This is a genomic window from Cupriavidus sp. PB-02, from assembly GCF_058252315.1.
Map to the genome: position 1 here is coordinate 4067720 of NZ_CM177694.1, position 56764 is coordinate 4124483.

Annotated in this window: 48 protein-coding genes, 6 tRNA genes, 3 rRNA genes and 1 pseudogene (2 of these 58 cut by a window edge); 30 read left to right on the forward strand and 28 right to left on the reverse strand. The window is 65.7% G+C overall.

The annotated features are described in order from the left end of the window. The 17 genes from rpoB to AC10V3_RS19190 form a co-directional block, all read right to left on the reverse strand. Positions 1–1214 carry the 5' end (the start) of a DNA-directed RNA polymerase subunit beta gene (gene rpoB / locus AC10V3_RS19110; RefSeq protein WP_022536868.1) on the reverse strand. It extends 2893 nt beyond the left edge of the window, so 1214 of the gene's 4107 nt are visible here — the first part of the coding sequence; it begins with the start codon at positions 1212–1214; its stop codon lies off the left edge, out of view. A gap of 428 nt (positions 1215–1642) precedes the next feature. Beyond that, entirely contained in the window at positions 1643–2014 is a 372-nt protein-coding gene (gene rplL, locus AC10V3_RS19115) for a 50S ribosomal protein L7/L12 (RefSeq protein ID WP_022536869.1), read from the reverse strand. Between the two features lie 69 nt (positions 2015–2083). After that, a complete protein-coding gene (gene rplJ / locus AC10V3_RS19120; RefSeq protein ID WP_022536870.1) occupies positions 2084–2605 on the reverse strand; it encodes a 50S ribosomal protein L10 in 522 nt (173 codons plus the stop codon). 411 nt (positions 2606–3016) lie between these two features. Beyond that, complete coding sequence (gene rplA, locus AC10V3_RS19125; protein WP_022536871.1) at positions 3017–3712, reverse strand: 50S ribosomal protein L1; 696 nt, start codon at positions 3710–3712, stop codon at positions 3017–3019. Beyond that, complete coding sequence (gene rplK / locus AC10V3_RS19130; protein WP_011299323.1) at positions 3713–4144, reverse strand: 50S ribosomal protein L11; 432 nt, start codon at positions 4142–4144, stop codon at positions 3713–3715. 162 nt (positions 4145–4306) lie between these two features. After that, a complete protein-coding gene (nusG, locus tag AC10V3_RS19135) occupies positions 4307–4888 on the reverse strand; it encodes a transcription termination/antitermination protein NusG (RefSeq protein ID WP_010810468.1) in 582 nt (193 codons plus the stop codon). A gap of 10 nt (positions 4889–4898) precedes the next feature. Beyond that, positions 4899–5279 (reverse strand): preprotein translocase subunit SecE, encoded by a 381-nt coding sequence (gene secE / locus AC10V3_RS19140; protein WP_022536872.1) that lies wholly within the window; start codon positions 5277–5279, stop codon positions 4899–4901. Between the two features lie 59 nt (positions 5280–5338). Next, a tRNA-Trp gene (locus AC10V3_RS19145) sits at positions 5339–5414 on the reverse strand. An 84-nt stretch (positions 5415–5498) separates the two neighbouring features. After that, positions 5499–6689: an elongation factor Tu gene (tuf, locus tag AC10V3_RS19150; protein WP_022536864.1), complete on the reverse strand. Its 1191-nt coding sequence runs from the start codon at positions 6687–6689 to the stop codon at positions 5499–5501. A gap of 44 nt (positions 6690–6733) precedes the next feature. Then, a tRNA-Thr gene (locus AC10V3_RS19155) sits at positions 6734–6808 on the reverse strand. A gap of 37 nt (positions 6809–6845) precedes the next feature. Beyond that, a tRNA-Gly gene (locus tag AC10V3_RS19160) sits at positions 6846–6919 on the reverse strand. A gap of 51 nt (positions 6920–6970) precedes the next feature. Continuing rightward, positions 6971–7056, reverse strand: a tRNA-Tyr gene (locus tag AC10V3_RS19165). Positions 7057–7345: 289 nt separating this feature from the next. After that, positions 7346–7459, reverse strand: a 5S ribosomal RNA gene (gene rrf / locus AC10V3_RS19170). Positions 7460–7587: 128 nt separating this feature from the next. Next, positions 7588–10466: ribosomal RNA gene (locus tag AC10V3_RS19175) — 23S ribosomal RNA — on the reverse strand. Positions 10467–10762: 296 nt separating this feature from the next. Further along, positions 10763–10838: transfer RNA gene (locus AC10V3_RS19180), tRNA-Ala, on the reverse strand. 12 nt (positions 10839–10850) lie between these two features. Continuing rightward, a tRNA-Ile gene (locus AC10V3_RS19185) sits at positions 10851–10927 on the reverse strand. Between the two features lie 62 nt (positions 10928–10989). Then, a 16S ribosomal RNA gene (locus AC10V3_RS19190) occupies positions 10990–12521 on the reverse strand. Together the 16S, 23S and 5S rRNA genes with 5 tRNA genes alongside form the textbook arrangement of a ribosomal RNA operon. A gap of 624 nt (positions 12522–13145) precedes the next feature. Here AC10V3_RS19190 and AC10V3_RS19195 point away from each other — a divergent pair. The 5 genes from AC10V3_RS19195 (at position 13146) to AC10V3_RS19215 (ending at position 19470) form a co-directional block, all read left to right on the forward strand. Next, positions 13146–14849, forward strand: a complete 1704-nt coding sequence (locus tag AC10V3_RS19195) for an AMP-binding protein (RefSeq protein ID WP_022536873.1) — start codon at positions 13146–13148, stop codon at positions 14847–14849. A 22-nt stretch (positions 14850–14871) separates the two neighbouring features. After that, the gene (locus tag AC10V3_RS19200; RefSeq protein WP_022536874.1) at positions 14872–15258 is read left to right on the forward strand and encodes a DUF488 domain-containing protein; all 387 of its coding nucleotides are present in this window, start codon (positions 14872–14874) and stop codon (positions 15256–15258) included. Positions 15259–15313: 55 nt separating this feature from the next. Beyond that, positions 15314–16558, forward strand: a complete 1245-nt coding sequence (locus AC10V3_RS19205) for a nucleoside recognition domain-containing protein (RefSeq protein WP_022536875.1) — start codon at positions 15314–15316, stop codon at positions 16556–16558. 400 nt (positions 16559–16958) lie between these two features. Then, entirely contained in the window at positions 16959–19070 is a 2112-nt protein-coding gene (locus tag AC10V3_RS19210) for an FUSC family protein (RefSeq protein ID WP_022536876.1), read from the forward strand. 121 nt (positions 19071–19191) lie between these two features. Then, positions 19192–19470 carry a DUF1488 family protein gene (locus tag AC10V3_RS19215; RefSeq protein ID WP_013958269.1) on the forward strand — a complete coding sequence of 93 codons (279 nt, stop codon included), beginning with the start codon at positions 19192–19194 and terminating at the stop codon, positions 19468–19470. A gap of 60 nt (positions 19471–19530) precedes the next feature. Here AC10V3_RS19215 and AC10V3_RS19220 read toward each other — a convergent pair whose 3' ends face one another. Continuing rightward, entirely contained in the window at positions 19531–20001 is a 471-nt protein-coding gene (locus AC10V3_RS19220) for a universal stress protein (protein ID WP_349609771.1), read from the reverse strand. A 236-nt stretch (positions 20002–20237) separates the two neighbouring features. Between AC10V3_RS19220 and paaA the strand changes: the two genes are divergently transcribed. The 7 genes from paaA to AC10V3_RS19255 all read left to right on the forward strand — a co-directional run bounded on the left by paaA (position 20238) and on the right by AC10V3_RS19255 (position 25781). Further along, entirely contained in the window at positions 20238–21257 is a 1020-nt protein-coding gene (gene paaA, locus AC10V3_RS19225; RefSeq protein ID WP_022536878.1) for a 1,2-phenylacetyl-CoA epoxidase subunit PaaA, read from the forward strand. Positions 21258–21294: 37 nt separating this feature from the next. Beyond that, positions 21295–21582: a 1,2-phenylacetyl-CoA epoxidase subunit PaaB gene (gene paaB / locus AC10V3_RS19230; protein WP_349609769.1), complete on the forward strand. Its 288-nt coding sequence runs from the start codon at positions 21295–21297 to the stop codon at positions 21580–21582. A 9-nt stretch (positions 21583–21591) separates the two neighbouring features. After that, a complete protein-coding gene (gene paaC, locus AC10V3_RS19235; protein ID WP_022536880.1) occupies positions 21592–22446 on the forward strand; it encodes a 1,2-phenylacetyl-CoA epoxidase subunit PaaC in 855 nt (284 codons plus the stop codon). A gap of 31 nt (positions 22447–22477) precedes the next feature. Then, positions 22478–23050: a 1,2-phenylacetyl-CoA epoxidase subunit PaaD gene (gene paaD, locus AC10V3_RS19240; protein WP_349609767.1), complete on the forward strand. Its 573-nt coding sequence runs from the start codon at positions 22478–22480 to the stop codon at positions 23048–23050. Positions 23051–23077: 27 nt separating this feature from the next. Next, positions 23078–24166 (forward strand): 1,2-phenylacetyl-CoA epoxidase subunit PaaE, encoded by a 1089-nt coding sequence (paaE, locus tag AC10V3_RS19245; protein WP_349609765.1) that lies wholly within the window; start codon positions 23078–23080, stop codon positions 24164–24166. A 194-nt stretch (positions 24167–24360) separates the two neighbouring features. Beyond that, positions 24361–25155 (forward strand): DUF1835 domain-containing protein, encoded by a 795-nt coding sequence (locus AC10V3_RS19250; protein ID WP_022536883.1) that lies wholly within the window; start codon positions 24361–24363, stop codon positions 25153–25155. 8 nt (positions 25156–25163) lie between these two features. After that, entirely contained in the window at positions 25164–25781 is a 618-nt protein-coding gene (locus AC10V3_RS19255) for a TetR/AcrR family transcriptional regulator (protein WP_022536884.1), read from the forward strand. A gap of 30 nt (positions 25782–25811) precedes the next feature. On the opposite strand, the gene kefC is transcribed toward AC10V3_RS19255, so the two are convergent. Together kefC and kefF are read right to left on the reverse strand one after the other, a co-directional pair. Further along, positions 25812–27623 (reverse strand): glutathione-regulated potassium-efflux system protein KefC, encoded by a 1812-nt coding sequence (kefC, locus tag AC10V3_RS19260; protein WP_022536885.1) that lies wholly within the window; start codon positions 27621–27623, stop codon positions 25812–25814. Further along, the gene (gene kefF, locus AC10V3_RS19265; protein WP_022536886.1) at positions 27620–28174 is read right to left on the reverse strand and encodes a glutathione-regulated potassium-efflux system oxidoreductase KefF; all 555 of its coding nucleotides are present in this window, start codon (positions 28172–28174) and stop codon (positions 27620–27622) included. The genes kefC and kefF overlap by 4 nt, the downstream gene beginning before the upstream one ends. Positions 28175–28507: 333 nt before the next feature. Here kefF and AC10V3_RS19270 point away from each other — a divergent pair, with 333 nt between their 5' ends. Next, positions 28508–29206, forward strand: a complete 699-nt coding sequence (locus AC10V3_RS19270) for a GNAT family N-acetyltransferase (protein ID WP_022536887.1) — start codon at positions 28508–28510, stop codon at positions 29204–29206. A gap of 67 nt (positions 29207–29273) precedes the next feature. On the opposite strand, the gene AC10V3_RS19275 is transcribed toward AC10V3_RS19270, so the two are convergent. The 5 genes from AC10V3_RS19275 to AC10V3_RS19295 form a co-directional block, all read right to left on the reverse strand. Then, the gene (locus AC10V3_RS19275; RefSeq protein ID WP_010813460.1) at positions 29274–29768 is read right to left on the reverse strand and encodes an Lrp/AsnC family transcriptional regulator; all 495 of its coding nucleotides are present in this window, start codon (positions 29766–29768) and stop codon (positions 29274–29276) included. A gap of 1069 nt (positions 29769–30837) precedes the next feature. After that, positions 30838–31440 carry an EF-hand domain-containing protein gene (locus AC10V3_RS19280; RefSeq protein WP_022536888.1) on the reverse strand — a complete coding sequence of 201 codons (603 nt, stop codon included), beginning with the start codon at positions 31438–31440 and terminating at the stop codon, positions 30838–30840. A 155-nt stretch (positions 31441–31595) separates the two neighbouring features. Next, positions 31596–32297, reverse strand: a complete 702-nt coding sequence (locus AC10V3_RS19285; protein WP_022536889.1) for a type II secretion system protein N — start codon at positions 32295–32297, stop codon at positions 31596–31598. 101 nt (positions 32298–32398) lie between these two features. Next, positions 32399–33619, reverse strand: coding sequence for a globin domain-containing protein (locus AC10V3_RS19290; protein WP_022536890.1), 1221 nt, complete (start codon positions 33617–33619; stop codon positions 32399–32401). A gap of 96 nt (positions 33620–33715) precedes the next feature. Beyond that, positions 33716–34168 (reverse strand): RrF2 family transcriptional regulator, encoded by a 453-nt coding sequence (locus tag AC10V3_RS19295; protein WP_022536891.1) that lies wholly within the window; start codon positions 34166–34168, stop codon positions 33716–33718. Between the two features lie 215 nt (positions 34169–34383). Between AC10V3_RS19295 and gspG the strand changes: the two genes are divergently transcribed. From gspG to gspF, 12 genes are all read left to right on the forward strand, one after another. Further along, on the forward strand, positions 34384–34866 hold the full coding sequence (gene gspG / locus AC10V3_RS19300; RefSeq protein ID WP_022536892.1) for a type II secretion system major pseudopilin GspG: 483 nt from the start codon (positions 34384–34386) through the stop codon (positions 34864–34866). Positions 34867–34893: 27 nt separating this feature from the next. Then, entirely contained in the window at positions 34894–35394 is a 501-nt protein-coding gene (locus tag AC10V3_RS19305) for a GspH/FimT family pseudopilin (RefSeq protein ID WP_022536893.1), read from the forward strand. Beyond that, on the forward strand, positions 35391–35792 hold the full coding sequence (gspI, locus tag AC10V3_RS19310; protein WP_022536894.1) for a type II secretion system minor pseudopilin GspI: 402 nt from the start codon (positions 35391–35393) through the stop codon (positions 35790–35792). The genes AC10V3_RS19305 and gspI overlap by 4 nt, the downstream gene beginning before the upstream one ends. Beyond that, a complete protein-coding gene (locus AC10V3_RS19315; protein ID WP_041681168.1) occupies positions 35770–36489 on the forward strand; it encodes a PulJ/GspJ family protein in 720 nt (239 codons plus the stop codon). The genes gspI and AC10V3_RS19315 overlap by 23 nt, the downstream gene beginning before the upstream one ends. Continuing rightward, positions 36486–37520 carry a type II secretion system minor pseudopilin GspK gene (gspK, locus tag AC10V3_RS19320; RefSeq protein ID WP_022536896.1) on the forward strand — a complete coding sequence of 345 codons (1035 nt, stop codon included), beginning with the start codon at positions 36486–36488 and terminating at the stop codon, positions 37518–37520. The genes AC10V3_RS19315 and gspK overlap by 4 nt, the downstream gene beginning before the upstream one ends. A 268-nt stretch (positions 37521–37788) precedes the next feature. Beyond that, a complete protein-coding gene (gene gspL, locus AC10V3_RS19325; RefSeq protein WP_490922752.1) occupies positions 37789–39249 on the forward strand; it encodes a type II secretion system protein GspL in 1461 nt (486 codons plus the stop codon). A gap of 306 nt (positions 39250–39555) precedes the next feature. Continuing rightward, positions 39556–40956, forward strand: coding sequence for an RNA-guided endonuclease IscB (gene iscB / locus AC10V3_RS19330; protein WP_490922753.1), 1401 nt, complete (start codon positions 39556–39558; stop codon positions 40954–40956). Then, entirely contained in the window at positions 40956–41573 is a 618-nt protein-coding gene (locus AC10V3_RS19335) for a type II secretion system protein M (RefSeq protein WP_022536898.1), read from the forward strand. Before iscB ends, AC10V3_RS19335 begins: the two co-directional genes overlap by 1 nt. Continuing rightward, complete coding sequence (locus AC10V3_RS19340) at positions 41573–42391, forward strand: type II secretion system protein N (protein WP_022536899.1); 819 nt, start codon at positions 41573–41575, stop codon at positions 42389–42391. Before AC10V3_RS19335 ends, AC10V3_RS19340 begins: the two co-directional genes overlap by 1 nt. A 34-nt stretch (positions 42392–42425) precedes the next feature. Further along, complete coding sequence (gspD, locus tag AC10V3_RS19345; RefSeq protein WP_022536900.1) at positions 42426–44876, forward strand: type II secretion system secretin GspD; 2451 nt, start codon at positions 42426–42428, stop codon at positions 44874–44876. 8 nt (positions 44877–44884) lie between these two features. Beyond that, entirely contained in the window at positions 44885–46417 is a 1533-nt protein-coding gene (gene gspE, locus AC10V3_RS19350; protein WP_022536901.1) for a type II secretion system ATPase GspE, read from the forward strand. A 14-nt stretch (positions 46418–46431) separates the two neighbouring features. Continuing rightward, positions 46432–47649 carry a type II secretion system inner membrane protein GspF gene (gene gspF, locus AC10V3_RS19355; protein WP_022536902.1) on the forward strand — a complete coding sequence of 406 codons (1218 nt, stop codon included), beginning with the start codon at positions 46432–46434 and terminating at the stop codon, positions 47647–47649. Positions 47650–47715: 66 nt separating this feature from the next. Here the strand turns inward: gspF and AC10V3_RS19360 are convergent, their stop codons facing one another. Beyond that, positions 47716–49017: an NYN domain-containing protein gene (locus AC10V3_RS19360; RefSeq protein WP_022536903.1), complete on the reverse strand. Its 1302-nt coding sequence runs from the start codon at positions 49015–49017 to the stop codon at positions 47716–47718. A 338-nt stretch (positions 49018–49355) separates the two neighbouring features. On the opposite strand from AC10V3_RS19360, the gene AC10V3_RS19365 reads away from it, so the two are divergent. After that, a complete protein-coding gene (locus AC10V3_RS19365; protein WP_022536904.1) occupies positions 49356–52949 on the forward strand; it encodes an indolepyruvate ferredoxin oxidoreductase family protein in 3594 nt (1197 codons plus the stop codon). Positions 52950–53004: 55 nt separating this feature from the next. Here AC10V3_RS19365 and AC10V3_RS19370 read toward each other — a convergent pair whose 3' ends face one another. Further along, positions 53005–53616: an HD domain-containing protein gene (locus AC10V3_RS19370; RefSeq protein ID WP_022536905.1), complete on the reverse strand. Its 612-nt coding sequence runs from the start codon at positions 53614–53616 to the stop codon at positions 53005–53007. 136 nt (positions 53617–53752) lie between these two features. Here AC10V3_RS19370 and AC10V3_RS19375 point away from each other — a divergent pair. From AC10V3_RS19375 to AC10V3_RS19385, 3 genes and pseudogenes are all read left to right on the forward strand, one after another. Further along, positions 53753–54173 (forward strand): annotated as a pseudogene (locus AC10V3_RS19375) (GNAT family acetyltransferase). A 31-nt stretch (positions 54174–54204) separates the two neighbouring features. Then, on the forward strand, positions 54205–54555 hold the full coding sequence (locus AC10V3_RS19380; RefSeq protein WP_022536907.1) for a GFA family protein: 351 nt from the start codon (positions 54205–54207) through the stop codon (positions 54553–54555). A gap of 7 nt (positions 54556–54562) precedes the next feature. Further along, positions 54563–54982 (forward strand): VOC family protein, encoded by a 420-nt coding sequence (locus AC10V3_RS19385; protein WP_041681631.1) that lies wholly within the window; start codon positions 54563–54565, stop codon positions 54980–54982. Positions 54983–55161: 179 nt separating this feature from the next. On the opposite strand, the gene tnpA is transcribed toward AC10V3_RS19385, so the two are convergent. Then, a complete protein-coding gene (gene tnpA, locus AC10V3_RS19390; protein WP_454752505.1) occupies positions 55162–55575 on the reverse strand; it encodes an IS200/IS605 family transposase in 414 nt (137 codons plus the stop codon). 22 nt (positions 55576–55597) lie between these two features. Between tnpA and AC10V3_RS19395 the strand changes: the two genes are divergently transcribed. After that, on the forward strand, positions 55598–56764 hold the 5' portion of the coding sequence (locus AC10V3_RS19395) for an RNA-guided endonuclease InsQ/TnpB family protein (protein WP_374063629.1). It continues 57 nt past the right edge of the window; 1167 of the gene's 1224 nt are visible here — the first part of the coding sequence; it begins with the start codon at positions 55598–55600; its stop codon lies off the right edge, out of view.

The following is a 56764-nucleotide window of genomic DNA, read 5'->3' on the forward strand; positions in this document are numbered from 1 at the left end:
CCAACGCGCGACAGGTCGTACGACTCTTCGCTGTAGAACAGGCGCTGGAACAGCGCTTCCACCGCTTCTTCGGTCGGCGGCTCGCCCGGGCGCATCATGCGGTAGATCGCGATACGCGCAGCGGTCTGGTCGGCGGTCTCGTCCACGCGCAGGGTCTGCGACATGTACGGGCCCTGATCCAGGTCGTTGGTGTACAGGGTCTGGATCTGCTTGACGCCGGCTTCGCGCAGGTTTTCCAGCAGCGTTTCAGTCAGCTCGTCGTTGGCGTTGGCAATCACCTCGCCGGTATCCGGGTCGATGATGTTCTTGGCCAGCACGCGGCCCAGCAGGTAGTCTTCCGGCACGCTGATCAGCTTGGTGCCGGCCGAGTCCAGGTCGCGGATATGCTTGGCGTTGATCCGCTTGTCCTTCTCGACCACCACGCGACCGTTCTTGTCGGCGATGTCGAAGCGTGCGACTTCACCGCGCAGGCGCTCGGGCACGAACTCCAGCTGCGCGCCTTCCGACTGCAGCGTGAAGTTGTCGAACACGAAGAAGTGCGCGAGGATCTGTTCCGGGGTCAGGCCGATCGACTTCAGCAGGATCGTCACCGGCATCTTGCGGCGGCGGTCGACGCGGAAGTACAGGATGTCCTTCGGGTCGAATTCGAAGTCCAGCCACGAACCGCGGTAGGGGATGATACGTGCCGAGAACAGCAGCTTGCCCGAGCTGTGGGTCTTGCCCTTGTCGTGCTCGAAGAACACGCCCGGCGAGCGGTGCAGCTGCGAGACGATGACACGCTCGGTGCCGTTAATCACGAACGAACCGGTGGAAGTCATCAGTGGGATTTCGCCCATGTAGACTTCCTGTTCCTTCACTTCCTTGACCTTGCCAGGATTCTCGCGATCGTTGATGATCAGGCGAACCTTGGCGCGCAGGGCCGAGTGGAAGGTCAGGCCACGCTGTTGACACTCCTTGACGTCGAACGGCGGGTTGGACAGGTGATAGGAGACGAACTCCATACGGGCGAGCCCGTTATGCGAGGAGATCGGGAAAATTGCGTTGAAAGCGGCCTGGAGGCCTTCAGTCTTGCGACGCGCGGTCGGCGTTTCCGCTTGCAAGAACTGGGTGTAGGATTCAATCTGGGTGGCAAGCAGGAATGGAACCTGATGTACCGTCGCACGCTTCGCAAAACTTTTGCGAATGCGCTTCTTTTCGGTGAAGCTGTACGCCATGGGATCTCCGAATCATCGCAGGACGGCTGGACCTGGCCGCGCCTGAGGTGTTCAGCGACTGGGAGGGGATTTGGCGGTTGGCCGCTACCAACCTCTGGCTGACGGTGTCCGCACGCTGCGGGCGGTGTGGTCGTCGCATCAGCGCAACGCCTGTACTCGCCCGGGGGACACCCGACCAAACTTGTCTTCTGCAGTCGGTTCAGAAGACAAACATCAGCAGCAACCCCTTAGTGTGCCACTGATGTTTGGCCTCTGCTGAATCGCCGGCAAATCAAGTCCTGCCGGGGATCGCAAACATCACTTTTTACGACTTTGTTGCTGTGCGGAGTGGTGACTAAAACACAATCGCACAAGCGCAAAAAGGCTGGCGCCGGGAATTTCCCTTTGCCAGCCCCATTCGCGTGCCGCAAGGGCACGCGAGCACTGCATTACTTGACGTCGACCTTTGCGCCGGCGTCTTCCAGCTTCTTCTTGGCTTCGGCAGCAGCGGCCTTGTCCACGCCTTCCTTGACGGGCTTCGGTGCGCCATCGACCAGATCCTTGGCTTCCTTCAGGCCCAGACCGGTGATTTCGCGAACAGCCTTAATCACGCCAACCTTGTTGGCGCCGACTTCGGCCAGGATCACGTTGAATTCGGTCTGTTCTTCGGCAGCAGCAGCGGCAGCGCCCGGGGCAGCAGCCACGGCCATGGCAGCGGCGGACACGCCAAACTTCTCTTCGAACGCCTTGACCAGGTCGTTCAGTTCCATCACGGACATCGCGCCAACGGCTTCCAGGATGTCGTCTTTGGTGATTGCCATTTGAAATACTCCTACTAGATTTGATTCGGTATCGGTAATGCGATCTTTCGATGCGAGGCCTGGATTGCCTTAGGCGCCGGCGGCTTCCGCTTCCGCGGGAGCGCCTTCTGCGTTCTTGGCAGCCAGTGCAGCCAGCAGACGGGCGAAGCCCGACACCGGTGCCTGCATCACGCCCAGCAGCTGAGCAATCAGTTCGTCGCGGCTCGGGATCGAGGCCAGCGCCTTCACGGCGGCAGCGTCGAGAACCTTGCCGTCATACGACCCAGCGCGCAGGACCAGCTTGTCGTTGGTCTTGGCGAAGTCGTTCAGAACCTTGGCCGACGACACTGCATCTTCGGAAATACCGTAGATCAGCGGACCGGTCATCTGCTCTGCGAGGCCTGCAAACGGCGTACCTTCGACGGCACGGCGGGCCAGCGTGTTCTTCAGAACACGCAGGTACACGCCTTGCTGGCGAGCGGCAGCACGCAGCTTGGTCAGATCGCCAACCGCAATGCCGCGATATTCGGCCACGACGATGGTCTGGGCCTTGGCGACTTGCGCCGAGACCTCAGCAACGACGGCCTTCTTATCTTCAATATTGAGTGGCACGGTTAAGCTCCAAAATGACGCTGTCTCTCCGGCAATACCGGAGCCTTCACGTCAGCACAAACGAACGGCGTCCGATTGGCCCGAATCGACCGGGGCAGTGCCCGGCTTCTTCAATCCCTTCGGGTGCGCCATCTGCGCTGGCTGGCCGGAAGACGTCGCTCAGGCTGGGAAGCCTTCCCGCACGTTCCGACCGATTAAGCCCTTTCCGCATCACTGCCGCAGACAAGGACACCAGCGGTCTTTGATAACCAGCAGTGCCCGCCGATATGCTTGCGCATCCGGCCGGACACCACTGCCCAAAGCCTTGCTCCATCCCTCGCGGTCCGGAGACGACCCCCGCCATTGGCCAGGGTCTTCAATTCTTCTTGCCGACCAGCGTTATCGGGTTCCGGTCAGCAATTTGCCGTCAGCTCAGGCAGCCAGCGTACCCTGGTCGACACGCACGCCAACGCCCATGGTCGACGAGACGGCAACCTTGCGCAGGTACACGCCCTTGCTGGTAGCCGGCTTGGCCTTGACCAGCGCGTCCAGCAGCGCCGCCAGGTTGCTCTTCAGCGCGGTGTCTTCGAACGAACGACGGCCGATGGTGGCGTGGATGATGCCGGCCTTGTCGACACGGAACTGGACCTGACCGGCCTTGGCGTTCTTCACGGCCTGGGCCACGTCGGGGGTCACGGTGCCAACCTTCGGGTTCGGCATCAGGCCGCGCGGGCCCAGGATCTGGCCCAGCGTACCGACGATACGCATCGTGTCCGGCGAAGCGATCACGACGTCGAAGTTCAGGTTGCCGGCCTTGACTTGCTCAGCCAGGTCTTCCATGCCGACGATGTCAGCACCGGCGGCCTTGGCGGCTTCGGCCTTCTCACCCTGGGCGAACACAGCCACGCGCACCGACTTGCCGGTACCGGCGGGCAGCACCACGGAGCCACGAACCACCTGGTCCGACTTCTTGGCGTCGATGCCCAGTTGCACGGCCACATCGATCGATTCGTCGAACTTCGCCGAGGCGCAGCCCTTCACCAGGCCCAGGGCCTCGTCGATCGGGTAGAACTTGGTACGCTCGATCTTCGCCTTGTTGGCGGCGACGCGCTTGGAAACCTTAGCCATTTACAGACCCTCCACGGTGATGCCCATCGAACGAGCCGAACCGGCGATGGTACGCACGGCGGCGTCCAGGTCGGCGGCGGTCAGGTCAGCGTTCTTGGCCTTGGCGATTTCTTCAGCCTGGGCGCGGGTGATCTTGCCAACCTTGTCCGTGTGCGGCTTCGGCGAACCCTTGGTCACGCCGGCTGCCTTCTTGATCAGCACGGTCGCGGGGGGCGACTTCATCACGAACGTGAAGCTCTTGTCGGCGAAGGCGGTAATCACCACCGGCACCGGCAGACCAGGCTCCATGCCTTGGGTCTGGGCGTTGAACGCCTTGCAGAACTCCATGATGTTCAGACCACGCTGACCCAGTGCGGGACCAACGGGCGGGGAGGGATTTGCCTTACCAGCCGGAATCTGCAGCTTGATAAAGCCAATGATCTTCTTGGCCATCTCTACTCCAATCCGGATCGCTCTTTCGGGATGCGATCCTGTTGAGTCGTAACGCGCTGTCGCCGCACCGTCGGCACGGCCTCACGCTCCTCTTGGCGCCGCCACCGGGGCAGCGTCGCCGTTGCCAGTTGCCGCCCTTTCAGGCTGCAGCCGGCAAATTCCTTAAACCTTCTCGACCTGGCCGAACTCGAGCTCGACCGGCGTTGCGCGCCCGAAGATCGTGACCGAGACGCGCAGGCGCGACTTCTCGTAGTTCACTTCCTCGACGTTGCCGTTGAAGTCGGTGAACGGGCCATCCTTGACCCGCACCATTTCGCCCACTTCGAACAGCGTCTTGGGACGCGGTTTCTCGACCCCTTCCTGCATCTGGGTCATGATCTTGTCGACTTCGCGCTGCGAAATCGGGCTCGGGCGGTTGCGGGCGCCGCCCACGAAGCCGGTGACCTTGCTGGTGTTCTTCACCAGGTGCCAGGTTTCGTCGGTCATTTCCATTTCCACCAGCACGTAGCCCGGGAAGAAACGGCGTTCGGTGACCGACTTGTGCCCGCCCTTGATTTCCACGACTTCTTCGGAAGGCACCAGGATGCGGCCAAACTTGTCCTGCATCTCGGCGCGCTCGATGCGCTCCTGCAGCGCGCGTTGCACGCTCTTCTCCATACCGGAGTAGGCATGCACGACATACCAGCGCTTCTTCGACGAAGGCGATTCCGGCGCGGTGGTTTCCTGCTGAGCGTTATCCGTCATGTGCTACCTCTTATTTCCAGCCCAACACGAGCGAGAAGACGATCCACTCGATGAGCTTGTCCGCCGACCACAGGAACAGTGCCATGATGACGACAAAGACGAAGACCAGTCCCGTCATCTGCCCGGACTCCTTGCGCGTCGGCCAGACGACCTTGCGAACTTCCCGGTACGATTCCTTGGCGAACCCGATAAAGTCCTTGCCTGGTGCCGACACCAGCGCAACCACGATACCCAGTGCAATGCCGCCGAACAGCGCAGCGCCACGTACATAAGACGGTTGCTGTGCTAGTGCATAGAAACCGATGACACCGGCAACCACCAGCAGCACCGCGACGCCGAGCATCCACTTGCCGCTGTTGGCGTTCACGGTTTCAACATTGGGATTGGCCATGTTTCGCAAACGAGACTAAGCCGCGTCACGATTGTTCTTCGCGACGCGGCTGATTGATTTGGCAGGGGCAGAGGGAATCGAACCCCCAACCTTCGGTTTTGGAGACCGACGCTCTGCCAGTTGAGCTATACCCCTAAAACAACTGGGGGCCGACGCACGCGCCAACCCCTTTCTGGCAACGAACGCGGCCGGTTGGTGCCGCGTTCGCTATCGAACAACTTAGTCGAGGATCTTTGCCACGACGCCGGCGCCGACGGTACGGCCGCCTTCACGGATAGCGAAGCGCAGGCCTTCTTCCATGGCGATCGGGGCGATCAGCTTGACGGTGATCGACACGTTGTCACCCGGCATCACCATTTCCTTGTCCGCCGGCAGCTCGATCGAGCCGGTCACGTCGGTGGTACGGAAGTAGAACTGCGGGCGGTAGTTGTTGAAGAACGGGGTGTGACGGCCGCCTTCGTCCTTCGACAGGATGTACACCTCGCCGGTGAAGTGGGTGTGCGGCTTGATCGAACCCGGCTTGCACAGCACTTGGCCGCGCTCGACGTCTTCACGCTTGGTACCGCGCAGCAGCAGGCCGACGTTGTCGCCAGCTTGACCCTGGTCCAGCAGCTTGCGGAACATTTCCACGCCGGTGCAGGTGGTCTTCACGGTCGGGCGGATACCGACGATTTCGATTTCTTCGCCGACCTTGATCACGCCACGCTCGATACGGCCGGTCACCACGGTGCCGCGACCCGAGATCGAGAACACGTCTTCCACCGGCATCAGGAAGGTACCGTCAACGGCACGCTCCGGCGTCGGGATGTAGTTGTCCAGGGCGTCGGCCAGGTTCATGATGGCCACTTCGCCCAGCTCGCCCTTGTCGCCTTCCAGCGCCAGCTTGGCCGAACCCTTGATGATCGGGGTGTCGTCGCCGGGGAACTCGTACTTCGACAGCAGCTCGCGAACTTCCATCTCGACCAGCTCGAGCAGTTCAGCGTCGTCCACCATGTCGCACTTGTTCAGGAACACGATGATGTAAGGCACGCCAACCTGGCGGGCCAGCAGGATGTGCTCACGCGTTTGCGGCATCGGGCCGTCAGCGGCCGAGCACACCAGGATTGCGCCGTCCATCTGGGCAGCACCCGTGATCATGTTCTTCACATAGTCAGCGTGGCCCGGGCAGTCAACGTGCGCGTAGTGGCGGTTGGCCGTTTCGTACTCGACGTGGGCGGTATTGATGGTAATACCGCGTGCCTTTTCTTCCGGCGCTGCGTCGATTTCGTCGTACTTTTTGGCGGCACCACCGAACTTCGCAGCCAGCACCGTAGCGATCGCTGCCGTCAGCGTGGTCTTGCCATGGTCAACGTGACCAATCGTACCAACGTTCACGTGCGGCTTGGTCCGCTCGAACTTTTCCTTTGCCATTTCGCGACTCCTGTCTCGGTAGCGATATTGCCAGTGCGTGGTATTGGTGCCCATGGGCAGGATCGAACTGCCGACCTCTCCCTTACCAAGGGAGTGCTCTACCACTGAGCCACATGGGCGAAACTTGACGTACTACTTTGACAGCAACCGCGCGACTGGAGCGGGTGAAGGGAATCGAACCCTCGTCGTAAGCTTGGAAGGCTTCTGCTCTACCATTGAGCTACACCCGCCCGGTTCTTTCCTGCTTCTTCACCGGCACTGCCGGCTGCTGTCTTACATTCTGGTGGAGAGGGCTGGATTCGAACCAGCGTAGGCGTAAGCCAACAGATTTACAGTCTGCCCCCTTTAGCCACTCGGGCACCTCTCCGCAGAGAACTATCGATTATGGGGCTGTTCACCTCGCCTGTCAAGCACTTTCCGTTGCGGATGCTGTACTTGTTCAGACTAGGGAAGGCGTTCCAGCGTGGCGCTTGACGCCGCCTGATCGCTCCCACAAGCGCAGTTTAGATTTCTGCGTTCTCACCCTATAGGGCTTTCCGGCGCAGCTCCTGGACGCTCTTAGGCCGCCTGGCGGGCGCCGGCGGCACGCACACCGACAACCGGAAAAGACAAAACCCCTCGCAGCATCAGCTGTCGAGGGGTTTTGCGGTATAAGAGCCTGGCGATGACCTACTTTCACACGGGTAATCCGCACTATCATCGGCGCGGAGTCGTTTCACGGACCTGTTCGGGATGGGAAGGGGTGGTTCCAACTCGCTATGGTCACCAGGCATAAGGGGTTGCAACGCTGGGGTTGAGGCCAACGCTGCGAATAGGGATGTAGTTGGGGTTGTGCGTCTTGTGTCAACTGTTTCGGCACAGTCGCGATCACACACACCAGGTAAAACACACTGGTTATAGGATCAAGCCTTACGGGCAATTAGTACTGGTTAGCTTAACGCATTACTGCGCTTCCACACCCAGCCTATCAACGTCCTGGTCTCGAACGACCCTTCAAGGAGGTCAAGCCTCCAGGGAATCCTCATCTTCAGGCGAGTTTCCCGCTTAGATGCTTTCAGCGGTTATCTCTTCCGTACATAGCTACCCTGCGATGCCTCTGGCGAGACAACAGGTACACCAGCGGTACGTCCACTCCGGTCCTCTCGTACTAGGAGCAGCCCCCGTCAAGATTCCAACGCCCACGGCAGATAGGGACCAAACTGTCTCACGACGTTTTAAACCCAGCTCACGTACCTCTTTAAATGGCGAACAGCCATACCCTTGGGACCGGCTACAGCCCCAGGATGAGATGAGCCGACATCGAGGTGCCAAACACCGCCGTCGATATGAACTCTTGGGCGGTATCAGCCTGTTATCCCCAGAGTACCTTTTATCCGTTGAGCGATGGCCCTTCCATTCAGAACCACCGGATCACTATGTCCTGCTTTCGCACCTGCTCGACTTGTCGGTCTCGCAGTTAAGCACGCTTTTGCCATTGCACTTTAGGTACGATGTCCGACCGTACCAAGCGTACCTTCGAACTCCTCCGTTACACTTTGGGAGGAGACCGCCCCAGTCAAACTGCCTACCATGCACTGTCCCCGACCCGGATTCACGGGCCAAGGTTAGAACCTCAAACAAACCAGGGTGGTATTTCAAGGACGGCTCCACGTGAACTAGCGTCCACGCTTCAAAGCCTCCCACCTATCCTACACAGATCGGTTCAAAGTCCAATGCAAAGCTACAGTAAAGGTTCATGGGGTCTTTCCGTCTAGCCGCGGGGAGATTGCATCATCACAAACACTTCAACTTCGCTGAGTCTCGGGAGGAGACAGTGTGGCCATCGTTACGCCATTCGTGCAGGTCGGAACTTACCCGACAAGGAATTTCGCTACCTTAGGACCGTTATAGTTACGGCCGCCGTTTACCGGGACTTCAATCAAGAGCTTGCACCCCATCATTTAATCTTCCGGCACCGGGCAGGCGTCACACCCTATACGTCCACTTTCGTGTTTGCAGAGTGCTGTGTTTTTATTAAACAGTCGCAGCCACCATTTTATTGCAACCCCGTCACCCTTCTGGCGCAGGCCAGTCAAGCTACCAGGGCGTACCTTATCCCGAAGTTACGGTACCAATTTGCCGAGTTCCTTCTCCCGAGTTCTCTCAAGCGCCTTAGAATACTCATCTCGCCCACCTGTGTCGGTTTGCGGTACGGTCTCGTATGACTGAAGCTTAGAGGCTTTTCTTGGAACCACTTCCAATTGCTTCGCAGCACTAGGCCGCTCGCCCCGCATCCTTGAATTCCGCGCCCGGATTTGCCTGAGCGCCTTCTCCAATGCAGGGACCGGGACTTCCAACACCCGGACAACCTTCCGCGATCCGTCCCCCCATCGCATCATACGACGGTGCAGGAATATTAACCTGCTTCCCATCAGCTACGCATCTCTGCCTCGCCTTAGGGGCCGACTCACCCTACGCCGATGAACGTTGCGTAGGAAACCTTGGGCTTACGGCGAGGGGGCCTTTCACCCCCTTTATCGCTACTCATGTCAGCATTCGCACTTCTGATACCTCCAGCATCCTTTACAAGACACCTTCACAGGCTTACAGAACGCTCTCCTACCACGCACTTGCGTGCGTCCGCAGCTTCGGTGACTGGCTTAGCCCCGTTACATCTTCCGCGCAGGACGACTCGATCAGTGAGCTATTACGCTTTCTTTAAAGGGTGGCTGCTTCTAAGCCAACCTCCTGACTGTTTTAGCCTTCCCACTTCGTTTCCCACTTAGCCAATCTTGGGGACCTTAGCTGGCGGTCTGGGTTGTTTCCCTCTTGACACCGGACGTTAGCACCCGATGTCTGTCTCCCGTGATTGCACTCTTCGGTATTCGGAGTTTGCTATGGCGGGGTAATCAGCAATAGACCCCCCAACCATGACAGTGCTCTACCCCCGAAGGTGACACACGAGGCACTACCTAAATAGTTTTCGGAGAGAACCAGCTATTTCCAGATTTGTTTAGCCTTTCACCCCTATCCACAGCTCATCCCCTAACTTTTCAACGTTAGTGGGTTCGGTCCTCCAGTACGTGTTACCGCACCTTCAACCTGGCCATGGATAGATCATCTGGTTTCGGGTCTACACCCAGCGACTCAACGCCCTGTTCGGACTCGCTTTCGCTACGCCTTCCCTAATCGGTTAAGCTTGCCACTGAATGTAAGTCGCTGACCCATTATACAAAAGGTACGCCGTCACCCCCGAAAGGGCTCCGACTGTTTGTATGCATGCGGTTTCAGGATCTATTTCACTCCCCTCCCGGGGTTCTTTTCGCCTTTCCCTCACGGTACTGGTTCACTATCGGTCGATCACGAGTATTTAGCCTTGGAGGATGGTCCCCCCATCTTCAGACAGGATTTCACGTGTCCCGCCCTACTTGTCGTACACCTAGTTCCACAACGCTGTTTTCGCATACAGGGCTATCACCTGCTATGGCCGGGCTTTCCATCCCGTTCTGCTAACAATGCTGCTAAAGAGTACAAGGCTCTTCCCATTTCGTTCGCCACTACTCTGGGAATCTCGGTTGATTTCTGTTCCTGCAGCTACTTAGATGTTTCAGTTCGCCGCGTTCGCTTCCCACACCTATGAATTCAGTGTGGGATGACCCATACGGGCCGGGTTTCCCCATTCGGACATCTCCGGATCAAAGCTTGTTTGCCAGCTCCCCGAAGCTTTTCGCAGGCTACCGCGTCCTTCATCGCCTGTGATCGCCAAGGCATCCACCACATGCACTTGTTCGCTTGACCCTATAACGAGTGTGTCTCGATCGCTCGAAGACCTCGCTACAGGATGAGTTCTCGCATTTGTGCCGTATTCCAAGTCATCTTTCGATCACTTAAATACATTTTGGTTGATACAATCACAACCCGGTATCGCGTTGGTACTGCAGCGTCTCATCAACGCTCGCGCGACACCTTTACTACATCCCATATTGTTAAAGAACAGCCGATCGTTAGATCGCTTGGCAATGCCAAATGCAAACGCTCAATGCTAAGCGCTTGCATTTGACCACCAATCCAAGGTACCAGGCCCATCGAAGCGATGGTGGAGGATGACGGGATCGAACCGACGACCCCCTGCTTGCAAAGCAGGTGCTCTCCCAGCTGAGCTAATCCCCCGCATGGATAACTTGGTGGGTCTGGTAGGACTTGAACCTACGACCCCCGCCTTATCAAGACGGTGCTCTAACCACCTGAGCTACAGACCCTTGGCTGTAACAGCAAACAAACCGATAAGTGTGAACGCTAGGCTTGAGACACAAGCCTCTGGAAAGGAGGTGATCCAGCCGCACCTTCCGATACGGCTACCTTGTTACGACTTCACCCCAGTCATGAACCCTGCCGTGGTAATCGCCCTCCTTGCGGTTAGGCTAACTACTTCTGGCAAAACCCACTCCCATGGTGTGACGGGCGGTGTGTACAAGACCCGGGAACGTATTCACCGCGGCATGCTGATCCGCGATTACTAGCGATTCCAGCTTCACGTAGTCGAGTTGCAGACTACGATCCGGACTACGATGCGTTTTCTGGGATTAGCTCCCCCTCGCGGGTTGGCAACCCTCTGTACGCACCATTGTATGACGTGTGAAGCCCTACCCATAAGGGCCATGAGGACTTGACGTCATCCCCACCTTCCTCCGGTTTGTCACCGGCAGTCTCTCTAGAGTGCTCTTGCGTAGCAACTAAAGACAAGGGTTGCGCTCGTTGCGGGACTTAACCCAACATCTCACGACACGAGCTGACGACAGCCATGCAGCACCTGTGTCCACTTTCCCTTTCGGGCACCTAATGCATCTCTGCTTCGTTAGTGGCATGTCAAGGGTAGGTAAGGTTTTTCGCGTTGCATCGAATTAATCCACATCATCCACCGCTTGTGCGGGTCCCCGTCAATTCCTTTGAGTTTTAATCTTGCGACCGTACTCCCCAGGCGGTCAACTTCACGCGTTAGCTACGTTACTGAAGAAATGAATCCCCAACAACTAGTTGACATCGTTTAGGGCGTGGACTACCAGGGTATCTAATCCTGTTTGCTCCCCACGCTTTCGTGCATGAGCGTCAGTGACGTCCCAGGGGGCTGCCTTCGCCATCGGTATTCCTCCACATCTCTACGCATTTCACTGCTACACGTGGAATTCTACCCCCCTCTGACATACTCTAGCCTTGCAGTCACAAGCGCCATTCCCAAGTTAAGCTCGGGGATTTCACGCCTGTCTTACAAAACCGCCTGCGCACGCTTTACGCCCAGTAATTCCGATTAACGCTCGCACCCTACGTATTACCGCGGCTGCTGGCACGTAGTTAGCCGGTGCTTATTCTTCCGGTACCGTCATCGACCCGGGGTATTATCCCAGGCCATTTCTTTCCGGACAAAAGTGCTTTACAACCCGAAGGCCTTCTTCACACACGCGGCATTGCTGGATCAGGGTTGCCCCCATTGTCCAAAATTCCCCACTGCTGCCTCCCGTAGGAGTCTGGGCCGTGTCTCAGTCCCAGTGTGGCTGATCGTCCTCTCAGACCAGCTACTGATCGTCGCCTTGGTAGGCTCTTACCCCACCAACTAGCTAATCAGACATCGGCCGCTCCTGTAGCGCGAGGCCTTGCGGTCCCCCGCTTTCACCCTCAGGTCGTATGCGGTATTAGCTAATCTTTCGACTAGTTATCCCCCACTACAGGGCACGTTCCGATGTATTACTCACCCGTTCGCCACTCGCCACCAGGCCGAAGCCCGTGCTGCCGTTCGACTTGCATGTGTAAGGCATGCCGCCAGCGTTCAATCTGAGCCAGGATCAAACTCTTCAGTTCAATCTCTGTGTGGACCCTCGCGGGTCCTCGCTCTTTCGAGCGGTCGCTCACTCTCAGAAAACTGACTGACCAGATCCGAAGATCCAGTCACGTTTTGCTGTGCGAGCACTGATAACTTTTGAAGCAACACTGTCCGAAGACAGCGGCGTCCGCTACCCAGCGCCCACACTTATCGGTTGTTTGGTTGTTAAAGAACCCGGTCTTTCGACCTCGCCTCCGGCTTTGCCGTTTGCGTCGCTGCGTCAGCAGCAGAGAAAGAGATTATGCAGAGCTTTCTTCGTTTCGTCAACCGTTTCAGCAATCTTTTTTTGCTGCGGTCAGCGCTGCAAACCTCGCTGCGCCAACCTCCCGGCCGACCCCGCAACCCTTGCTGCGCCTGCTTTGCAGCGCTGCGTTGTGTTGCGAGGGGGCGAATATTAAGGGAGCCATGCGGGCTTGGCAAGCGATTTCGCGAAATAATTCGCGGAATCGACAAAAGCGGCGTGTACGCCTCAAATGTCGTGATGGCGACAGCTTCCTGCCGAGGCTCGGCTTAAGCTGATGCCAAGGCGCTGACCCAACCCGAACCGCCTTCTCTTCTATATATAGGCGTCGAATACGATCAGAGCAGTTGAAGGAGACAAGATGACCCAACCCGTGAAGCCCGGCCTGTCGCTGGTTGCCGGCAATCCCGACATTCCCCTTTCCGACGAGACGATCCCTGCACTGCTGGCCCGGGCCGTCGCGGCAAACCCCGGCGGCCCGGCCGTGGTGTTCCGCGAGCATGGCGTGCGCTGGAGCTGGGTCGAGTTTGCCGACCAGGTCGACCGCCTGGCCAGCGGCCTGCTCCAGCGCGGCATCCAGCCCGGCGACCGCGTCGGTATCTGGGCGCCGAACCGGCCCGAGTGGCTGGTGACCCAGTTCGCCACCGCCCGCATAGGCGCAATCCTGGTCAATATCAACCCGGCCTACCGCCAGGCCGAACTGGAATATGCACTGAACAAGGCCGGCGTGCGCATGCTGATCACCGCCGCGCGCTTCAAGACCAGCGACTACCTGGGTACGCTGCTGGCGCTGGCGCCGGAGTTGGCCCAGGCGGAACCCGGCGCGCTACGCGCCGCGCGCCTGCCTAAGCTGCAATGGCTCGCGCGCATGGGTGCGGAGGCCACGCCAGGCATGCTGAACTACGAGGCGCTGCTGGCCGAGCCGGATGCGGTCCGGCTGGACGCCATTACCGCCACCCTCAGCCCGCACGACGCCATCAATATCCAGTTCACGAGCGGCACCACCGGCAACCCCAAGGGCGCCACGCTGACCCACCACAATGTAGTTAACAACGGCCGCTTCGTGGCGATTGCAATGCGCTTCGGGTCCAGGGACGTTTTGTGCATCCCAGTGCCGCTCTATCACTGCTTCGGCATGGTGCTGTCGGTGCTGGCCTGCGTTTCGGTCGGGGCCTGCATGGTCTTTCCTGGCGAGGCTTTCGATCCGCTGGCGACCATGGAGGCCGTCAGTGCGGAACGTTGCACCGCCCTGCACGGCGTGCCAACCATGTTCATCGCCCAGCTCGACCACCCAGAGTTCAGTCGTTTCGACTTCTCCGCGTTGCGCACCGGCATCATGGCCGGCGCCCCCTGCCCGATCGAGGTCATGAAGCGGGTAGTCGCCGATATGCACATGGCCGAGGTCACCATCGCCTACGGCATGACCGAGACCAGCCCGGTCTCGTTCCAGAGCGCCACCGACGACCCGCTCGACAAGCGCGTCTCCACCGTCGGCCGCGTGCAGCCGCACCTGGAGTGCAAGGTGGTCGACGCGCTCGGCCAGATCGTGCCGACTGGCACCACCGGCGAGCTGTGCACTCGCGGCTATTCCGTGATGCAGGGCTACTGGGAAGACGAGGCGCGCACGCAGGAGGCGATCCGCGACGGCTGGATGCACACCGGCGACCTGGCCACTATCGACGACGAGGGTTACTGCAATATCGTCGGCCGGGTGAAGGACATGCTGATCCGCGGCGGCGAGAACATCTATCCGCGCGAGATCGAGGAGTTCCTGTTCCGCCATCCCAAGGTCCAGGCGGTCCAGGTGTTCGGCGTGCCTGACCAGAAGTACGGCGAGGAAGTCTGCGCCTGGATCGTGCTCAAACCCGGCCAGATCGCCACCGAGGAAGAGATCCGCGCCTTCTGCCGCGACCAGATCGCCCACTATAAGATCCCGCGCTATATCCGCTTTGTCTCGGAAATGCCGATGACTGTCACAGGAAAGGTGCAGAAGTTTGTCATGCGCGACACCATGATTCATGATCTGGGGCTTGAGGCAAACGCGAAGCCCGACGCAACCGCGTAGGCGAACATCAGCGGGATCATCCATGACCATCCGAATCGTAAAACTGGGTTCGCCACGCGCGGCCGATGAAGGCCTGCGCATCGGCACGGTACGGCGGCCGCCGCGCGGCGTGCCCAAGTCCGAGTTTGCCAGCCGCGATTTCTACGATGTCTGGTATCCCGCGCTGTCGCCTTCGCCTGAACTGGTGGCACAGGCGCTGGCGGCCAGCGACGACAAGGAATGGCGCGCGTTCGTCAGGCACTTCCGCAAGGAAATGGCCGAACCCGAAGCGAGCCGTACGCTCGACCTGCTGGCCGCGCTGTCGCACCAGACCAACTTCTCAGTGGGTTGCTATTGCGAAGATGAGGCGCATTGCCATCGGTCCATACTGCGCGAGTTGCTGGCCGAACGTGGGGCCGTGATCGGCTGATCCTACGCTGTGCCGGGGGCAACCCCGGAGATCCCTTCCCAGCATTCGCAATCCGATGGCCCTGAACGTAGTCTGGCTCGGTTTTTTCCTGATTTCCTTCCTCGCCGCCTGCATCCGCCTGGCCAGCGGCGACCTTGCCGTCTTCCCGGCGATGCTGGCCAGCCTGTTCGACAGCGCGCGCACGGCCTTCGAGATCGCGCTTGGCCTGGCCGGGGTGATGAGCTTGTGGCTGGGCATCATGCGCATCGGCGAGCGCGCCGGCGTGGTCGATGCCTTTGCGCGGCTGGTGAACCCGCTGCTGCGCCATTTCTTTCCCGGCGTGCCACAGGGCCACCCGGCGCAGGGCGCGATGATGATGAACGTGTCGGCCAACCTGCTCGGCCTGGACAACGCCGCCACGCCGCTCGGCCTGAACGCCATGCGCGAGTTGCAGACGCTGAACCGGCGCCCGGACGTCGCCACCGACGCCCAGATCATGTTCATCGTGCTGAATACGGCCGGGCTCACGCTGATCCCGACCTCGGTGATTGCGATCCGTCAGGCGATTGCGGTCAAACAGGGCCTGGTCGGCTTCAATGCCGCCGATATCTTCCTGCCGACGCTGCTGGCGACGGGCGGCTCATGCCTGGCGGGGCTGTTGGCGGTGGCCTGGGTACAGCGGCTCAACCTGTTGCAGCCGGCCGTGCTCGCGGCGTTCGGGCTGGTCGCGGCGCTGCTGGGCGGCATGTTCGCCTGGCTGCACCACGCGCCGCCGGAGCAGGTCGGCAGCGTGACCGCACTGGCAGGCGCCGGCTTTATCCTGTCGCTGATCACCCTGTTCCTGGTCTGTGGCGCGCTGCGGCGGGTCAATGTCTACGAAGCCTTTATCGATGGCGCCAAGGAAGGTTTCGGCGTCGCCGTGCAGATCATTCCTTATCTGGTGGCGATCCTGGTCGCGATCGGATTGTTCCGGGCGACAGGCTGCATGGACGTGCTGATGGGCTGGCTCACGCTGGGCTTTGCCTACCTGGGGGTCAATACCGATTTCGTGCCAGCCCTGCCGGTTGGACTGATGAAAATCCTGTCGGGCGCGGGCGCCCGAGGGCTGATGGTCGACGTGATGACGACCTACGGCGTGGACTCGTTCCAGGGCCGGCTGGCAGCGATCATCCAAGGATCGACCGAAACCACCTTCTATGTGCTGGCGGTTTATTTCGGCAGCGTCAATGTGCGCAACACCCGCCATGCGCTCGGTTGTGCGCTGGTGGCGGATGCAGCCGGCATCTTTTGTGCTGTTTGCGCCGCTTATCTGTTCCGGTAGTGCATTTCGCGCCGCAAAATTCCACCCTGTTGCATCAACGCAACGCTATTGTGCTTATCGCCAGACATTAACACATGGACGACTTGGTGCGTCGCAACAAAGCGTGTATAGTGAAGTCTGTCTCCTCCACCACCTCGGTGGATTCCAGCCCACGCACAACCTGCGTGGGTTTTTTTTGCCCTGTCGCCGGCCACTGCAACCGGCGTTGCTGATATTAGGCGGGACAAGCGCTGAATTTGTGCTTTGCGCACCTCGGCGGGCTTGCGACGCCCAGTACCGGTGCAACCACCCGCCGGAAGCGGCCCCGATGCCGGCTTTGTTGCACCGCACCAACCTGTGTCGTAGAGTGGCTAGACGATGGGCGGCCAATCCGGCCCCGCCTTCGTTACTTCCGGCCCGCATGTTCGCCAACGCCCGCCTGATCCAATACTGGCCCGAAACCGCGCTGCTCCGACGCGGGACCATCTATGCGCTGTCGTTCCTGGCATTGGCCGGCGTGGGCTGGCTGACCGGCGAGCAGGGCTACCTGTGGTCGGCCACTGCCTCCATCTGGACTTGCCTGGCGGACCGGCCGGGGACCGCGTCGGCGCGGTTCTCAAGCGTGGGCGCGGTCGGCATCGGCGGGGCAGTGGCGAGTGCGCTGGGCGCCGCGGTGGCACCCACGCCGTGGCTGGCCGTGCTGGCCGTCATGGCGGGCGGTCTCGCCGCGGGGCTGGCGGAAACGCGCGGCCAGGCCAGCGCGCTGGCAGCCAAGCTGCTCTATGTGGTGCTGGTGGCCGCATGCCTGCAGCCGATCACCGGGCCGGACCTGGCAGCACAGGCACTGCAGGGCGGCCTGGACTACCTGCGCGGCGGGGTGTTCGCTTGCGTGGCATGCCTGGCGCTGATCCCGTCCGCACGCGACGAACGGCCGCGCGCCGAAGTACTGGCCACCTACGATGCCCTGTTGCGGTTCGCCGCGGCGCTGGCGGACACGTCCCACGGCAGCGACCTTGCCGCTTGCAAACAGGACGTCCGCAACCGGATCGAAGCCGCGCGCCTGGCCATCGCTGCGCGCCGCAGCCTGCGCGACACCTTCAGCCCACTGCACCATGCCTATGCGGTAGGCGTGGCCGACGCCCTGTTCGCCCTGCTGATCGTTGCCGGCGAACTACGCGAGCGCGCCGGCGCCGTCCACGGCCTGCCCCTGCGCCATATCGCACGCAGCGTGGCCGATGCCCGCGAGCAGGTCAGCCAGGCACTGGATCGCCACGCACCCGACCTGCCGGCACTGAGCGCCGCACTGCGCCACGAACTGCGCCGCCTGACCGCGCCGGGCGCCAACACCGGTGCCCCGCCTTCCTATCACTCAGCGTTATCGGCCCTGGCGCGCCACCCCGATTTCGATACCTGGCGTGCCGGCTTTGCCTGGCCACGCCGGGGCCTGAGCCATGGCCTCGGCCGCATGCTGCGCGCGCTGGCCGACCACGCGGCACGCGACGCTCTGGCCGCGCGCCACGCCCTGCGCCTGGCGCTGGCCGGCAGCCTCAGCCTGGTGCCGGCGCAGCTATGGCACCTCGACCACGGCTACTGGGTCGCGGTGACGGTGATCATGGTGCTCAGCCCGCAGCTGCAGACCACGCGGCAGGTGTCGCTGAAGCGGTTCGCCGGATCGCTGGCTGGCGCGCTGGGCGCATGCGTGATCGGCCTGCTCCATCCGGCGCCCGCGGTAGCTCTGGGCATCAGCTCGGCCTTCCTGGCCGGCGCCTACGCCAATCGGCTGGCCGGGCAGCCGGGTGCATTCGCCTTCTGCCTGACGCCGGCGGTGATCCTGTTCTCATGGGTGGGCGCACCGGCCATCGACAGCAGCCACTTTGCCGCGCTGCGGGGGATCGACACCGCGCTGGGCTGCCTGATCGCGCTGGCCACGTACTATGTACTGGCCCCGCGTGTGGAAATGTCGCGCGTGTTCCGCCACGCCGTCGACGCGGTGGCGGTCAATGCGGTCTACCTGCGCGCCGCCCTGGCCGCCAGCCGAGTGGCCGATGCGGCCACGGCGCCGGCCGTGCCGCGCCTGGAAGCCTTGCGCATCGCCGCCGGCCGTGCATCCACCCGCGCCGAGCACACGCTGGCCCAGTCCGCCGCCGCCCTGGCGCCGGACTATGCGGGCGCCTACCAACGGGTGCATGCGACCGCGCGCCGCATGGCGGCGCTGGCAGGGGTGGTGCGAGCGGGGGTGGAGTCGGGCGCTTTTACGCTGCCCGCCGGCACCGAAGTGCGCGCGCTGATGGCAATGCTCGAAGCGCAACTGGCCGAGCTGGCAATGCGCCCGGGCCTGGCCGAGCGCGCCGGCACCGCCGAACCCACGGTCCTGCCGCGCTGCGCCGCAGGCGCCCTCGACGCCTTCCTGGCCGAGCAGGCCGACTATGCCGCCGCGCATCTCGCCGCCGCGCACGCCGCGGTAGCGGACCTGCGCGCGCTGGGGGTCACCGCGCGCCCGCCGCTGGGGCGCCGGCGGGCGCACAGTGGCTGATCGAAGGGAAGCAATCTGGCAGCAGCGCCGGCCGCCGACGCACGCGCGGCGAGGGAAGCCTTTACGGAACGCGACGATGACCTAGAATGATCTAATACCCGCCGCCAGCACGAGGCACGCCATGTCAGACATCACGTTCCCTCGCAGCCTCCCGACCTACTGCGCAGCCAGCCTGACGCTGTCCTGTCCCGCCACGGTCAACGGCAGTCCCACCCTCTATTCCGTCACCGCCGAGGCCCTCGAGGCCCATTTCGGCGCGCGCTCGCCGCGTGAGGAGGACCTGGTCGCCGCGTTCACCAGCAACCGCCAGCGCATCGAGCGCCTGGCCGAAAGCCTGTTCGAGCTGACCGAGGCGCGCGAGATCGTGCTGCGCAGCGGCCATTTCCGTTTCGCTGGCTGATCTGCACCGGATTCCGATCGAAGGCGCCAGGGGCGATGCCGCCCCGGCGCCCGCACGCGCTCAGTCTGCCTTGGCTTCGCCGCGCACCAGCAGCACCGGCATGGTGGACTGGCGGATCACTGCCTCGGCCACGCTGCCCAACATCAGCCGGCGCACCCCGCGCCGGCCGTGCGTGCCGATCACCAGCAGGTCGGCGCCCCACTGGCGCGCAGCCTCGTTGATCGAGGCACCGATATCGCCGGGCACCGGTGCTTCGCTGACCAGCCGGGTTTCATGCGCCACACCGGCCGCTGCAAGCCGCTGCGCCGCCGCTTGCAGCGCACGCTGGCCGCTTTCCTCGAACGCCTTCTGCAGTTGGCTCGGGTCGTAGTAGCCGGCATCGAACATGGGCATGAAGTTGTCGACGACATAGATCGCCAGCACGGTGGCGCCGCCCGGGCCCGCCACGCGGATGGCCTCGCCCAGCGCCAGCTCCGACGTGCTGCTGCCGTCCACCGCTACCACGATCTTGCTGTATGCCGCGCTTGCCATATGCGTTACCTCCGTAGACAGGTCTGGAACAGAAACAAGAAGGCGGCGGCAACGCCGCCCACGCTTCGATACTACACGTGCGGCAGTCGCCACGTGCCTGGTCGGATCAAGGCATCAGCACGGGAAACGGCCTCCACCTTAAATTGACCGACCGGTCGGCTTATATATAATAGGGCCAGCCGCCGCGCCCGGAACGGACCTGACAAAAGCGCGGCACCCCCGCGAGAGGAGGCCCCATGTACACCCAGAGTCTGGACCTGCCCGGCCAGCACGCCGAACCAGGCCAAGCCCACGCGCCCCAGGACGACGCTGCCCGCCAGGCCGCGTTCGATGCATGCATGGCCGCCGACGGCAAGATCGAGCCGCAGGACTGGATGCCCGCCGCCTACCGCAAGACGCTGGTGCGCCAGATCTCGCAGCACGCGCATTCCGAGATCGTCGGCATGCTGCCCGAGGGCAACTGGATCAGCCGGGCCCCGTCGCTCAAGCGCAAGGCGATCCTGCTGGCCAAGGTGCAGGACGAAGGCGGCCACGGCCTCTACCTGTATTCCGCCGCCGAAACGCTGGATGCCTCGCGCGACGACCTGGTCGACGCGCTGCACAGCGGCAAGGCCAAGTACTCGTCGATCTTCAATTACCCGACGCTGACCTGGGCCGATGTCGGCGTGATCGGCTGGCTGGTCGACGGCGCGGCCATCATGAACCAGATCCCGCTGTGCCGCTGCTCGTACGGCCCGTATGCGCGCGCGATGATCCGCATCTGCAAGGAAGAGTCGTTCCACCAGCGCCAGGGCTTCGACGCGCTGCTGGCGATGATGCGCGGCACCGACGCCCAGCGCGAGATGGTGCAGGACGCGGTCAACCGCTGGTGGTTCCCGGTCCTGATGATGTTCGGCCCGCCCGACGCAGCCTCAACCAACAGCACCCAGACCATGGCCTGGGGCATCAAGCGCATCTCCAACGACGACCTGCGCCAGAAGTTTGTCGACGCCACGGTCGAACAGGCGCGCGTGCTCGGCGTGACCCTGCCCGACCCCGGCCTGCAATGGAATGCCGAGCGCGGCCACTATGACTACAGCCCGCTGGACTGGGACGAGTTGTGGCGCGTGATCAACGGCGACGGCCCCTGCAACAAGGAGCGTCTGGCCACCCGCGTCAAGGCGCACGAGGACGGCGCCTGGGTGCGCGAGGCCGCGCTGGCGCACGCCGCCAAGGTGGCCGAACGCGCAGCGCGCGAAAGCCGCGCCGCCGCCTGACCCCCCAACCCCGTTAGCGAGGACGGAGGAGACAACGATGAACCGCAAGGAATGGCCGCTGTGGGAAGTGTTCGTGCGCAGCAAGCAAGGCCTGGAACACAAGCATTGCGGCAGCCTGCACGCCGCCGACGCGCAGCAGGCGCTGCACATGGCGCGCGACGTCTATACGCGGCGCCAGGAAGGCGTGTCGATCTGGGTGGTGCCGTCCGCGGCCATCACCGCGAGCGTGGCCGAGGAAAAGCCGGAGCTGTTCGACCCGATGGCCGACAAAATCTACCGGCACCCGACGTTCTACCAGCTGCCCGACGAAGTCAATCACATGTAAGGGCCCCGCATGATCACTGCGCCCCCACCACCCACTGCGCCCGCCACGCTGGACCACCTGCCGCCGGCGCGCACCGCCGCGCTGCGCTACTTGCTGCGCCTGGCCGACAACGCCCTGGTCCTGGGCCAGCGCAACGCCGAATGGTGCGGCCACGGGCCGGTGCTGGAAGAGGACATCGCTCTGGCCAATATCAGCCTGGACCTGATCGGCCAGGCACGTCTGCTGTACGGCCGCGCCGGTGAGCTGGAAGGCGAGCTGACCGGCCTGCCCCGCCATGAGGACGACTACGCCTACTGGCGCACCGAGCGCGAGTTCCGCAACTGGACGCTACTGGAGCTGCCGCACCGCGGCCCGCTCGCCGGAAACGCGGCCGCCGAGCGCGACTACGCCGTCACCATCATGCGCAACTTCCTGTACAGCGCGCTGATGGTCGAGCTGTGGCAGGCGCTGCTGGCGAGCCGCGACGAGCAGGTCGCCGCCATCGCCGCCAAGTCGGTCAAGGAAGCGCGCTACCACCTGCACCACGCCGCCGGCTGGGTGGTGCGCCTGGGCGACGGGACCGAGGCATCGCACGCACGCATGCAGAGCGCGCTGGAGCACCTGCTGCCCTATATGAACGAGTGCTTTGCCGAGGACGCGGTGGAAACCGAAGCCGCCGAGCAGGGCATTGGCATCGTCACCGCCACGCTGCGCCCCGCCTGGGACGCCACCGTCGCCGAGACGCTGCAAGCCGCCACGCTGACGTTGCCGCCGGCCACGAGCTTTGTCTCGACTGGCAAGCACGGCGTGCATTCCGAGCATATGAGCTACCTGCTGGGCGAGATGCAGGGGCTGGCACGTGCCCATCCGGGTGCGCAATGGTAAGCGCACGCTTCGCCGCCAAGGATTGGCCAGCATGAAAGTCGCCACCCTCCCCCGCCGCAGCGATGGCGCCGCCGACGGCCCCACCGACGACCGCCTTGCGCGCGCGTGGGCGGCGCTCGAGGCCGTGCCTGACCCGGAGATCCCGGTGGTGTCGATCCGCGAGCTGGGCATCCTGCGCGATATCACCGCCGCATCGGACGGCCCCCTGGAAGTGGTCATCACCCCGACCTACTCCGGCTGCCCGGCAATGTCGCAGATCGCCGAGGACATCGGCCAGGCGCTCGACGATGCCGGCCTGGCGCCTTGGCGCATCCGCACCGTGCTGGCGCCGGCCTGGACCACCGACTGGATCACCCTGGCCGCGCGCGAGCGCCTGCGGGAATTCGGCATCGCGCCGCCGGGCCAGTGCGGCACGGCCGCCGCCGCGCAGGAGCTGCGCTTCGTGCCGCGCGCCGCCCGCGCCGGCGCGCCCGACACCGTGGTCTGCCCGCGCTGCGGCAGCGTGCATACGCAGGAGATCTCGCGCTTCGCCTCGACCGCATGCAAGGCGCTGTACCGCTGCCTGGACTGCCGCGAGCCGTTCGACTATTTCAAACCCTACTGAGCCCCGCCGGGCCGAAGCCAGGCTGCCATGACCCCACAGTTCCACCCGCTGCGCGTAGCGCAGGTGCGCCCCGAGACCGCCGACACCATCTCGATCGCATTCGAGGTGCCGGAGGCGCTGCGCGACGCCTACCGCTTCACGCAGGGCCAGTTCCTGACGCTAAGGGCGCCGGTCGATGGCAAGGACCTGCGCCGCTCGTACTCGATCTGCTCGGCGGTGCAGGACTATGACGAGCACGGCGAGCTGCGCGTGGCCGTGAAGCTGGTCGAGGACGGGCTCTTTTCCTCGCACCTGCATGACTCCATCGCACCCGGCCAGGTGATCGACGTGATGACACCCGACGGCCGCTTCCATGTGCCGCTCGATCCCGCCGCCGCGCGCCACTACGTGGCCTTTGCCGCCGGCAGTGGCATCACGCCGGTGCTGTCGCTGATCCGCACCACGCTGCAGGCCGAGCCGCTCAGCCGTTTCACGCTGGTCTATGGCAACCGCAACGTCGACAGCATCATCTTCTCCGAGACGCTGGAGGACCTGAAGAACCAGTACCTGGCGCGCTTCACGCTCTACCACGTGCTGTCACGCCAGCCGCAGGAGGTCGACCTGTTGCACGGGCGGCTCGACCATGACCGCGTAACCGCCTTCCTGCAGACGCTGATCCCGGTGGACGATATCGACGCGGCCTTTGTCTGCGGGCCAGCCTCGATGATCGACGAGGCGGAGGCGGCGCTGCGCGATGCGGGTCTCGATCCGCACCGCATCCATGCCGAGCGCTTCGGCGTGCCGCTCGCGCAGGCCAGGCGCAAGCCCGCCCCCGCCCACACCGATCATGCCGGCACGGCCGAGCTGGTGGTGGTGCTCGACGGCAAGCAGCACAGCTTGCGCCTGCCGCTGGAAGACGCCAACGTGCTCGACACCGCGCTGGCCGCCGGCCTGGACCTGCCTTTTGCCTGCAAGAGCGGCGTCTGTTGCACCTGCCGCGCCAAGGTGCTGGAGGGCCAGGTGGAGATGGAAAAGAACTACACGCTCGAGCCGTGGGAGATGGAAAAGGGCTTCGTGCTCACCTGCCAGGCGCGCGCGCTGACGCCCCGGGTGGTGGTCAGCTACGACGAACGCTGACCCGGACGCTGAGGAGGCGCCGCGGCCGTGGCGCCTCGTACGCGTTCAGACAATCGCCGGCATTGGCCGGGTATGGAGCAACACCGCCCGTGATTACAATGGCGGCAGACCGGCATCCGGCTGGCGCGATGCTTGCGGGAGGATGACCGGCTGGCAGTGCCAGCGAACCGTCCCACCCATATACAATCACGGCCATGCAATATATCCACGTCGTCAACGGTGATGTAGCAGGCACGACCTTGCGCCAGGCCCTGGCCCAAGCAGCGCGGCCCGACCCGGTCGTAGTGCTGCGCGACGACCTCGCGGTGGGCCCGCTGGCCGACATCGACAGCACCGGGCTGATCCGCTCCGGCTTCTGGCAGCGGGTGGCCCCGCACACGGACATCGACTTCGCCGCCGAGATGCGGCAGGCGCTGGACCAGCTCCAGGCGCTGCGCCAGGACGACATGGAAGTGGCGATCTGGCACGGCCAGAGCGCGGCCGACCAGCTGATGCTGCGCCGGGTGGTGTTCCACCTGTACCAGGCGCCGCAACGGATCAATGAAGTCGCGATGGACCTGCGCGAGCTCGAAATGCCCGCGCAAGGCAACCTCGCGGCCATCGGCATGTACTCGCCCGCGCGGCTGGCGCGGCGCTTTTCCACCATCGCGCCGGTCTCGGTGCTGCGGCTGGGGCGGCTGGGCTACGAGTGGCAGCAGAACGTCAAGGAAAACGCCGACGTGCGCCTGTGGAAAGGCAACACGCTGGTGCCGGCGGCGTACCACACCATCGACGAGATCATCATGGAGCGCGCCCCGCTCGATTGGACCCCGGCGGCGCAGGTGGTGGGCAGCGTGATGGGCGCGATCGAAGGCCTGCTGGCCAGCGACTGGTTTGTGTTCTGGCGCTGCCGCGAGCTGATCGCCATGGGCCAGTTGGTGCTGCGCGGCAGCGCCGACTCGCTCGAGACCTGCGAACTGCGCCGCCACTCAGGTACCGGCGGCGAATAATCATCAATATGGCCCGTACCAAGGCACCCGATTTCGAGGCGCAGCGCGAACAGATCCTGGACCTGGCCGCCGCCGCCTTCGCCAACAGCAGCTACCCCAGCACCTCGATGGCCGACCTGGCCGCCGCCTGCGGCACCTCCAAGGCGCGGCTGTATCACTATTACGAGAGCAAGGAAGCGATCCTGTTCGACCTGCTGGACCGCTACACGCGCCGGCTGATGCTGCTGGTCACCGAAGTGGAAGCCGACGCCGAACGCCACGCCCGCAGCGACAAGGAAGCCTTCGCCAACCTGATCCGCGCCTTCCTGGCGGAGTATGAGACTTCGCAGACCCGCCACGTCGCGCTGATCAACGACGTCAAGTTCCTGGCCGACACCCAGCGCGACCTCATCCTCGGGCGCGAGCGCGACGTGGTGGCCGCCTTCTCGCGCCTGCTGCGCCGGGCCTATCCGGAACGGGTCACGCGCGATAACCAGACCGCGCTGACCATGACCGTGTTCGGCATGATCAACTGGACCTTCACCTGGCTCAAGCCGGGCGGACGGCTGTCGTACGCGGAGTTTGCCGAGATGGTGGTCGACCTGCTCGAAGGCGGTCTGCCCGGGCGGGCCGCGGCGGGGCGCTGATCCCGCCAGTCCCGCCCTGCCTCCAGGACCTCAGGTCCACTCCGCTTCTTCCCGCTGGCGCCGCTGCTCGCGGTCCTGGCGGAACATCTCCTCCAGCTCGTCGCGTGCCTGGTGCGCCAGCGAGACCAGCTTTTTCTGATCCGTGTAGTGCGGGTAGAAGCGGTCGATCGCCTGGATGTTGTGGCGCCGGAAACGCAGCGCCACGTTGCGCGCCTCGGCCGGGTCGAAGCCCAGCCCTTCCAGCACGCGCCGGCCCAGCATCAGCGAACCCTCGAACATCTCGCGCTCGAACAGGTGCACGCCGCGGTCCTTGAGCTGGTAGACGTGCGACACATGGCGCGCCCGCGCGTAGATCTGCAGCTCCGGGAAGCGCTCGCGCACGCGGTCGATCAGTTGCAGGCTCTCGTCCATGCCGTCGATCGCCACCACCAGGATGCGCGCACGGGCGATGCCGGCGGCTTCCAGCAGGTCCAGCCGGGTAGCGTCGCCATAGAAGACCTTGAGGCCATACTGGCGCAGGAACTCAATCTGGTCCGGGTCGTGGTCCAGCACCGTGACGCCCACGCCCTGGCTGTACAGCAGCCGCCCGATGATCTGGCCGAAGCGCCCGAAGCCGGCGATCAGCACCGGATTGTCCTGCGGCGTGATGGTCTCGCCCGGGCGCGCGCGGCGCCCGCCCAGGCGCGGCGCCACCAGTTGGTCGTAGGCCAGCAGCAGCAAGGGCGTGGCCACCATCGACAGCGCCACCACCAGCACCAGCAGCGCTTCGGTCTCGCGCGCGAGCAGGCCCGCGCCGCCGGCGACGCCGAACACCACGAAGGCAAACTCCCCGCCCTGCGAGATCAGCAGCGCGAACAGCAGCCGCTGGCCGCGGGCGACGGCGAAATGCCTGGCCAGCAGCGCCAGCACCACGGTCTTGGCGGCGACAAAGGCCGCCACCAGCCCGAGCACCAGCCACGGCGAGCGTGCCAGGATGGCAAAGTCGATCGACATGCCGACCGCCATGAAGAACAGCCCCAGCAGCAGGCCCTTGAACGGCTCCAGGTCGGCCTCGAGCGCGTGCCGGTATTCCGAGTCGGCCAGCAGCACGCCGGCCAGGAAAGTGCCGAGCGCCATCGACAGGCCCACCGCGTCCATCATCAGCGCGATCCCCACCACCAGCAGCAGCGCAAACGCGGTGAACATCTCGCGCATGTCGGTGCGCGCGATAAAGCGCAGCGCCGGCCGCACCAGGTAGCGGCCGCCGGCAACCACCAGCCCGATCACCGCCACCGCCTTGCCCGCGGCCAGCCAGCCGGTCGCGCCCGCCGCGCCTTCTGCACCCTGGGTGGCCAGCAGGGGCAGCAGCGCGATCATCGGGATCGCGGCGATGTCCTGGAACAGCAGGATGCCGAAGCTGGCCGCTCCCGCCGGCGTGCCGAACAGGTTGCGCTCGGTCAGCGTCGCCAGCGCGATCGCGGTCGACGACAGCGCCAGGCCGAGCCCGGCCACCAGCGCCACCTGCCACGGCGCGCCCGCCAGCGCGGCGGTTACGCCGATCACCAGCGCGCACGCGGCCATCTGCGCGCCGCCGAAGCCAAAGATGCTCCGCCGCAGCGCCCACAGCTTGCGCGGCTCCAGCTCCAGGCCGATCACGAACATCATCAGCACCACGCCGAACTCGGAGAAATGCAGGATCGACTCGACATTGGTGACCAGGCGCAGCGCGAACGGCCCGATCGCCGCCCCCGCCAGCAGGTAGCCCAGCACCGCGCCCAGGCCGCTTCTGCGCGCCAGCGGCACCGCCACCACGGCCGCGACCAGGAACACCAGCAGCGCAATCAGGAAGTCGTGCTGGTTCATGCCTGCACCTCCGCCGGGGCCGCATCGGTGCCCAGCCGTCCGCAGACATGGGCGATATGGTCGGCCAGCGCCTGCGCGTCGGCATTGTCGGCATCGTGCAGCACCACCGGCGGCAGCCAGTTCATGCCGCACAGCGAGGTGGTCTGCTCCAGCGGCAGCAGAAAGTCCTCGATCGGATGGCCATGGCTGCCGTCCGGCCCGTACGAATCGGCAGTACCACCGGCGCTGACCACCGCCAGCATCGACTTGCCGCGCAGCGCCGTGCCGCCGGGGCCGAAGGCCCAGCCGGCCTCCAGCACCTCATCCAGCCAGAGTTTCAGCAGCGCCGGCACGCTGTACCAGCGCACCGGGTACAGCAGCACGACCGTGTCCGATACCGACAGTACGCGCTGCTCGGCGACGACGTCGATGTCGTAATCCACATAACTGCGATAGAGGTCGCGTACCTGAACCTGCGGCAACGCCGCCAGCGCATCGGCCAGGGGCTGGTTGACGCGCGAACGGCTGGGCGTGGGATGCGCGTAGATCACAACGATTGGGGGCTCGGTCATCGGAAGGCGATCGGCTGGTAGGAGGAAGCGGAAGATACGGGATGCGGCGGCCGATTGCGGCGTTGCACCAAATCCACAACTGATGGCGCGCAACAAATCATCACATTTATTCAAACCGTTGATTTTATTTGATTTATCGCGCGCATGAGGCGATACGCAGACCTGTTGCGGCGCAGGAAGCTTACGCCGAACTGACAATTCCACTACAATACTTTTCGCACTGTATCAAGATGGTGTTTCCCCCGAGTCTTGCACCGAGCCAGGGAAAAGCGCCTGGCGGAACACCAACGCAGTGCTATTTTTATCTGTGACTGCATCAGGAAGGAAATAATCGTGAACCCGCTCGAACTGAGCAAGGCCGTCGGCGCACTGACCGACGAAGATCTGCGCAAGGCAGCCGAAGCCGCACAGGCCACCCACCGCGCCACCGTCCTGGTGCGCGAGTTGGCGGCCCATCACCGCTCGCGCCTGCTGAAGCATTTCCTCGCCCTGGGCGAGGAGGATCGCCTGCTCCGTTTTGGCCAGTCCGTGGGCGATCACGTGATCGAAGCCTATGTCGACAGCATCGACTTCGACCAAGACTCCGTGTTCGGCGTCTACGACGACAAGCTCGAGCTGGTTGGCGTGGGGCACTTCGCCAACCTGCGCGACAACGCCCAGGGCCGCGTCGCGGAGTTCGGCGTGTCGGTATCGCGCAGCGCCCGCGGGCGCGGCATCGGCAGCGCGCTGTTCGAGCGTGCCGCGATACACGGCCGCAACACCAATGTGCGAACGCTGTACATGCATTGCCTGTCGCGCAACGCGGCGATGATGCATATCGCCAAGAAGGCCGGCATGAAGGTCCAGTACGCCTATGGCGAGGCCGACGCCTACCTGGAACTGCCGCCCGCCGACACCGTCAGCCGCCTGACCGAGGCGCTGGACGAGCAGCTCGCCGACCTGGACTACGCGATGCGCCGCAACCTGCGCGACGCGCGCCGCTTCGGGCTGCGCTTCTGGCGCAGCATGGTGCCGCAGAAGCATACCGCCTGACCCAGCCCTTCGTGGCTTTCCTGCCAGACGGCGCATCGCAACGATGCGCCGTTTTTGTTTCAGGCCGTCAGGCGGCGCCGCCCACCGGCAGCGCGGTGGTGTCCTTGATGCTTTCCAGCGCAAAGCTGGAACGCACATCGATCACCGACGGATGCGCCAGCAGCTGTTCCTGCATGAAGCGCGCGAAGTGTTCCATGTCTTCGACGTAGACCTTGAGCAGCAGGTCCATCTCGCCGGTCATGGCATGGCACGCGGCCACCTCCGGCCAGACCGCGATCGATGCGCGGAACAGGTCCAGCGGCGCCTTGCCCTTGGGCGCGCCGCCATGCTTTTCCAGCCGGACGTTGATATAGGCCAGCAGGCCCAGCCCGATCTTGTTGGGCTCCAGCAGCGCCGCGTACTGCCGGATCACGCCGATCTCTTCCAGCCGCCGGATACGGCGCAGGCAGGGGCTGGGCGACAGGTTCACGCGCTCGGCCACCTCCAGGTTGGTCAAACGGCCGTTGGTCTGCAGCACTTCCAGGATCTTCCGGTCGATCTTGTCCAACTCCACCTTGCTCACGATATTGTTGCTCCGCAATATGTTTATTGGCAATTTTTTTGCGCAAATTTAGCAAGCCGTGCACAAGTACGCAATTTTTTGTTTGGTTGCGCCCGATCCAGCCCCCGTTCGCACCAACCGGCGGCCTCATCGGTCACTCATGCAGCAGCCGGTCGGGCTGGGCAATCCTGTTGGCACGGGCGTATCGCCATCGCGCTCGCCGACCGGGAGCAGGCAAGGATGGTGCCAAGCCCGGCGCACAGGGAAGCGGCATTCTACGGGCGTTTGCCACGCAAGTCAGAAGCTTCCTGGTACACGCAGCGCCCGGGGGCCGGCGGTGCTGCAAAAAGATGCGCAAATCGGGATAGGGGCGGTCAGGTAATCTGACCGGTCCCCTCCCACACCACCTGGCATGCGGGTCCGCACCAGGCGGTTGGAATGGTTGAGGTCGTCGGGCTTGTGTTGCTCCCGACCCGACGCCCAGGCTTGCCTTTGTCCGGTTCGGCGGAACTGATTCCTCGCTGCCGGGGCCTGTCGGGCTTCACCCTATCCACCTTACCGACGAGCTTCGCTCTCGCGAACATCTGAGGCGCTTCACTTCCGATAACCAGAGGGCTCCCCCTCCCATTCCTTCGGCCCTTCGCCGGCAGCTTTAGCTTTCCCAGCCACGCCGCCCAACTACTATGGCCTCTGCTGACTCCTCGCTCCGACTCGACGTCGTTGCCCTTTCAGGCATGAGGCGAGGCCTCCCCAGGTAAGAACGCACTCCTTCACCGCACAGCCGCTGCATTTACGCCACTTCGCCTTGGTCACAAGAGCTTCGCGGTTTCTTGCCCGCTCGCCCTGCTCGGCAGCGCCTTCTATGCAGTTCTTGTCCATCGGCTCGCGATTTACGCTCCACGCTTCCTCCCCACACTCGGTCGCCCTCATGCGGTTGCGCTTCACTTCATTCGCCGTGACCAGCTTATGGCGGGACTTACACCCGCAGGAGTGCGCCCATGCTGGGCGCACAAGAAAAAACGCGCGCCCCAAGGGGGCGCGCGCGCTCACTGTGTCAGCGGCAGGACGTTCTGGCCGCCCTGCCCCGGGATCAGCCGCCGCTGGTGGCCGGCGCACCCGGCGCACTCGGGGTGGCCGGCGCGGGCTGGCTGCCGCGCTGGCCGCGGTCATCGCGTTGGTGGTGGTCGCGGTGCATCTTCTCCATGCCGGCGCGGATCTCGTCGCGGGTCAGCTTGCCGTCGCGATTGGCGTCAAGCTGGTCGAAGCGCTTGGCCAGGCGCGGCAGGCCGGCGTTGGCCTCGGCCTTGGTCAGCGCGCCGTCGCCGTTCTTGTCGGCGGCCTTGAATTTCTCGTCGAAGGCAGCCTGCATGCGGGCGTGGCGCTCGGCCATGGTGGCCTTGCGGTGCGCTTCCATCTCGGCCTTGTCGATCTTGCCGTCGCGGTTGGTGTCGAGCTTGCTGAACCACGCGTCGGCTTCCGCCTTGGAGATCGCGCCGTCGCCATCGGTATCGATGGACTTCATCCACATGCCGCCGTGGCCCATATGGTGATGGTGGCCGTGCCCCGGCTTGCCAGCCTGGCCGGAGGGCGCGGCAGGCGCGCTGGCCTGCGCAAAGGCGCCACCGGCGACCAGGAGGGCGGCCGATGCGGCCAGGAACTGCTTCAGGATCTGCGGCTTGTGATTGCGTTGCATGTCTGGCTCCTTTTCATCACGTTTGGCATGTACGGATTAGAACGCAGACGATGCACGTAAGTTGGCGCTTTTAATACGATGTTACCCGGCTCACAGAAAAGCCGGCACGCCGTAAGGGAACGCAATCCAGTGCGAATATTCGCTTTATCGCCGGGTTAGTTCTTCGGGACCAGCGCGCCCCCGGCGGGGGCCGGCGGGACCATCGCGGGCTGGTACTGGCGGGGATCAGCCATCTGGGGCTGGGCCGGCTGGCTCGGTTGGGTCTGGGGCTGAGGCTGCGGGCTCTGCGGCGGCGGTACCGGCTGGCTGACCACCGGCGCCGGCGGTGGCATCGGTGTCGCCATCGGAGCCGCGGCGCCGGCCGGCGGCGTGGGCAAGGCAGCTGGCGCGGCGGGCGGCGGCGCGGCGCGCGTGGCGCCCGCCTGCAACGGCAGCGCGATCTCCTGGCGCACGCCGTTGCGCTCGATCACGACCGAGCGCTGGCGGATTTCCGCCAGCCGGATCTGCTGCGACAGCGACGCACCGGAACGCACCGCCTTGGGCGGGCCGCCGTCCAGCGACACGATCGCCGCGCCCGCGCCGCCGTCCACCTCAGCCACCACGCCGAGCAGCTGCACGTCGCGGGGGCCGCCCTGCGCCGAGCCACCGAACAGCGTGGCCACCGCACCGGTCTCGACGGCCTCCGTCTGCGCCACGCGCGCACTCTGCGGGACCGGGATGGTGCGCATCGCGCTGAAGGTCAGCGCCCAGTACGTGGCCAGCGCACACAGCGCGATAAACAGCACCAGGCTGGCCAGGCGTGGCAGCCAGGCCGCCGAGGCATCGAAGCGAAAGTCAGGCCGGAGAGAGAGTTGCACGGAACGGTACCCTTGGCGCGGGCGATAACGCAGAAGTGCGGACGCGCCAAGCGTACCAGAGCCTCATGACACTGTCTGTCCCGCTGCCGCTCGGATCAGGCTCAGAGCAGGTCGTCCAGCAGGTCGGGCCCGAACACCTCGCGCTCGATATGCGCCACCGGCACGCCCGTGCTGACCAGCGCATGGCGCAGCGCCTGCATGAAGCCAAGCGGTCCGCACAGGTAGAAGCGGCCGTCGATAAAGCGCTGCAGGTCGGGCTGGCTCAGCAGCTCTGTCAGCGGCATGGTGCCGGCGTGGTCGTAGTCGCGGCCGGCGACATCGCCAGATTCCGGGGCTTCATAGCTGACGTGCGTGGCCAGTTGCGGCAGGCGCTCGCGCGCCCATTGCACGTCGGCACGGTGCGCGTGATGGCGGCCGTTGCGGGCCGCGTGGGCGAACAGGATCTGACGCTGCGAGCCCTGCGCGGCCAGCGTGCGCAGCACCGACAGCATCGGCGTGATGCCGATCCCGGCCGACAGCAGCACCAGCGGGCGGCGGCCATCGAGCGCCGGCGTGAAGTCGCCGAACGGCGCGCTTACCTTCAGTTCCGTGCCCTCGTGGGCGTTGGCGTGCAGCCAGCCGGAGACCGCGCCGGCCGGCGTGGCCTGGTCGCCGTCCTCGCGCTTGACCGAGATGCGCCAGGTCGGCAGCCCGCTTTCGCCCGACAGCGAATACTGGCGCAGCTGGCGCGTACCGTCATCCAGCAGTGCCTCGACGCTGATGTACTGGCCAGGGCGGAATTCGCGCAGCGGCCCGCCGTCAGCGGCGGCCAGCGTCAGCGCAACGACCTGCTCGCCCTGCGCCTCGCGGCGGATCACGCGTACCGGCGTCAGTTCGCCGGCGGCGACACCGGTGCGCTGGTACAGGCGCGCCTCGGCGGCAATCATATCGCCCGCCAGCAGCCAGTAGGCCTCGTCCCAGGCGGCCAGCAGCGGCGGCGTGGCGGCCTCGCCCAGCACCGCGGAGATGGCGCCCAGCAGGTAGTGGCCGACGATCGGGTAGTGCGCGGGGGTCAGGCCCACGGACGCGTGCTTGTGCACGATGCGTTCGATCACCGGCGCCAGCGCCGCCGCGTTGTCGATATTGGCGCCGTAGGCAAACACGGCCGAGGCCAGCGACTGCTGCTGGCTGCCGTTGGCCTGGTTGCCCATGTTGAACAGCTGCGTCAGTTCAGGCCGGTCGGCGAACATCTCGCGGTAGAAATGCGTGGTGATGGCTAGGCCATGCTCGCGCAGCACGGGGACGCTCGCATCGATATAGGGGCGGGAAGCGGCGGACAGCATCAGGTAACACTCCGTTCAATAATCATGCATGTAATATGCATGTTTTTACTCACAATAAAACCGGCGCTCGTCGGCGCCTGCTCGGACAGGGTCCGCTCAGGCCGAACGCCGGTTCAGGAAATCGCGATGCAGCCGGATGATCGACTCGGCCGTCTGGCTGCCGGTGACATCCGCCAGCGTGACATCGTCCAGCGCCCGGTAGAACGCCTGCTCGGCCACGTCCAGCGCGCGCCGCAGCCGGCAGTTGCCATTCAGCGCGCAGGGCGGGTTGTCGCAGTCGATGATCGGCTTGTGGCCTTCCAGCTCGCGCAGGATGGTGCCGATGGTCAGCCGTTCGGCGCCCGGGCCCAGTTGCAGGCCGCCGTGGCGGCCGCGCGTGGCGGTGATCCAGCCCAGCTTCGACAACCGCGCCGCCACCTTGACCAGGTGATTGTGCGAGATATCGAACTGCTGCCCCACCTCGGCAATGGTGATGGGTCGGCTGCCGTCGCCACGGGCGACGTACATCAGCAGGCGCAGCGCATAGTCGGAGAAGCGGGTCAGTTGCATCGTGCCGCCATCTTAAAAAAGATGCATTTGAAATGCAAGTTAAATCCGACGGCCGCCCCGGGCTGTGATCCGGATCAGACTTTGCCGAGGCGCCAACGCCACCCCCCATAAAACAGTCATGTGGCGCCGGTTATACTGACTGGCGAACCCGGCCCGCCGCGTCTCCCAGAGCCGCGGCCAGGGCCCAGCCATCCAAGCAACGAGGTCCACAGACGATGCGCATTTTCACTACCCGTTCCGCCAGCCCTGCCCGTTCTGCATCCGCGCCCGTGCGGCATGCCCGCCGTGCGCGCGGCTTCACCCTGATCGAGATCATGGTGGTGATCGTGATCCTCGGCGTGCTGGCGGCGCTGGTGGTGCCCAAGATCATGAGCCGTCCTGACGAGGCCCGCATCGTGGCCGCGCGTCAGGACATCTCATCGATCATGCAGGCGCTCAAGCTGTACCGGCTCGACAACAGCCGCTACCCGACCACCGAGCAGGGCCTGGCCGCGCTGGTGAGCAAGCCCACCACCGAGCCGGTGCCCAACAACTGGAAGGGCGGCGGGTACCTGGAAAAGCTGCCCAAGGATCCCTGGGGCCATCCGTACCAGTACCTGAACCCGGGCGTGCGCGGCGAGATCGACGTGTTCAGCTTCGGTGCCGACGGCCAGGCCGGCGGCAGCGGCAACGACGCCGATATCGGCAACTGGGAATAAGCGCGGCAGCGCCTCCACCAACCTTCCATGACCACGGCCCCGCGCCCCCGCGCTCCCCGTCGGCGGCGCCGGGGCTTCACCCTGCTCGAACTGCTGGTGGTCATGGTGATCGCCGGCATTGTGATTTCCCTGGTGGCCGTCAACGCCTCACCCAATGAGCGGGGCCGCGTGCTGGACGACGGCCAGCGCATCGCGCGGCTGTTCGAGCTGGCGCAGGAAGAGGCGCAGCTGGGCGCGCGCCCGATCGCCTGGGAGGGCGACGCCAGCGGCTGGCGCTTCCTGGAATCGACCCCTAATGGCTGGATCCCGATGCGCACCGACGTGTTCGCCCCGGGCCACTGGCGCCTGGCGCTGGACCAGGTCATCGTCACCGAGGGCGGCCGCACCGCCGGTACCGGCGGCCCGCCCCGGCTGATCTTCGGGCGCGAGCTGATCGACGCCCCGCAGCGGCTGATCCTGGTGCGAGGCGATATCCGCGTGGACATAGCCAGCGACGGCAGCGGGCGCTATTTCGCCAGCACGCCATGACCCGACCCGTCATGCGCCGGCGCGCGGCCGGCTTCACGCTGATCGAAGTGCTGGTGGCGCTGACTATCCTGGCGGTCGCGCTGACCGCCGCGATGCGCGCGATGGGCTCGATGGTCGATGCCAGCATGTCACTGCAGACGCGCATGCTGGCGGAATGGAGCGCGGAGAACCACCTGGCCTCGCTACGCCTGTCCAAGACTTGGCCGGAGCCCGGCGTCAGCGGCTACGCCTGCCCGCAGGGCGGCACGCCGCTGTACTGCGAGCAGTCGGTCTCGGCCACGCCCAACCCGGTCTTCCGCCGCGTCGAGGTCGCGGTCTACCCGTCCGCCACCGACAAGTCCGTGCGGCTGGCGTGGCTGGTCACCATCGTCCCCAATGAAACCCGCAACGTGCTCTGAGCGCCGGCGCGCGCGCGAACGCGCTGGCAAGCGCCGCGGCTTCACGCTGCTGGAGATGCTGGTCGCCATCACGCTGCTGGCGGTGATGGCGGTGATCGGCTGGCGCGCGCTCGACAGCCTGACGCGCAGCCACGAACGGCTCACCGACCACGATGCGCGCCTGGATGCGCTCAAGGTCCTCTACGGCCAGTTCCAGACCGATTGCGAACACCTCGCCGATCCCACGCTGCTGCAAGCCAGCCCGGTCGAGATCGGCCAGAACCGCCTGCTGCTGGTGCGCGACCGGCGCGACGAAGGCCAGCCGCCGGCGTGGCAGGTGCTGTCATACCAGCTCGACGGCAATACCCTGCTGCGCGTGGCCGCGCCGCCGGTAGACAATCGCGCCGCGCTGCAGTCGGCCATGCTGGCGCTGCGCCAGACCGGCGGCACCAGCGCCGCACAGGTGCGGCGCGTGCTGGCCGACGTGGACGGCATGAGCGCGCGCGCATGGGTGGAGCCCGCCGGCTGGCAGGCAGATACCGGGCGCATCCGCAATGTGCTGTTCAGCGGCAACGCCGCCAGTGCTGTGGAGGCCTCGGCCGTTGGCGCCGCCCTGCCCAACACCGGGGTGCGCGCAGTGGAGCTGACCATTTTTGCGCGCATGGGCGGCGGCGACGCGCCGCGGCAGTTCCAGAAGATCTGCATGACCGGGCTATGAGCCACGCCCTCCGCCGCTCCCCTCGCTCCCTGCCCTGGGCCCGCCGCCAGCGCGGCGCCGCCGTGGTCACCGCACTGCTGATGGTGACGCTGGCCGTGGTGGTGGTGTCGGGCATGCTGTGGCGCCAGCAGGTGCAGATCCGCGCTATCGAGAACCAGCGGCTGCTGGCCCAGGCCACCTGGATCGAGCGCGCCGCGGTGGACTGGGCGCGCCTGATCCTGCGCGACGACCAGCGCCGCACCAATGTCGACGAACTGGGCGAGCCCTGGGCCGTGCCGATCGCCGAGACCCGGCTGTCGGACTTCCTCGGCGCGTCGCTGCGCACCGATGTCGCCGGCGAGACTTCGTTCCTGTCGGGCCGTATTCTCGATGCGCAGGCACGCTTCAACCTGGCCAACCTGGTGATATGGACCGCCAGCGGCGCGGAGGGCGGCCGCATTGCCTCGATCGACCAGCCCGCGCAGGCGGCCTACCGCCGGCTGCTGCAGACCGTGGGCCTGAACCCGGCGCTGGCCGAGACCACCGCGCGCTACATGCTGCAAGCCGCCCAGGGCGGCAGCAGCGACGGGCGCGCCGCGCCGCGCCCGCTGGACAGCGTGCAGGGCCTGCTGGCGCTGCCCGGCTATACGCCCGAGATGGTGGCGGTGCTGGAGCCCTTCGTCACGGTGTTGCCCGAGCGCACGCTGGTCAACGCCAATACCGCCGAGGCCGAGGTGCTGGCCGCCGTAATCGACAAGCTGCCCGTGGAGCGCGCGCGCGAGCTGGTGCGCCAGCGCGACCGCGCCTACTTCAACAACATCAGCAACCTGCAGACGCAGCTTTCTTCCTTGGCCCCGCAGGCGGATACCAGCAACCTGGGCAATATGCTCGACGTCCGCACCCACTATTTCCTGGTCTACGGACTGGTGCGCCATGAACGCGCCAGCCGGCTGCAGGTGTCGCTAGTGTTCCGCGGCGAGCCGCTGGGCGCCACCAACACCACCCGCGTGGTCTGGATCCAGGATGCGGACAGGCTGCCGGTTCTGCGCTGATGTCTGAAGCAATGCCGGCGAAGCAAGGAATTCCGCGGCGCCGGCTACCGGGGAGAATGCTATTGACGCGGTTTAGTCACACAGGCAAGGTATGCTGCGGCGCTGGCGCGAGCGTGGCACCAGCCCACCCGCCGCCGTCCGGCCTGCCTGGCCGCCCGCCGGCATCCCCGCGCCCCGGCCGTCGTCCGATTCCGGGGCGATCCCGGGCGCAATCCCCCGGGCCATGCGCCTGCCCGAGCCGTTCCACCGAAGCCAAAGCAAGGAAACCTTGAGCACCACCCTGTACGTCCGCCTGCCGCATCGGCCGCATGACCAGCCGCAACCGTGGCAGTTCGGCGCCCTGCCGTTCGCGCTGGTGCGCACGGCCGCCGCCGCGGCGGTCGGGTCCGCACGGCGCGGGGAGGCTCGCACGGCACCGGAAGTGTTGCGCGAAGGCCACGCCCGCATCGCCGAGCTGCCCGCGGCCGAGCGCCTGGTGCTGATCCTGGCCGCCAGCGACGTACTGCTGACCACCGCCAGCGTGCCGCCGCTACCGCCCGCGCGTTTGAAACTGGCACTGCCGAACCTGATCGAGGATGCGCTCGCCACCGACGCGCAGCCCTGCCATGTCGGCGTGGGGCCGGTGCTGGACGGCAGTGCCCCCGCGCGCGGCCCGCGCCGGCGGCTGCTGACGGTGGCCGACCGCGCCTGGCTGCGTGCCGTGCTCGACGCCTTTGCCGAACACCGCCATCGCCGCCGTCACGTGCTGGCCGCGCAATTGTGCATGCCGCTGGTCCCGCCGGAAGCCTCCCCGGCCGAGCCGTCGCTGGCGCCGGCCGCCGAAGCTGCGGCACCCGAGACCACGCCGGCGCAGCCGGCGACCCTGGTGGTCGAAGCCGCCGCAGGCGCTTTCGCGCAGAGTGGCGAGCTGCTGGACCCCGCCGCCGTTGCCGCCGCGCCGGCCGCACCAGCCCCGGCGCGCCAGTGGCAGCTGACCGTGCGCACCGGCGAGCATGCCGGCTACGGCCTGCTGCTGGGCGACGACGCGCTGGCCGCCTGGCAGGCCCTGGCGCCGGCGGGCACCTGGTACGCCGATGCCGAAGCCGCCGCCACCGCCCCGGTGCCCGAGCTGCGCCAAGCCTCCCGTACCGGCTGGCGCCTGTGGATCGAAGGCGCACAGGAATGCCTGCGCGAGCCGGCGCTGGACCTGGCGCAGTTCGAGTTCGCACAGGGCCGCGCCGACCGCTGGAACCTGGCCGCCTGGCGCTTGCCGCTGGCGCTGCTGGCCGGCATCGTGCTGGTGCAGGTGCTGGGCATGAATATCCACTGGCTGCTGCTGCGCCGCGAGCAGCAGCGCCTGGAAACCGCGCAGCTGCAGACGCTGCGCGGCACCTTCCCGCAGATCCAGACGGTGCTGGACGCGCCGCTGCAGATGCGCCGCGAGGTCGAGCAGCTGCGCACAGCCAGCGGGCGCAGCACGCCCGAGGACTTCCTGCCGCTGGCGGACCGCTTCGCCCAGGCCGCGCGCCGCCTGCCGCCCGACGCGCTGCAGGGGCTGGAATACCGCGGCCGCATGCTGTTGGTCACGCTCAAGCCGGGCACCGACATCGCCGGGCTGCGCGGCGCCGCACGCCAGGCCGGACTGCAAATGGAAGAGGACAAGACCGGCGGCGCAGTCAGTGGTACCGCCACCAGCGCGGGCAGCCCCGTGACGCCAGGCTCGCGCTGGGCCGTCAGGCCGGGCCTGTAAGGGCCCGACGAGCAAGCATGAACGCAGTCAACTACCCCGGCCTAAAGGCCGGAGCTTGAAAGGCAACTGACAAGCTCGGGTTGACCAGGCAAAGCGGTAGCCAATCCGCTACGTTGCGCGCAGGTGCAAGACCGACGTTGGGATGCTTCCTTAGTCCCAACCTCTCGAAGCCCCGGTTGCAGACAAGCGACAGGGTAAGCACGAAACGGATCGGGGCAGATCGCCGGTTCGCAACATTGCCGAAGGGAGACGCCCCGCAAGGGGCGCGTAACCAGGCCCGTAAGGGCACCTAGTAGGAGAGATTGCATGGCAGTCTTTGTGCTGGACAGGCACGGCAAGTCGCTCATGCCGTGCAGCGAGAAGCGGGCCCGCTTGCTGCTCGAGCGCGGGCGGGCTCGCGTGCATCGACTGGTGCCGTTCGCAATCCGGCTGACCGACCGGCGACTGGTGGACAGTGAGCTCCAGCCGCTGCGCCTCAAGCTCGATCCAGGCAGCAAGGAGACCGGTGTCGCCATCGTCCGCGAAATGGCTTCGCACGCCGGCGGCGCGCCAGACGCCTTCGTGCTTTCGCTGGCCGAGATCATCCACCGCGGCCGGCAGATCAACGAGGCACTTACTGCCCGACGCGCCATGCGGCGGGCCCGGCGCGGGCGCATGACGCGCTATCGCGCGGCCAGATTCGACAATCGTCGAAAGCCGGAAGGCTGGCTCGCGCCCAGCCTTCGTCACCGCGTCGAGACGACTGCGGCATGGGTGCGCCGCTTCCGCAAGCTTGCCCCAATCACCGCCCTCAGCATGGAATTAGTGCGCTTTGACATGCAGGCCATGGAAAACCCGGAGATCTCCGGCGTTGAGTACCAGCAAGGCACGCTCCTGGGCTACGAGGTCAAGGAGTACCTGCTGGCGAAGCTCGGCCGAACTTGCGCATATTGCGACGCAACGGATCGCCCCTTGGAGACTGAACACATTGTCGCCAAGGCCAAAGGCGGGTCCAACCGCGTTTCGAACCTGACGCTTGCGTGCCGGCCCTGCAACCAGAAGAAGGGGAACCTTCCATTAGAGGTCTTCCTGCGCAAGGACCCCGATCGCGCCAAGCGCATCCTGGCGCGCGCGAAAGCACCGCTGCGAAACGCCGCAGCCGTGAATGCAACTCGCTTCGCCCTGCTCAATGCCCTCAAATCCTTCGGGCTGCCGGTCGAAACCGGATCCGGCGGTCAGACGAAGTACAACCGGAGGCGTCTCGACATCCCAAAGTCGCATGCGCTAGACGCGGCCTGCGTTGGCAACGTGCATTCCGTCTGGCCCTGGCAACGGCCCATACTGCGCATCCAATGCGCCGGCCGCGGTAGTTATCAGCGCACTCGCGTTACCGCTCACGGCTTCCCGCGCGGTTATCTCATGCGCAGCAAACGCGTGTTCGGCTTTCAGACCGGCGACATGGTCAAGGCGGTGGTTCCCTCCGGGAAAAAGGCAGGTACGCATATTGGCCGGGTTGCCATCCGAGCAACCGGCTCTTTTAACATCCAAACCGTCGCTGGCGCCGTGCAGGGTATTTCCTACAAGCACTGCAATCTGCTCCAGCGCGGCGACGGGTATGGATATTTCTTCATAACGCCCACCACAAAGGAGAGCGAGACCAGGGGCGACGCTTCGCGTCGCGCGCTATCCCTCCCCGACCTGAAGGCCGAGGTTTCTCGCGCAAACTGATGAAAGACTCCGCCCGCAACCAGACGCCCCGCCCTCATGCCACGAATGGCCCTGCCCGGCCCGCCGCGACCTCCGCGCTGGGCGCGCGCCTGGCGCGGCTGCGCCCGTCGGTGCCGCAGGCCTGGCAAGACCGCTTCAACGCCTTCTGGTCGGCGCGCAACCCGCGCGAACAGGCGATCCTGGCCGGCGGCGGCGCCGTGCTGGTGCTGGTGATCGGCTACATGCTGCTGTGGGAGCCGGCCGCCGAGGGCCGCCAGCGCCTGGCGCGCAGCCTGCCGCAGATGCGCGCCGACCTGGCCGAAATGGAATCGCTGGCGCAGGAAGCACGCGGCCTGAAGGCCACGCCGGCGCCGTCGCTGCGCGGCGATGCGCTTACGCAGGCGCTGCAGGACAGCCTCGGCCAGCACGGCCTGAAGGCGAGCAGGCTCGCCGCCGGCGCCGACAACAGCGTGCAGGTGCAGCTGGACAAGGTACCCTTCGGCGCGGTCAGCGCCTGGCTGCAGGACGTGCGCCAGCAGCAGCGCATGAAGGTGATCGACGCCCGTATCGTCTACGTCGGCGCCACGGCGCTGGTCAATGTCAGTGCGACCCTGCAGGGTCCGGGCGGCCGCAGCTGATGGTACGGCTGGAAACGCTGCGGCTGCCGCGCCGCAAGCCGCGCCAGCCGGGCGCGTGGCGGCGGCTGCGCTGGCTCGGGATCGGGCTGGCCAGCGCCGCGGTGACCGTGGTGGCGATGCTACCGGCGACCTGGATCGCCGAGCGCGTCGCCACGCAGACGCAGGGACGGGTATTGCTGGCCGATGCCAGCGGCTCGGTGTGGCGTGGCAGCGCCACGCTGGCGCTGTCGGCCGGCACCGGCAGCCAGACCGCGACGGTGCTGCCCGGGCGGCTGCAATGGACGCTGGCTTTCTGGCCGCTGTTGACCGGCACCGCGCGCCTGGTGGTGAGCCACTCCGAGGCGATGGCCGCGCCGGTGGCCATCACCGTGACGCCGGGCGGCTGGACCGCGCAATCGGGCGCGATCCGCTTGCCGGCGTCGCTGCTCGAAGGCGTCGGCGCGCCGTTCAACACGCTGCGCCCGGACGGCCTGATGCGCCTGAACTGGTCCACGCTACAGGGGCGTTTCTCGGGCACGAACGGCAACGGCATGAGCGGCCATATGACACTGCGCATCGAGCAGGTGTCGTCGGCAATCAGCCGGCTGCGCCCGCTGGGCAGCTACCGCGCCGAGATCGACTGGGCCGGCGCGGGCGGCGGCAGGCTGCAACTGAGCACTATTGCCGGGCCGCTGCACCTGGAGGGCAGCGGCACGCTCGGCCGGCAGGCGCGCTTCGAGGGCACCGCGCACGCCGAACCCGAGGCGGCAACACAGCTGGCCAGCCTGCTGAGCCTGCTGGGACGACGAGACAACCATGTGACAAGGCTGCGCTTCTGATACCAGGCAGAAGCAGAAGTGCACGGAAATGACTATGAAAACCCACGCCATCCGACCTGTTTTCCAGACCGCCTGCGCCCGCGCGGTGGCCCTGCTGTGCGGGATCTCGCTGCTGGCGCCCGCGCCGCTGTGGGCCCAGCCCGCTGGTGCCGCAAACCCGCCGCCGCCACCAGACATCTCGCCGTCCAACCGCGATCAGGTGGTGCTGAACTTCGTCAACGCCGACCTCGATTCGGTGATCAAGGCGGTCGGCCAGGCCACCGGCAAGAACTTCGTGATCGACCCGCGCGTCAAGGGCACGGTGAACCTGGTCACCGAGCAACCGGTCTCGCGCGCGCAGGCGCTGCAGACGCTGGGCTCGGTGCTGCGCATGCAGGGCTATGCGATGGTCGAGAGCAATGGCTTCACCAAGGTCGTGCCTGAGGCCGACGCCAAGCTGCAGGGCTCGCCCACCGTGATCGGCCCCGGCGCAAGCCGCGGCGACCAGGTGGTGACGCAAGTGTTCCGGCTCAACTATGAATCGGCCAACAACCTGGTGCCGGTGCTGCGGCCGATGATCGCGCCCAACAACACGATCACCGCCTACCCGGCCAATAACACGCTGGTCATCACCGACTACGCCGACAACCTGCGCCGGCTGGCACGCATCATTGCCGCCGTCGATGCGCCGGCCTCGGGCGAGGTCGAGCTGGTGCCGCTCAAGCACGCACTCGCCAGCGATACCGCACTGGTACTGCAGAAGCTGATGGACCCCTCGGCCGCGGGCGCGGCCGGCGGCGCCGGCGCGCCCGGCATCGACAGCAGCCTGCGCACCACGGTGGTGGCCGAGCCGCGCAGCAACGCGCTGATGATCCGCGCCTCCAGCCGTGCGCGGCTGCAGCAGGCGCGCCAGCTGATCGAGAAGCTCGACCAGCCCTATGCGCGCCCCGGCAACATCTGGGTGGTGCCGCTGAAGAACGCCGATGCGGTCAAGCTGGCGGCGACGCTGCGCGCGATCGTCGCCGCGGACAGCAGCTTTACCACGGCCACCCAGCCCGGCGCCGCGGGCGCTGCCGCCGGTGGCATCGGCGGCGCCGCGGGGATGACCAGCGTCTCGACGCCGACCGGCTCGCAGTTCACCGGCGGCACCACCGGCACCCAGACCGGCATGCGCAGCGGCAACGGCGGCACGGGCGGCGGCGCCTATGGCAGCTCGGCCTTCGCCGCGTCGTTCGGCACCAGTACGCAGCCGACCACCGGCGGCATCATCCAGGCCGACCCGTCCACCAACTCGCTGATCATCACCGCCAGCGAGCCGGTCTACCGCAACCTGCGCGGCGTGATCGACGACCTGGACGCGCGCCGCGCGCAGGTCTACATCGAATCGATGATCGTCGAGGTGACCTCCACGCAGGCGAGCGAGCTGGGCATCCAGTGGCAGGGCCTGATCAGCTCGCCGGGCGGCAACAACAACGTCTTTGCCGGCACCAACTTCGGCTCCGGCGGCCAGAACATCCTGAACCTGACGCTGGCCGGCGCGCTGTTCGACACCAACCGCACCGCCGGCATCGCTGCCGCGCAATCGCTGGTGCCCGACGTGGGCGGCCTGAACCTGGGCATCGTCAACAAGGCCATGGGGCTGGGCGCGCTGCTGCGCGCACTCGGCACCAATGGCAGCGTCAACCTGCTGTCCACGCCGAACCTGATCACGCTGGAAAACGAGGAAGCCAAGATCCTGATCGGCCAGAACATCCCGATCACCACCGGCTCCTACGCGCAGACCGGCGGCGCGGCCTCGGTCACGCCGTTCCAGACCTTCGACCGCAAGGACGTGGGCATCACGCTGCGCGTCAAGCCGCAGATCACCGACGGCGGGCTGGTGAAGATGCAGATCTTCCAGGAGTCGTCGTCGGTGGTAGCGGGCACGCTCGCCCAGATCCAGGGCCCGACCACCAATGTGCGCTCGATCGAGACCAACGTGCTGGTCGATGACGGCCAGATCATCGTGCTGGGCGGCCTGATCGAGGACACGTACGGCGACGGCGTGCAGAAGGTGCCGTTGCTGGGCGACCTGCCGCTGATCGGCGGCCTGTTCCGCTATGAGAACAAGAACCGCGGCAAGACCAACCTGCTGGTGTTCCTGCGCCCGTATGTGATGCGCACGGCTGGCGCCGCCGACCGCCTGACGCAGGACCGGTACGACTACATGCGCGCACAGCAGCAGGGCTTTGTTTCGCCTAACATCATGTTGCGCGAGCCGAACACGCCGATGCTGCCACCGGCCGATGCGCCGACCACGCCGTTCATCGACCCGCGCGCGAACGGGCCGGTTGCCGCCCCGCTGCCTCTGCCGCAGACGATTCCGCAAAATGCGCCGCAGCCAGGTGTCCCGGCGCAGCCTCAGCCCATCCAGCAACCAGCGACCGCACCGCAGCCGCTGAGCCAGCGTGGTGAATCCGCCACGCTGAACGCCGCGCAGCCGGCTACGCCGGCCCGCCAGAACTGAGCCCTGCCATGGCAAGCGAAGTCCAATCCGCTACCCCCGAGCCGCTCGAGCCGCCCTCGCCCATGGCCGCGCGGCTGGTCTCGTACGGCTTTGCGCGCGAGGCGCCGCTGCTGATCGCGCACCAGCGCGCCGACGGGCTGGAGGTGTGGGTCAGCCGCGCCACCTCGCCGACCGCGCTGGCCGAAGTGGCGCGCGTGCACGGCGCGCTGCGGCTGCGCGTGCTCGAGCCCGAGGCACTGGAACTCGCCATGGCCGATGCCTACAACCGCCAGGACGCCGGCAGCGCCGCGCAGGTGGTGGGCGAAGTGGAAGGCGAGGTCGACCTGTCGCGCCTGATGCAGGACATCCCGGCGGTGGAAGACCTGCTCGAGTCCGAGGACGACGCGCCGATCATCCGCATGATCAACGCGCTGCTGACGCAGGCCGCGCGCGAAAACGCGTCGGATATCCACATCGAGCCGTTCGAGTCGTCGTCGGTGGTGCGCTTCCGCGTGGACGGCACGCTGCGCGACGTGGTGCGGCCCAAGAAGGCGCTGCACGGCGCGCTGATCTCGCGCATCAAGATCATGGCGCAGCTCGATATCGCCGAGAAACGCCTGCCGCAGGACGGCCGCATCACGCTGCGCGTGGGCGGGCGGCCGGTGGACGTGCGCGTGTCGACGCTGCCGACCGGGCACGGCGAGCGCGCGGTGCTGCGCTTGCTGGACAAGGAAGCGGGCCGGCTGGACCTGGCCAAGCTCGGCATGGCGCCGGGCACGCTGCGCGGCTTCGATCACCTGATCAACCAGCCGCACGGCATCGTGCTGGTGACCGGGCCGACCGGCTCAGGCAAGACCACCACGCTGTACGCGGCGCTGTCGCGGCTGGACTCGCGCACCACCAACATCATGACGGTGGAAGACCCGATCGAGTACGACCTGGACGGCATCGGCCAGACCCAGGTCAACCCGCGCATCGACATGACCTTCGGCAAGGCCCTGCGCGCGATCCTGCGCCAGGACCCGGACGTGGTGATGATCGGCGAGATCCGCGACCTGGAGACCGCGCAGATCGCGGTGCAGGCCTCGCTGACCGGTCACCTGGTGCTGGCGACGCTGCACACCAACGACTCAGCCTCGGCGGTGACGCGTCTGGTCGACATGGGGATCGAGCCGTTCCTGCTGTCGTCGTCGCTGCTCGGGGTGCTGGCGCAGCGGCTGGTACGGCGCCTGTGCCAGCACTGCAAGCGCGAGGACATGATCGAAGTGACCGCCGCCGAAGCCGAGGCACTACAGGCGCAGGGCAAGCCGCTGCAGCGCGTCTGGCACCCGGTGGGCTGCGACAAGTGCGCCCAGTCGGGCTACCAGGGGCGCATGGGCGTCTATGAGCTGCTGACCGTCGATGACGAGATCCGCACCATGATCCACCGGCAGTCGCCCGAGTCCGAGATCAAGCACGCGGCGCTGGCGCGCGGCATGCACACCATGCGTGGCGATGCGCAGCGCTGGATCGACAGCGGCGCGACCTCGCTTGAGGAAGTGTTGCGCGTGACGCGCGACTGAGCGGAGCCGCCCGGATGCCAGCCTTCCGCTATGAAGCCGCCGACGCCACCGGCAAAACCGACCGCGGCGTGATCGAGGCCGACAGCCCGCGCCAGGCGCGCTCGCAGCTGCGCGCGCGCGGGCTGACGCCGCTGACCGTCGATGCGCTGGCCGGCGCCGGCCTGGCGCCGCGCAGCGGCAGCCAGCTGTTCGCGCGCAAGCTGTCGACGCAGGAGCAGGCGCTGTTCACGCGCCAGCTGGCCAGCCTGATCGTGGCCGGGCTGCCGCTGGATGAGGCGCTGGGCGCACTGGCCGACCAGGCCGAGCGCCCCTACGTGCACGAACTGCTGGCCGGCATTCGCGCCGAGGTGATGGGCGGCAGCTCGCTGTCGGTGGCGCTGGCGCAGCATCCGCGCGATTTCCCCGACATCTACCGCGCGCTGGTTTCGGCCGGCGAGCACTCCGGCCACCTGGGGCTGGTGCTGGAGCGACTGGCGGGCTATATCGAGTCGCGCAACACGCTGGCCTCCAAGATCCGGCTCGCCTTCACCTACCCCGCAATCGTCACGGTGGTGGCGTTCGCGATCGTGATCTTCCTGCTCTCGTACGTGGTGCCGCAGGTAGTAAGCGTGTTCGCCAATACCAAGCAAAAGCTGCCGACGCTGACCATCATCATGCTGGCGCTGTCGGACTTTGTACGCAACTGGTGGTGGGCGGCGCTGGCGGTGATCGCGGTCACGGTATTCGCGATCCGCAGCCTGCTGAAACAGCCCGCGGTGCGGCTGGAATGGGACCGCTGGCTGCTGACCGCGCCGCTGCTGGGCAAGCTGATCCGCGGCTACAACACCGCGCGCTTTGCCGGCACGCTGGCGATCCTGGTGTCGGCCGGCGTGCCGATCCTGCGCAGCCTGCAGGCCGCGGGCGAAACGCTGACCAACGAGGCGCTGCGCGCCAATGTGGAAGATGCCAACACGCGCGTGCGCGAAGGCGCCTCGCTGGCGCGCGCGCTGGCCGCGCAGAACCAGTTCCCGCCGGTGCTGGTGCACCTGATCCGCTCCGGCGAGGCCACCGGCAACCTGCCGGTGATGCTGGACCGCGCTGCGCAGGGCGAGGCGCAGGAACTGGAACGGCGCACGCTGTTCCTGACCAGCCTGCTGGAGCCGCTGCTGATCCTGACCATGGGCGTGGTGGTGCTGCTGATCGTGCTGGCGGTGCTGATGCCGATCATCGAGATTAACCAGCTGGTGCGCTAAAGCAAAGCGCCGGCACAGGGCCGGCGCTTCTTGCGCTTGCGGCCGGCATTCCGCCGGCCTGCCATATCACTCGGCTTTCTCCTTCTTGCTCGGGCGCTTGCGCGTCTTCCGTGCCGGAGCCGGCGCGGGCGCCGCTTCGGCGGCCGCTTCCTGCCGGGGCAGCACCTCAGGCTGGGGCTCGATCTGCGCCGTCAGCACCGTCGTGCCCGGCGCAGCAAACACCGACTGGTCGATCGGCCACGGCGTTTCGCTCAGCGTCACATCCGGGCGGCGCGCGGCGCGCTTGCGCGCGGTGTGGCCCTTGGGGGCGGTCTCGGGCTGCGGCGCGGCCTCGACTACCGGGTCGGCGGCGGGATCCGGCTCGACCGCATCGGCGGCGACGAACGGCAGATCGGGCTCGGGTTCGCGGACCTGCACCGGCTCCGGTGCCGCCTCCGGCTGGGACATGACGGGCGCAGGTGGATCCGCGGGCACGGGCGCCGGTTGCGGCTGGCGGCGCGCTTCAGGCTGTGCCTGGGCCTGCTGGGCCGGGCGCTGCTGCTGCGACTGTTGCGGCTGGGATTGTTGCGGCTGCGGCTGGCCACGCCCATCGCTCTCCCCGCCACCCTTGGAACGCTTCTTGAGCCGGATCCAGATAGTCTTGTTGTTGCCGCCGTTGCGGGTCTCGACCTCGAACAGGCCGGTGGCTGCCACCAGCTCGGAAAGCTTGCCGTAGCCGTAGTTGCGCGAGTCGAATTCCGGCGCCTGCTTGGCGATATGGTTGCCCATGCTGCCCAGCGTCAGCCAGCCGTCCTCGTCCGACACCGCCTGCGCCGCGTTCTGCAGCAGGCGCACCAGGCGCGAGTCCTGGCGCAGCTCGCCGGTGCTGCGCTTGCGCGTGGGCGCGGCGGCCTCGTCGGCCCCCTCCGTATCCGCATCGGCGCGCAGCACGTCCGAGTAGATGAACTTGTCGCAGGCGGTGACGAAGGGCTTGGGCGTCTTGCGCTCGCCGAACCCGTAGACGGTCAGCCCCTGCTCGCGGATGCGCGAGGCCAGCCGGGTGAAGTCGCTGTCGCTCGAGACGATGCAGAAGCCGTCGAAGCGCTCCGTGTACAGCAGGTCCATGGCGTCGATGATCATGGCGCTGTCGGTGGCGTTCTTGCCCACGGTGTAGCGGAACTGCTGGATCGGCTGGATCGAGTGCGACAACAGCCGCTCCTTCCAGCCGGCCAGGTTGGGCCGGGTCCAGTCGCCATAGATGCGCTTGACGGCGGCCACGCCGTACTTGGCAACCTCGGCCAGCAGGCCTTCGACGATGGCGGGCGCCGCGTTGTCGGCGTCGATCAGCACGGCCAGGGTCGCGGTGCCCTGGCGGGGGGAATTGGTCATGTTCAGGTATTCGCTGGTTTGCCCGTGCACAGGACAGGCAATCGGAAAGCAGGTTGCACCAGGCTGGCTGTGCAGATGTGGCGCATCGCAGACAGCCTGGCAGTGACGCGGGCCATCTCGATGCAACGCAGTGTACACGCGAACCCCTGTCCATACGGGAAATCACGGGCGCCACGGGCACGCTTTGTGCTGCATTGCAAGGTACCGCCAATTTTGTGGCGGTGCTACCATGCCGCGCAGAGACACGACCGCCCTACGCCTTCACAAGAGGCTACGAGGCGGTTGCCCACAACTGTAGGTGTCGGTGATCCCGACAGCACGCCCATAGAGGAGCACCTATGAATGCCCCCCTGACCCCTCCGGTCAGCGACGCCATCCGCCGCGCGCTCGAAAACGTTTCCCTCGAAGACAAATACACGCTGGAGCGTGGCCGCATCTATATCAGCGGCACGCAGGCCCTGGTACGCCTGCCGATGCTCCAGCAGGAACGCGACCGCGCTGCCGGCCTGAACACCGCCGGTTTTATCTCCGGCTACCGGGGCTCGCCACTGGGCGCGCTGGACCTGTCGCTGTGGAAGGCCAAGAAGCACCTCGCCGCGCACAACATCGTGTTCCAGGCCGGCCTCAACGAGGACCTGGCCGCGACCTCGGTGTGGGGGTCGCAGCAGGTGAACATGTATCCGGACGCCAAGTTCGATGGCGTGTTCGGCATGTGGTACGGCAAGGGGCCGGGCGTGGACCGCACCGGTGACGTGTTCAAGCACGCCAACTCGGCAGGATCGTCGAAGCACGGCGGCGTGCTGGTGCTGGCCGGTGACGACCATTCGGCCAAGTCCTCGACGCTGGCGCACCAGTCCGAGCACATCTTCAAGGCCTGCGGCCTGCCGGTGCTGTATCCGTCGAACGTGCAGGAGTACCTGGACTACGGCCTGCACGGCTGGGCCATGAGCCGCTACTCCGGCCTATGGGTGGCGATGAAATGCGTGACCGACGTGGTGGAATCGTCGGCCTCGGTGGAACTGGATCCGCACCGCGTGCAGATCGTGCTGCCGGACGACTTCATCATGCCGCAGGGCGGCCTGAACATCCGCTGGCCGGACCCGCCGCTGGAACAGGAAGCACGCCTGCTCGACTACAAGTGGTACGCAGGCCTGGCCTATGTGCGCGCCAACAAGATCGACCGCATCGAGATCGATTCGCCGCATGCGCGCTTCGGCATCATGACCGGCGGCAAGGCCTACCTCGACACGCGCCAGGCGCTGGCCGACCTGGGCCTGGACGATGCCACCTGCTCGCAAATCGGCATCCGTCTGTACAAGGTGGGCTGCGTGTGGCCGCTGGAAGCGCACGGCGCGCGCGCCTTTGCCGAAGGCCTGCAGGAAATCCTGGTGGTCGAAGAGAAGCGCCAGATCATGGAGTACGCGCTCAAGGAAGAGCTGTACAACTGGCGCGACGACGTGCGCCCCAAGGTCTACGGCAAGTTCGACGAGAAGGACAACGCGGGCGGCGAATGGTCGATCCCGCAAAGCAACTGGCTGCTGCCGGCGCACTATGAGCTGTCGCCGGCGATCATCGCCAAGGCCATCGCCACCCGGCTGGACAAATTCGAGCTGCCGATGGACGTGCGCGCGCGCATCACCGCGCGCCTGGCGATCATCGAGGCCAAGGAGAAGGCGCTGGCCACGCCGCGCGTGACCGCCGAGCGCAAGCCGTGGTTCTGCTCGGGCTGCCCGCACAACACCTCGACCAATGTTCCCGAGGGCTCGCGCGCGCTGGCCGGCATCGGCTGCCACTACATGACGGTGTGGATGGACCGCAATACCAGCACCTTCAGCCAGATGGGCGGCGAAGGCGTGGCGTGGATCGGCCAGGCGCCGTTCGCGGGCGACAAGCACGTGTTCGCCAACCTGGGCGACGGCACCTACTTCCACTCCGGGCTGCTGGCGATCCGCGCGTCGATCGCGGCGAACGTCAACATCACCTACAAGATCCTGTACAACGATGCGGTGGCGATGACCGGCGGCCAGCCGGTGGACGGCCAGCTCTCGGTGCGGGACATCGCCTGGCAGGTGCATAGCGAAGGCGCGAAGAAGATCGTCATCGTCAGCGACCAGCCGGAGAAGTTCAACGGCGCGATCAAGCTGCCCGAGGGCATCACCATCTATCACCGCGACCAGCTCGACCGCGTGCAGCGCGAACTGCGTGAAGTGCCGGGCTGCTCCATCCTGCTCTACGACCAGACCTGCGCCACCGAAAAGCGCCGGCGCCGCAAGCGCGGCACGATGGAGGACCCGCAACGCCGCGCCTTTATCAACGATGCGGTGTGCGAAGGCTGCGGCGACTGCTCGGTCAAGTCCAACTGCCTGTCGGTGGAACCGCTGGAAACTGAATTCGGCACCAAGCGCCAGATCAACCAGTCGTCCTGCAACAAGGACTTCTCGTGCGTGAACGGCTTCTGCCCGAGCTTTGTCACGGCCGAAGGCGCGCAGGTGCGCAAGCCCGAGCAGCACGGCGTGTCGATTGGCAGCCTGCCCGCGCTGCCTGAGCCGGAACTGCCGCCGATCCGCCGTGCCTACGGCATTCTCGTAACCGGCGTGGGCGGCACCGGCGTGGTGACCATCGGCGGGCTGCTCGGCATGGCTGCGCACCTGGAGAACAAGGGCGTCACCGTGCTCGACATGGCGGGCCTGGCGCAGAAAGGCGGCGCGGTGCTGTCGCACGTGCAGCTGGCCGCGCGCCCGGACGACCTGCATGCCACGCGCATCGCGATGGGCGAGGCGGACCTGGTGATCGGCTGCGATGCGATCGTGTCGGCCACCGACGAGGTCATCTCCAAGACCCAGGCCGGCCGCACCCGCGCCGTGGTCAACACCGCGCAGACGCCGACGGCGGATTTCATCAAGAACCCGAAGTGGCAGTTCCCCGGCCTGTCGGCCGAGCAGGACGTGCGCACCGCCGTGGGCGAGAAGTGCGAGTTCATCAACGCCTCGGGTCTCGCCGTGGCGCTGCTGGGCGACGCGATCTACACCAACCCGCTGGTGCTCGGCTATGCCTGGCAGAAGGGCTGGATCCCGCTGACGCTGCAAGCGCTGGAGCGCGCCATCGAGCTGAACGGCGTGGCTGTCGAGAAGAACAAGGCCGCATTCGACTGGGGCCGCCATATGGCGCACGACCCCGAGCACGTGCTGTCGCTGACCGGCAAGCTGAAGAACACCGCGGAAGGCGCGGAAGTGGTCAAGATGCCGACTTCGAGCGGCGCGATGCTGGAGAAGCTGATCGCCCGGCGCATGGAGCACCTGGCGGCCTACCAGGATGCCGCGTACGCACGCACCTACCGCGAAGCCATCGACCGCGTGCGCGCGGCCGAAAGCGCGCTGGCTGGCAGCGGCAAGTCGCTACCGCTGACGGAGGCCGCGGCACGCAACCTGGCCAAGCTGATGGCGTACAAGGACGAGTACGAGGTGGCACGGCTCTACACCGACCCTGTCTTCCTCGACAAGCTGCGTGCCCAGTTCGAGGGCGAGCCGGGCAAGGACTACCAGCTCAATTTCTGGCTGGCGCCGCCGATCAGCGCCAAGCGCGACGACAAGGGCAACCTGATCAAGCGCAAGTTCGGTCCCTCGACGATGAAGCTGTTCCGCGTGCTGGCGAAGATGAAGGGGCTGCGCGGCGGGATGTTCGATGTCTTCGGCAAGACCGAGGAGCGCCGCATGGAACGCGCCCTGATCGGCGAGTATCGTGCGCTGCTGGACGAACTGGTTGCGGGCCTGAGCCTGGCCAACTATGACACCGCGGTAACGCTGGCGAACCTGCCGGACGATATCCGCGGCTTCGGCCACGTGAAGGAGAACAACCTGAAGGCAGTACGCGGGCGCTGGGCGAAGTTGCTCGAGCAGTTCCGGCATCCGGAGACGGCGCAGCGCGCTGCCTGACCGGCGCCGCATTCCCCAACGGCCTCGCTTTGCATGAAGCGAGGCCGTTGTGCTTTCAGGGCTGTGCGAGCGTCGCTTCGCCAGGTTTCACATACATCGAATTCTTCGGCTGCGACAGCACGCGCCGCACCATCGGCTCGAAGAACGACAGCGGCAACGTGTCGTAGTCCGTCATGAAGGCCGCGGCATCATACTTGCGGCAGAACTCCGCGGTGCGCTCGAACAGTTCGGGCTGGCTGCGGTACTGCTCGCGCAGGTTGCGGTCCAGGCCCAGGTGGTGGAAGAAGTAGTAGCCCTGGAATACGCCATGCTTTTCCACCATCCACAGGTTCTCGGCGCTGACGAAGGGCTTGAGGATGGCAGCGGCGATATCGGGATGGTTAAAGCTTCCGAGCGTATCCCCGATATCGTGCAGCAGCGCGCAGACCACGTACTCCTCGTCCTGCCCGTCGCGGTGCGCAAGCGTCGCGGTCTGCAGCGAATGCGTCAGCCGGTCCACCGGAAAGCCGCCGCAATCGCCGTCGAGCAGGCGCAGGTGCGCCAGCACGCGATCCGGCAGGGCCTGCGCGAAGGGCATGAACTCGGCGGAGATGGCCGCCCAGTCCTCGCGGGTGCCTTGCTCCATGTGGCTGAAAGTGGCGCGTGCAGGCGCGTGGGTGTCGCTCATGCTGGTCTCCTTTGTGGGGGCGTGCGCGGTGGCCGCCATCGGTTATGCAATTGTTCCGGGGCATTGTGGCATCCGCAGCCGGGCTACACTGTCAAAAAGCCAACAATGTGCGCGTATTGCAGCGCACCACAGCACTATGCTGATCCGCCCTTTCCGCACCGAAGACGAAGACACGATCGTTGCCCTGTGGCAGGCATGCGGCCTGACGCGCCCCGTGGAACGACCCGCATCGCGATATCGCGCGCAAACTGACCGAGCAGCCGGAGCTGTTCCTGGTGGGCGAACTCGGCGGCCAGCCGGTGGCCTCCGCCATGGTGGGGTTCGACGGGCATCGCGGCTGGGTCTACTATCTGGCAATACACCCCGAGCTGCAGGGCAAGGGTTACGGACGCATGCTGATGGCGCATGCCGAACAGCTGCTGGTCAAACGGGGCTGCCCCAAGATCAACCTGCTGGTGCGCGCGGGCAATCGCGCGGTGATCGATTTCTACGACCAGCTGGGCTACGCGCCCGACGAGGCGGTCAGTCTTGGCAAACGGCTGATCCCGGATATCTAGCAGCCGAGACAGGCTGACGAAAGGAGACGACATGACCTTCCACGGAAGCTGCCACTGCGGCGCGATCGCATTCGAGGTCGAAGCCGACAGCATCCCCAGCGTGATCCGATGCAACTGCTCGATCTGCCGCCGCCGCGGCCACCTGCTGTGGTTCGTGCCGCGCGCGAGCTTCAAGCTCGAGACGCCCGAGAGCAACGCCTCCACCTATCGCTTCAACACCATGAAGATCGCGCACCGCTTCTGCCCGGTCTGTGGCTGCGGCCCGTATGCGGACGGCCAGGACAAGGACGGCAAGCCGATGGCCGGGGTCAATGTGCGCTGCCTGGACAATGTGGACCTGGACAGCCTGAAGATCATCGACTATGACGGCCTGCACCACTGACGCCGCCATGTTCCGCATCCTCGGCATCGATCACCTGGTACTGCGCAGCGCCGACGTGGAGGCGCTGCGGCGCTTCTATGTCGACGTGCTGGGCTGCAGCGTGGAGCGCGAACAGACGGACCTGGGCCTGACGCAGCTGCGCGCGGGCAATGCGCTGATCGACCTGGTCTCGCTCGACGGCCCGCTGGGCCGTGCCGGCGGCGCGGGTCCCGGCGCGGAAGGGCGCAACCTCGACCACTTCTGCGTGCGCATCGACCCGTTCGATGCCGGCGCGCTGCGCGCCTGGCTGGCGCAGCACGGCGTGCAGACGGGAGAGGTGGCGCAGCGCTTCGGCGCCGAGGGCAAAGGGCCGTCGCTCTATGTGCAGGACCCGGACGGCAACGTCGTCGAACTGAAAGGACCGCCCACACCGGTGACCGCACAGTAACGCGCGCGTCCCACCGCACGGCGCGTGCAGGATCGCTACAATTTCCGGCTGGCCCCACGCGCCGCCACCATGGCGATCTCCCCCCCCCGGGCCCGCCATGACCCAGTGCGCGGCAAGCCCCGCCATTCATGGTGGGGAAGGATAGCGCGGACGGCGTAGCCGTCCTTGCTGTTGGTTTTTCAGTGTGGGGTCTGCTGTTGTTCGATGTACTGGCGCACGATGGCGATCGGTGCGCCGCCACAGGATGATGCGAAGTAGGAAGGCGACCACAGCACGCCCTTCCAGTAGCGTTTCTGGATGTCGGGTCTTTCCTTGCGCAGCAGGCGGCTGGACACGCCCTTGAGGCTGTTCACCAGATTCGACACCGCGACCTTTGGCGGGTACTCCACCAGCAGGTGAACGTGATCGTCCTCGCCGTCCATCTCGATCAAGTTCGCCTCGAAGTCGGCGCATACCTTGTCGAAGATGGCGCGCAGCCGTTTGATGGCGTCGCCGTCGAACACTCTGCGGCGGTATTTCGCCACGAAGACCAAATGGACGTGCATCTTGAAAACGCAGTGTCTTCCGTGTCTAATATCGTTGTCATCGCTCATAGGCCAAGAGTATGATTGAGCCATGCAGCGACTTCAAGCCTACAAGTACGAACTGATGCCGACCGGCGAGCAGCAACGCAACATGCGTCGCTTTTCTGGTTCGTGCCGGTTCGTCTTCAACAAGGCACTGGCGTTGCAGAAGGCTCGTTACGAGCAAGGCGAGAAGAAGCACGGCTACGCCGGACTGTGCAAGCTGCTCACCGAGTGGCGCAACAGCACGGAAACCGCATGGCTGGCCGATGCGCCGGTTCATCCGCTGCAACAGACGCTCAAAGATTTGGAGCGGGCCTACGGCAACTTCTTTGCCAAGCGGGCCGACTTTCCGCGCTTCAAGAAGAAGGGCCGGGGCGACAGTTTCCGCTATCCCGACCCCAAGCAAATCAAGCTCGACCAGGCCAGCAGCCGCCTGTTTTTGCCCAAGCTGGGCTGGCTACGATACCGCAACAGCCGGAAGGTGCTGGGGGTGGTGAAGAACGTCACAGTCAGGCAGTCCTGCGGCAAGTGGTTCGTGTCGATCCAGACCGAGCGTGAGGTCGAACAGCCGGTGGCACAGGCCGCGAGCGCGGTTGGCATCGACATGGGTGTTGCCCGGTTCGCCACGCTTTCGGACGGGACGTTCTACGCCCCGCTCAATAGTTTCAAGCGGCAAGAGGCCGCGCTGCGCAAAGCGCAGCAGGCGATGAGCCGCAAACAGAAGTTCAGCAGCAACTGGAAGAAGGCGAAAGCCCGCGTCCAGCGCATCCATTCCCGCATCGGCAATGCCCGCCGAGACTACCTCCACAAGTGCTCCACCACGATCAGCCAAAACCACGCGATGGTGTGTATCGAGGACTTGCAGGTACGGAACATGTCCAGGTCGGCGGCAGGCAGCACCGAACAGCCGGGCAAGCAGGTTCAGGCCAAGTCCGGCCTGAACAAGGCCATCCTCGATCAAGGCTGGTTCGAGTTCCGCCGCCAACTGGACTACAAGCTGGCTTGGAACGGTGGTTATCTCATCGCCGTGCCACCGCAGAACACGAGCCGCACCTGTCCGTGCTGCGGCCATGTCTCGGCAGACAACCGCCAGACGCAAGCCCGGTTCGAGTGCGTGGAATGCGGTTTCGAGGAAAATGCCGATGTGGTCGGCGCGATCAATGTTCTAAGGGCGGGACACGCCCGGTTAGCCTGTGAAGTGAACGCTGCGGTAACG

What these genes read in the sequence shown, in the direction of transcription:
- rplL (WP_022536869.1), bottom strand. Translation starts at nt 2,014, where the DNA reads ATGGCAATCACCAAAGACGACATCCTGGAAGCCGTTGGCGCGATGTCC.
- kefF (WP_022536886.1), bottom strand. Translation starts at nt 28,174, where the DNA reads ATGACCGAGCCCCCAATCGTTGTGATCTACGCGCATCCCACGCCCAGC.
- gspD (WP_022536900.1), top strand. Translation starts at nt 42,426, where the DNA reads ATGAAAACCCACGCCATCCGACCTGTTTTCCAGACCGCCTGCGCCCGC.
- AC10V3_RS19335 (WP_022536898.1), top strand. Translation starts at nt 40,956, where the DNA reads ATGAAAGACTCCGCCCGCAACCAGACGCCCCGCCCTCATGCCACGAAT.
- AC10V3_RS19295 (WP_022536891.1), bottom strand. Translation starts at nt 34,168, where the DNA reads ATGCAACTGACCCGCTTCTCCGACTATGCGCTGCGCCTGCTGATGTAC.
- tuf (WP_022536864.1), bottom strand. Translation starts at nt 6,689, where the DNA reads ATGGCAAAGGAAAAGTTCGAGCGGACCAAGCCGCACGTGAACGTTGGT.
- AC10V3_RS19305 (WP_022536893.1), top strand. Translation starts at nt 34,894, where the DNA reads ATGACCACGGCCCCGCGCCCCCGCGCTCCCCGTCGGCGGCGCCGGGGC.
- paaA (WP_022536878.1), top strand. Translation starts at nt 20,238, where the DNA reads ATGTACACCCAGAGTCTGGACCTGCCCGGCCAGCACGCCGAACCAGGC.
- nusG (WP_010810468.1), bottom strand. Translation starts at nt 4,888, where the DNA reads ATGACGGATAACGCTCAGCAGGAAACCACCGCGCCGGAATCGCCTTCG.
- AC10V3_RS19340 (WP_022536899.1), top strand. Translation starts at nt 41,573, where the DNA reads ATGGTACGGCTGGAAACGCTGCGGCTGCCGCGCCGCAAGCCGCGCCAG.
- AC10V3_RS19280 (WP_022536888.1), bottom strand. Translation starts at nt 31,440, where the DNA reads ATGCAACGCAATCACAAGCCGCAGATCCTGAAGCAGTTCCTGGCCGCA.
- paaB (WP_349609769.1), top strand. Translation starts at nt 21,295, where the DNA reads ATGAACCGCAAGGAATGGCCGCTGTGGGAAGTGTTCGTGCGCAGCAAG.
- AC10V3_RS19195 (WP_022536873.1), top strand. Translation starts at nt 13,146, where the DNA reads ATGACCCAACCCGTGAAGCCCGGCCTGTCGCTGGTTGCCGGCAATCCC.
- AC10V3_RS19365 (WP_022536904.1), top strand. Translation starts at nt 49,356, where the DNA reads ATGAATGCCCCCCTGACCCCTCCGGTCAGCGACGCCATCCGCCGCGCG.
- AC10V3_RS19220 (WP_349609771.1), bottom strand. Translation starts at nt 20,001, where the DNA reads ATGGCAAGCGCGGCATACAGCAAGATCGTGGTAGCGGTGGACGGCAGC.
- gspG (WP_022536892.1), top strand. Translation starts at nt 34,384, where the DNA reads ATGCGCATTTTCACTACCCGTTCCGCCAGCCCTGCCCGTTCTGCATCC.
- secE (WP_022536872.1), bottom strand. Translation starts at nt 5,279, where the DNA reads ATGGCCAATCCCAATGTTGAAACCGTGAACGCCAACAGCGGCAAGTGG.
- paaC (WP_022536880.1), top strand. Translation starts at nt 21,592, where the DNA reads ATGATCACTGCGCCCCCACCACCCACTGCGCCCGCCACGCTGGACCAC.
- AC10V3_RS19360 (WP_022536903.1), bottom strand. Translation starts at nt 49,017, where the DNA reads ATGACCAATTCCCCCCGCCAGGGCACCGCGACCCTGGCCGTGCTGATC.
- paaE (WP_349609765.1), top strand. Translation starts at nt 23,078, where the DNA reads ATGACCCCACAGTTCCACCCGCTGCGCGTAGCGCAGGTGCGCCCCGAG.
- AC10V3_RS19205 (WP_022536875.1), top strand. Translation starts at nt 15,314, where the DNA reads ATGGCCCTGAACGTAGTCTGGCTCGGTTTTTTCCTGATTTCCTTCCTC.
- AC10V3_RS19315 (WP_041681168.1), top strand. Translation starts at nt 35,770, where the DNA reads ATGAAACCCGCAACGTGCTCTGAGCGCCGGCGCGCGCGCGAACGCGCT.
- AC10V3_RS19380 (WP_022536907.1), top strand. Translation starts at nt 54,205, where the DNA reads ATGACCTTCCACGGAAGCTGCCACTGCGGCGCGATCGCATTCGAGGTC.
- AC10V3_RS19290 (WP_022536890.1), bottom strand. Translation starts at nt 33,619, where the DNA reads ATGCTGTCCGCCGCTTCCCGCCCCTATATCGATGCGAGCGTCCCCGTG.
- AC10V3_RS19210 (WP_022536876.1), top strand. Translation starts at nt 16,959, where the DNA reads ATGTTCGCCAACGCCCGCCTGATCCAATACTGGCCCGAAACCGCGCTG.
- gspF (WP_022536902.1), top strand. Translation starts at nt 46,432, where the DNA reads ATGCCAGCCTTCCGCTATGAAGCCGCCGACGCCACCGGCAAAACCGAC.
- AC10V3_RS19385 (WP_041681631.1), top strand. Translation starts at nt 54,563, where the DNA reads ATGTTCCGCATCCTCGGCATCGATCACCTGGTACTGCGCAGCGCCGAC.
- rplK (WP_011299323.1), bottom strand. Translation starts at nt 4,144, where the DNA reads ATGGCCAAGAAGATCATTGGCTTTATCAAGCTGCAGATTCCGGCTGGT.
- gspE (WP_022536901.1), top strand. Translation starts at nt 44,885, where the DNA reads ATGGCAAGCGAAGTCCAATCCGCTACCCCCGAGCCGCTCGAGCCGCCC.
- paaD (WP_349609767.1), top strand. Translation starts at nt 22,478, where the DNA reads ATGAAAGTCGCCACCCTCCCCCGCCGCAGCGATGGCGCCGCCGACGGC.
- AC10V3_RS19370 (WP_022536905.1), bottom strand. Translation starts at nt 53,616, where the DNA reads ATGAGCGACACCCACGCGCCTGCACGCGCCACTTTCAGCCACATGGAG.
- gspI (WP_022536894.1), top strand. Translation starts at nt 35,391, where the DNA reads ATGACCCGACCCGTCATGCGCCGGCGCGCGGCCGGCTTCACGCTGATC.
- iscB (WP_490922753.1), top strand. Translation starts at nt 39,556, where the DNA reads ATGGCAGTCTTTGTGCTGGACAGGCACGGCAAGTCGCTCATGCCGTGC.
- kefC (WP_022536885.1), bottom strand. Translation starts at nt 27,623, where the DNA reads ATGAACCAGCACGACTTCCTGATTGCGCTGCTGGTGTTCCTGGTCGCG.
- AC10V3_RS19200 (WP_022536874.1), top strand. Translation starts at nt 14,872, where the DNA reads ATGACCATCCGAATCGTAAAACTGGGTTCGCCACGCGCGGCCGATGAA.
- rplA (WP_022536871.1), bottom strand. Translation starts at nt 3,712, where the DNA reads ATGGCTAAGGTTTCCAAGCGCGTCGCCGCCAACAAGGCGAAGATCGAG.
- AC10V3_RS19250 (WP_022536883.1), top strand. Translation starts at nt 24,361, where the DNA reads ATGCAATATATCCACGTCGTCAACGGTGATGTAGCAGGCACGACCTTG.
- tnpA (WP_454752505.1), bottom strand. Translation starts at nt 55,575, where the DNA reads ATGAGCGATGACAACGATATTAGACACGGAAGACACTGCGTTTTCAAG.
- AC10V3_RS19215 (WP_013958269.1), top strand. Translation starts at nt 19,192, where the DNA reads ATGTCAGACATCACGTTCCCTCGCAGCCTCCCGACCTACTGCGCAGCC.
- gspK (WP_022536896.1), top strand. Translation starts at nt 36,486, where the DNA reads ATGAGCCACGCCCTCCGCCGCTCCCCTCGCTCCCTGCCCTGGGCCCGC.
- AC10V3_RS19255 (WP_022536884.1), top strand. Translation starts at nt 25,164, where the DNA reads ATGGCCCGTACCAAGGCACCCGATTTCGAGGCGCAGCGCGAACAGATC.